Source organism: Stieleria sp. JC731, from assembly GCF_020966635.1.
Classification (GTDB): Bacteria; Planctomycetota; Planctomycetia; order Pirellulales; family Pirellulaceae; genus Stieleria.
Window position 1 is genome coordinate 1,384,117 of record NZ_JAJKFQ010000011.1, and the last position, 57,671, is coordinate 1,441,787.

The 57,671-nt window shown below is 54.4% G+C and carries 38 protein-coding genes (2 of these 38 only partly in view); 14 read left to right on the forward strand and 24 right to left on the reverse strand.

All coding sequences use genetic code 11. From position 1 onward, the window contains the following. Nucleotides 1–737, reverse strand: partial view of a glutamate synthase large subunit gene (gltB, locus tag LOC67_RS21870; RefSeq protein ID WP_230264942.1) — the beginning only. It extends 3,841 nt beyond the left edge of the window; 737 of the gene's 4,578 nt are visible here — the first part of the coding sequence; the start codon lies at nucleotides 735–737; the stop codon falls past the left edge of the window. A gap of 47 nt (nucleotides 738–784) precedes the next feature. Continuing rightward, nucleotides 785–1,756, reverse strand: a complete 972-nt coding sequence (locus tag LOC67_RS21875; RefSeq protein WP_230264943.1) for a LysR family transcriptional regulator — start codon at nucleotides 1,754–1,756, stop codon at nucleotides 785–787. A gap of 462 nt (nucleotides 1,757–2,218) precedes the next feature. Between LOC67_RS21875 and LOC67_RS21880 the strand changes: the two genes are divergently transcribed. Next, a complete protein-coding gene (locus LOC67_RS21880; RefSeq protein ID WP_230264944.1) occupies nucleotides 2,219–2,515 on the forward strand; it encodes a hypothetical protein in 297 nt (98 codons plus the stop codon). 195 nt (nucleotides 2,516–2,710) lie between these two features. Here LOC67_RS21880 and LOC67_RS21885 read toward each other — a convergent pair whose 3' ends face one another. From LOC67_RS21885 to LOC67_RS21895, 3 genes are all read right to left on the reverse strand, one after another. Further along, a complete protein-coding gene (locus tag LOC67_RS21885; RefSeq protein ID WP_230264945.1) occupies nucleotides 2,711–3,133 on the reverse strand; it encodes a hypothetical protein in 423 nt (140 codons plus the stop codon). A 268-nt stretch (nucleotides 3,134–3,401) separates the two neighbouring features. Next, entirely contained in the window at nucleotides 3,402–4,145 is a 744-nt protein-coding gene (locus LOC67_RS21890) for an SMC-Scp complex subunit ScpB (RefSeq protein ID WP_230264946.1), read from the reverse strand. 16 nt (nucleotides 4,146–4,161) lie between these two features. Next, entirely contained in the window at nucleotides 4,162–4,458 is a 297-nt protein-coding gene (locus LOC67_RS21895; protein WP_230264947.1) for a hypothetical protein, read from the reverse strand. 444 nt (nucleotides 4,459–4,902) lie between these two features. On the opposite strand from LOC67_RS21895, the gene LOC67_RS21900 reads away from it, so the two are divergent. The 3 genes from LOC67_RS21900 to LOC67_RS21910 all read left to right on the forward strand — a co-directional run bounded on the left by LOC67_RS21900 (nucleotide 4,903) and on the right by LOC67_RS21910 (nucleotide 11,436). Beyond that, nucleotides 4,903–6,219, forward strand: coding sequence for an MFS transporter (locus LOC67_RS21900; RefSeq protein ID WP_230264948.1), 1,317 nt, complete (start codon nucleotides 4,903–4,905; stop codon nucleotides 6,217–6,219). A 483-nt stretch (nucleotides 6,220–6,702) separates the two neighbouring features. Further along, a complete protein-coding gene (gene carB / locus LOC67_RS21905) occupies nucleotides 6,703–9,948 on the forward strand; it encodes a carbamoyl-phosphate synthase large subunit (protein ID WP_230264949.1) in 3,246 nt (1,081 codons plus the stop codon). Between the two features lie 9 nt (nucleotides 9,949–9,957). Beyond that, entirely contained in the window at nucleotides 9,958–11,436 is a 1,479-nt protein-coding gene (locus LOC67_RS21910) for a sigma-54-dependent transcriptional regulator (protein ID WP_230264950.1), read from the forward strand. 61 nt (nucleotides 11,437–11,497) lie between these two features. On the opposite strand, the gene LOC67_RS21915 is transcribed toward LOC67_RS21910, so the two are convergent. The 5 genes from LOC67_RS21915 to ychF form a co-directional block, all read right to left on the reverse strand. After that, complete coding sequence (locus tag LOC67_RS21915) at nucleotides 11,498–13,576, reverse strand: prolyl oligopeptidase family serine peptidase (RefSeq protein WP_230264951.1); 2,079 nt, start codon at nucleotides 13,574–13,576, stop codon at nucleotides 11,498–11,500. Nucleotides 13,577–14,313: 737 nt separating this feature from the next. Beyond that, nucleotides 14,314–14,940 carry a hypothetical protein gene (locus LOC67_RS21920; protein ID WP_230264952.1) on the reverse strand — a complete coding sequence of 209 codons (627 nt, stop codon included), beginning with the start codon at nucleotides 14,938–14,940 and terminating at the stop codon, nucleotides 14,314–14,316. Nucleotides 14,941–15,071: 131 nt separating this feature from the next. Next, nucleotides 15,072–15,437, reverse strand: a complete 366-nt coding sequence (locus tag LOC67_RS21925) for an amidohydrolase (protein WP_230264953.1) — start codon at nucleotides 15,435–15,437, stop codon at nucleotides 15,072–15,074. Nucleotides 15,438–15,473: 36 nt separating this feature from the next. Next, on the reverse strand, nucleotides 15,474–16,034 hold the full coding sequence (locus LOC67_RS21930) for a hypothetical protein (protein WP_230264954.1): 561 nt from the start codon (nucleotides 16,032–16,034) through the stop codon (nucleotides 15,474–15,476). Between the two features lie 47 nt (nucleotides 16,035–16,081). Beyond that, nucleotides 16,082–17,179: a redox-regulated ATPase YchF gene (ychF, locus tag LOC67_RS21935; RefSeq protein ID WP_230265092.1), complete on the reverse strand. Its 1,098-nt coding sequence runs from the start codon at nucleotides 17,177–17,179 to the stop codon at nucleotides 16,082–16,084. 366 nt (nucleotides 17,180–17,545) lie between these two features. On the opposite strand from ychF, the gene LOC67_RS21940 reads away from it, so the two are divergent. Next, a complete protein-coding gene (locus LOC67_RS21940; RefSeq protein WP_230264955.1) occupies nucleotides 17,546–18,322 on the forward strand; it encodes a hypothetical protein in 777 nt (258 codons plus the stop codon). A 121-nt stretch (nucleotides 18,323–18,443) separates the two neighbouring features. After that, nucleotides 18,444–19,490 carry a tetraacyldisaccharide 4'-kinase gene (gene lpxK / locus LOC67_RS21945; protein WP_230264956.1) on the forward strand — a complete coding sequence of 349 codons (1,047 nt, stop codon included), beginning with the start codon at nucleotides 18,444–18,446 and terminating at the stop codon, nucleotides 19,488–19,490. 20 nt (nucleotides 19,491–19,510) lie between these two features. Here the strand turns inward: lpxK and lptB are convergent, their stop codons facing one another. Both lptB and lepB read right to left on the reverse strand, forming a co-directional pair. Further along, entirely contained in the window at nucleotides 19,511–20,410 is a 900-nt protein-coding gene (lptB, locus tag LOC67_RS21950) for an LPS export ABC transporter ATP-binding protein (RefSeq protein ID WP_230264957.1), read from the reverse strand. A gap of 63 nt (nucleotides 20,411–20,473) precedes the next feature. Continuing rightward, complete coding sequence (gene lepB / locus LOC67_RS21955) at nucleotides 20,474–22,603, reverse strand: signal peptidase I (protein WP_230264958.1); 2,130 nt, start codon at nucleotides 22,601–22,603, stop codon at nucleotides 20,474–20,476. A gap of 365 nt (nucleotides 22,604–22,968) precedes the next feature. Between lepB and LOC67_RS21960 the strand changes: the two genes are divergently transcribed. After that, nucleotides 22,969–24,996 (forward strand): hypothetical protein, encoded by a 2,028-nt coding sequence (locus tag LOC67_RS21960; protein WP_230264959.1) that lies wholly within the window; start codon nucleotides 22,969–22,971, stop codon nucleotides 24,994–24,996. Nucleotides 24,997–25,044: 48 nt separating this feature from the next. Here LOC67_RS21960 and LOC67_RS21965 read toward each other — a convergent pair whose 3' ends face one another. From LOC67_RS21965 to LOC67_RS21975, 3 genes are all read right to left on the reverse strand, one after another. Continuing rightward, complete coding sequence (locus LOC67_RS21965; RefSeq protein ID WP_230264960.1) at nucleotides 25,045–26,496, reverse strand: MBL fold metallo-hydrolase; 1,452 nt, start codon at nucleotides 26,494–26,496, stop codon at nucleotides 25,045–25,047. Between the two features lie 28 nt (nucleotides 26,497–26,524). Then, nucleotides 26,525–27,355 (reverse strand): sulfite exporter TauE/SafE family protein, encoded by an 831-nt coding sequence (locus tag LOC67_RS21970; protein WP_410001167.1) that lies wholly within the window; start codon nucleotides 27,353–27,355, stop codon nucleotides 26,525–26,527. A 1,473-nt stretch (nucleotides 27,356–28,828) separates the two neighbouring features. Continuing rightward, on the reverse strand, nucleotides 28,829–32,098 hold the full coding sequence (locus LOC67_RS21975; RefSeq protein ID WP_230264962.1) for a dockerin type I domain-containing protein: 3,270 nt from the start codon (nucleotides 32,096–32,098) through the stop codon (nucleotides 28,829–28,831). Nucleotides 32,099–32,500: 402 nt separating this feature from the next. Here LOC67_RS21975 and LOC67_RS21980 point away from each other — a divergent pair, with 402 nt between their 5' ends. The 4 genes from LOC67_RS21980 to LOC67_RS21995 all read left to right on the forward strand — a co-directional run bounded on the left by LOC67_RS21980 (nucleotide 32,501) and on the right by LOC67_RS21995 (nucleotide 38,413). Next, complete coding sequence (locus LOC67_RS21980; protein WP_230264963.1) at nucleotides 32,501–34,462, forward strand: hypothetical protein; 1,962 nt, start codon at nucleotides 32,501–32,503, stop codon at nucleotides 34,460–34,462. Between the two features lie 218 nt (nucleotides 34,463–34,680). Further along, complete coding sequence (locus LOC67_RS21985; protein ID WP_230264964.1) at nucleotides 34,681–35,820, forward strand: hypothetical protein; 1,140 nt, start codon at nucleotides 34,681–34,683, stop codon at nucleotides 35,818–35,820. A gap of 325 nt (nucleotides 35,821–36,145) precedes the next feature. Continuing rightward, nucleotides 36,146–36,952: a tryptophan synthase subunit alpha gene (gene trpA / locus LOC67_RS21990; RefSeq protein WP_230264965.1), complete on the forward strand. Its 807-nt coding sequence runs from the start codon at nucleotides 36,146–36,148 to the stop codon at nucleotides 36,950–36,952. Between the two features lie 324 nt (nucleotides 36,953–37,276). Continuing rightward, nucleotides 37,277–38,413 (forward strand): BON domain-containing protein, encoded by a 1,137-nt coding sequence (locus LOC67_RS21995; RefSeq protein ID WP_230264966.1) that lies wholly within the window; start codon nucleotides 37,277–37,279, stop codon nucleotides 38,411–38,413. A 148-nt stretch (nucleotides 38,414–38,561) separates the two neighbouring features. On the opposite strand, the gene LOC67_RS22000 is transcribed toward LOC67_RS21995, so the two are convergent. The 3 genes from LOC67_RS22000 to aroA all read right to left on the reverse strand — a co-directional run bounded on the left by LOC67_RS22000 (nucleotide 38,562) and on the right by aroA (nucleotide 43,539). After that, entirely contained in the window at nucleotides 38,562–39,857 is a 1,296-nt protein-coding gene (locus LOC67_RS22000; protein WP_230264967.1) for a DUF1501 domain-containing protein, read from the reverse strand. 111 nt (nucleotides 39,858–39,968) lie between these two features. Then, a complete protein-coding gene (locus LOC67_RS22005; RefSeq protein WP_230264968.1) occupies nucleotides 39,969–41,924 on the reverse strand; it encodes a DUF1549 and DUF1553 domain-containing protein in 1,956 nt (651 codons plus the stop codon). Nucleotides 41,925–42,192: 268 nt separating this feature from the next. Continuing rightward, nucleotides 42,193–43,539 (reverse strand): 3-phosphoshikimate 1-carboxyvinyltransferase, encoded by a 1,347-nt coding sequence (gene aroA / locus LOC67_RS22010; RefSeq protein WP_230264969.1) that lies wholly within the window; start codon nucleotides 43,537–43,539, stop codon nucleotides 42,193–42,195. Nucleotides 43,540–43,818: 279 nt separating this feature from the next. Between aroA and LOC67_RS22015 the strand changes: the two genes are divergently transcribed. The 3 genes from LOC67_RS22015 to LOC67_RS22025 all read left to right on the forward strand — a co-directional run bounded on the left by LOC67_RS22015 (nucleotide 43,819) and on the right by LOC67_RS22025 (nucleotide 49,833). After that, on the forward strand, nucleotides 43,819–45,411 hold the full coding sequence (locus LOC67_RS22015; RefSeq protein ID WP_230264970.1) for an efflux transporter outer membrane subunit: 1,593 nt from the start codon (nucleotides 43,819–43,821) through the stop codon (nucleotides 45,409–45,411). Next, entirely contained in the window at nucleotides 45,404–46,660 is a 1,257-nt protein-coding gene (locus LOC67_RS22020; protein ID WP_230264971.1) for an efflux RND transporter periplasmic adaptor subunit, read from the forward strand. Before LOC67_RS22015 ends, LOC67_RS22020 begins: the two co-directional genes overlap by 8 nt. 101 nt (nucleotides 46,661–46,761) lie before the next feature. Further along, nucleotides 46,762–49,833, forward strand: a complete 3,072-nt coding sequence (locus LOC67_RS22025) for an efflux RND transporter permease subunit (RefSeq protein ID WP_315861083.1) — start codon at nucleotides 46,762–46,764, stop codon at nucleotides 49,831–49,833. Nucleotides 49,834–49,866: 33 nt separating this feature from the next. Here LOC67_RS22025 and LOC67_RS22030 read toward each other — a convergent pair whose 3' ends face one another. The 6 genes from LOC67_RS22030 to LOC67_RS22055 form a co-directional block, all read right to left on the reverse strand. After that, nucleotides 49,867–50,163 carry a hypothetical protein gene (locus tag LOC67_RS22030; protein WP_230264973.1) on the reverse strand — a complete coding sequence of 99 codons (297 nt, stop codon included), beginning with the start codon at nucleotides 50,161–50,163 and terminating at the stop codon, nucleotides 49,867–49,869. Between the two features lie 259 nt (nucleotides 50,164–50,422). After that, nucleotides 50,423–51,496: a hypothetical protein gene (locus tag LOC67_RS22035; protein WP_230264974.1), complete on the reverse strand. Its 1,074-nt coding sequence runs from the start codon at nucleotides 51,494–51,496 to the stop codon at nucleotides 50,423–50,425. A gap of 424 nt (nucleotides 51,497–51,920) precedes the next feature. Beyond that, nucleotides 51,921–52,841 carry a PEP-CTERM sorting domain-containing protein gene (locus tag LOC67_RS22040; RefSeq protein ID WP_230264975.1) on the reverse strand — a complete coding sequence of 307 codons (921 nt, stop codon included), beginning with the start codon at nucleotides 52,839–52,841 and terminating at the stop codon, nucleotides 51,921–51,923. 109 nt (nucleotides 52,842–52,950) lie between these two features. Beyond that, nucleotides 52,951–53,658, reverse strand: a complete 708-nt coding sequence (locus LOC67_RS22045; RefSeq protein ID WP_230264976.1) for a PEP-CTERM sorting domain-containing protein — start codon at nucleotides 53,656–53,658, stop codon at nucleotides 52,951–52,953. 306 nt (nucleotides 53,659–53,964) lie between these two features. Further along, nucleotides 53,965–55,404, reverse strand: a complete 1,440-nt coding sequence (locus tag LOC67_RS22050; protein WP_230264977.1) for a DUF1501 domain-containing protein — start codon at nucleotides 55,402–55,404, stop codon at nucleotides 53,965–53,967. Between the two features lie 8 nt (nucleotides 55,405–55,412). Beyond that, nucleotides 55,413–57,671: the 3' portion of a PSD1 and planctomycete cytochrome C domain-containing protein gene (locus LOC67_RS22055; protein ID WP_230264978.1), read on the reverse strand. 513 nt of this gene lie beyond the right edge of the window; the window shows 2,259 of its 2,772 coding nt (coding positions 514–2,772); its start codon lies off the right edge, out of view; the stop codon is at nucleotides 55,413–55,415.

The following is a 57,671-nucleotide window of genomic DNA, read 5'->3' on the forward strand; positions in this document are numbered from 1 at the left end:
TGGACCATCGCCAAGTGAGTTTGGAAATCCTCGTCGCGAAGGTCGGGGTAGTACGGCAGCAACTGTGCCGGGGTAAGCATCCCCTTGTAGATGATGACCTTCGTGCTCAGCGAACAGATGTAGAACATCAACGCTTGCTTGAGGTCGTCGCTGCCACGAAGGCGGTGACTAGCCTTTTTGCGAATGACGTAAAGCTCGCGTTCGAACGCGTCGCCTTCGAGTCCTTCGGAAGCACCGACAAACAGTTGCTCGATAACCGGCTCGGCGGCACGTGCGGTCGGGCCGACATCGGCGAAGTCCGTCGCTTGGGGAACCTTACGCCAGCCAAAGAGAACTTGTCCACGATCTTCGATCAGTTTTTCGATCGTCGCTTTGCAAAATTCGCGTTCCTTTTCGTCTTGTGGCAAGAAGACCAAGCCGGCAGCGAATTGACCTTCTTCGGGAAGATCGACGCCCAAGTCGTCTTTGGCAACACGCTTAAGAAACTTGTGCGGCAAGCCACACATCATTCCGCAACCGTCACCGGTGTTTGGTTCACAGCCACAAGCGCCACGGTGATTCATCGCACGGAGAATCTCGTCAGCGTCAAGAACGTTCTGATGGCTGGGCTCGCCCTTAATGTGCGCAATAAACCCGACGCCACATGCATCCTTTTCATGCTCGGGGTTATACAACCCTTGAGCTTCTGGAAGATGGAATCGTCGCAGTTGTGTTTGTTCAGCTTCTGTGGAGGACATGAAAGAGAACTTTGGGGAACGGAGGAATGATGAGAAGCTTTATATGGTTAGGCGACGATCGACGTTTGATTGTCGATCGACGAGTCGGAGGTTGTCTTTCGATGACTGCCGCTGCTGCGTTTCTCTCGATCCGGCTCAAGAGGACGTCCTAGCAACATCGAACCAAATTCATAACCGGCTCGACTGGGGCGATCGGATCTCCGAAAGATAATTCCCAGCGGACGAGTCATGCTTAACGCGCGGCAGGCTACAACACGTAGCGCGCCATTTGCCGCTTCGCGACGAATGACCGCTTCGGGTAGGAAGCCTGCACTTTCGTTGACTTGGATTGCACGGACGATCGAGTCGGCGTTGTCGAATTCGTTTTGAAAATCAACGCGGACGCCTGCCCTTCGCAAAACCGAATCGATCATTTGGCGAAGTTCCAGAGATGATTCGAATCCGACCATCTCGACACCATCGAGATCCTTCGGTTTTACTTCCGTGCATTTGGCTAGTGGGTGACCGGGAGCACAAACCAATCGAATGGGCTCCTTCTGCCATGCCACCGAGACGATTTCTTTGCTCGATCGCGGAAAGCTGACCAAGCCCAATTCGGCATGCCCGGCGATGACCTCTTTGATGACGCCTTCGTTGCTGCCGTAATGGGTTCGAACTTCGATGTCCGGATACAGCCGCGCGAATTCTTCTTTCGCATCAGGCATGTAACTGAGGCCAATCGAGTAAATCGCGGCAATGGGTAACTGACCTGTCAAACCACGGCCCGCCGATGAAACCTCTTCGGCCAAGCGATGGTAGCGTCCTAAAATATCGACCAATCCGGTGTGAAAAACATCACCAGCATTGGTCAGGGACAACGGACGCGTCGAGCGGTCAATCAATTGCACACCCATCTGCTGCTCCAAATGATGCACCGCCTGGCTGACAGCGCTTTGGCTGACACCATAGGTCTCCGCAGCTTTCGAAAAGCTACGTCGGCGTGCGATCTCGCAGAAGATTTCGAGCGTGCGAAGCTGCAAAGCGATTCACCATTAGTAAAGCTAATACTGCAAAAGCCGGATATTAAGCACCGGCGAATGCGGAATGTAGTAGGTCTGGACTTTTCGTCAAGCCACCAGGCTTCTGGCGGGGGTGCACCGGCAATAAAGGCGAGTAAATGCACGCAATCGCGGGGATAATGAGCTGCATCAGGCTCTGAGGAGGACTCCGTTTCGCTAGCTCGGTGCGAATGGGCTGCCCTGAGTCGTGCTAAACGTCTGATCAGACGCTCTAAGGAGTTGCATTCGGGGCATCATTCCGCCGTGGCTGGCGGCAATCTCAGGTCAAGATCGTCCGCCCCTTGCAGCGGCGCCCCTTGACGATTGAAGGGGCCGTGAGGCCTACACGGCGACAACAACAGACGTTCAATCTGTCGATGTCGCTTGGTCGATACCTAATCCAATGCCAGTTTCTGGCTAACCAATTCCGGGACGGAGTTCCGGATGAATCCATTCCTCCCCCTTTGTCTGGAGCCCTGTGCTATGTGGCGTTCGTTCTTCATTGCCTTGGGCATCATGGCCATCATCGTTGGGCTAGAGTCGCTCGTTATTGAAAGTGCCGACTTCTATTCCAATCGCGGGTCGAGCCCAAAGGAACTGTTGGATCCTTCTTCGATTCCCGGTCAATCGACGACCACATGGAAGCCAAAAGAGTGGTTTCCATGGTTGGTATTGAGTGTCGGATCCTTGATCGTGATTTACTCGTTCACGCTGCCCAAACGTTTCCAAGCTGCCGGATAAATCCAGCGAACGGATGAATCACTGGCGAGTACGAAAGCCAAGACGGACTCGTGATATACCTTTTGATCGCGTGAGAGCATGCCCACAAGGATCGCTCTCACGCGATTTTTTTTGGGTTGATGCAAAGAAGACGAGTTTGTTTGGTGCTGTCTCGCCAGCGTTCTGCCTTGATTGCTCTATCCTGGCCCGATTGCTCTATCGCTGCGTCATGCGAAAGATGCCGCGATCATTCTTGCTGTTGTAGACCGCACTGAATTGACCCGAGGAGATATGTGCGGTCATTCGATAATCACCCATCAGTGGCAACCGCGTGTTCGATCGGTAGCAGTTACAAGTGCCCGGGACACGTTCAAGTTTGGCGGGGTAAACGAAGGGAACGACAACGGCAAAGCGTCCCGCGAAAATCGCCCGATAGGTATCCGAGTCAACTTGGCGAATGCGTGCTCGCAGGGCACCGTGATGTCCCGACGATTGGCTTGTCCAGCTTCCGGTCCAGCGACCTGAGGGACCACCGGCAAACGACGGGGTTGCGAAAAGAAACGTCAGCGTGATTGCGGCGATTGCAATCGCGACCTGGCTAAAACGCCGGGTATCAGTGGATCGGATGTAGCGGTTCATTATTTGGATGTGAAATCGGTAGGTTACGTTCACGACAAGGCGGGCAGATACATCTTAGTTCACGCGTTTCGGTTCGCTGTGCAATGCGGCTTTTCGATCGTGGCAATTCGGGTCTTAACCGCTGTTGGACAAACCATGCCTGGCATCACAGGGACTGTGATGGGTACTATCGCCAAAGTACCCGGCACGCTCCGCCGTGCCGACCGAGATGAAATGCGATGCGGATTGGATGCCGCGCTGATATCGCTCGCCCGTGGCAAATCCCGAACTACAAACCTGTCGTGCCTTCATCGACCATTGGAAGATCTTCCAAGGTTTCTAGCCCAAACAGCGTTAGGAATCGTTCGGTCGGGTAGTAGTGCGGAATCTTCTTCCCGCCCTCTTCGGGGACCAGTCGTTTCATTTCCAGCAAACGACGTCGCACCAGTTGATTCAACAATGCACCGCAGTCTTTCCCCCGCTGGTCTTGAACGGTCTGTCCGGTCACGCCCGGTTGGTAAGCGACGAGCGCGAGGACTTCGATTGCCGCTTGGCTGAGCCGAGTTTCGCGGACCTTTCCCAAGAACGACTGCCGGACCGATTCGACCGCAGGGGCGATTCCCAGTCGGTACGCACCTTCGGACTCGACGATGCGCAGAGCCTGACCGTGCTCTTTGTAGGACGCGTTTAACGAATCGATCATTTCGATCACTTCGTCTTCGGTGACATCACGCATCAGAGAGGCCAGACGTTTGGCGGTGAACGCGTCATTGTCAGGGTGCCCGACAAACAAAGCGGCTTCAATGATTCCTTCGGGGTGGACAGCATCGTCATCGTCGGGCAGATCGGTGTTGCCGGAGTCGTCGTCTTCCTGGTCGTTTTCGTCCGGGGTGGGGTCTGGTGGAGCCGCGAAGGTTTCCGGGTCATGTTTGGCGGCCGCGCGAGCGTATGCGGCGCCCAAATCGTCTAGCGAAAAGCCATCGACAGAGGCATCAAAATCGTGATCGTCTTCGTCCCAATCGGAATCATCCATGCGCAAGTCTTACCGTTTACTTTTGGTGCTTGACCCATTCCACGAACCGACCGATTTGCTCATGAGCCAGCAACTCCTCGAGGGTGTTGTAATCACGTCCCAGTTCTTTCTCTTTCGGAACAAAGCGGTGGATGCAGCGATGACAATCATGGCAAAGCGAAACGGTTTGCTGCATCTGTTCGCGAGTGTAGCGTTTTTTGAACCATTTGTTGCGGTGGCATTTGCGCGGGATCAGATGGTGTTCTGTCGTCCCCCGCTTGGTCTGTCGCCCACACAGTTCGCAGGATTTCGGTAGCGGCGGTCCGGCGGTCACGAGCAGTACTGTTGGCGAATCGAATGCTGAATTGGCAAGCTGAACGGAAGCGACTCTGCGAGCCTACTTAAAAAGGCGAGGTTGCGGATTGCGAAGACCCTGCCGAAGCTTTTCCGCTACAAGGAAGATGATTTCGCCGTTGTGAACACAAGTGGCGTCAGGTGGTACACCTCTTTGAGCGCACCGCGTTATTATAGAGGCCCGCCCAGATTCCACGTCATGCCCGTGTCTTGAACGGATTGCTGAAACCGTTGCTTTGGACTTGCGTTGGTGTGACGTTGCTCGCCGCAGAAACATGGATGAACGTCTGCCCGAGCATCGGTTCTGATTGATCCAATGAAGTGAACGACCGTCTGTTTGCACAGTCTTTGGCTAGTCCATCTACCGTGTGTCCGGTTCGTTCATTCAATGCCTTGTTAGTCACACCAGATCTAGACGTTCAAGATGCCTACCACTGTTCGCTTAAAAGTGATGATGTTCCTCCAGTTTTTTGTCTGGGGGGTCTTTTTTGTTTCGTTGGGCACCTATCTGGGTGTGATTTTCGAGGGCGAGGAGAATCTCAATTCCATCGTCGGCGGCATTTACTCGACTCAGACATGGGCTGCGCTCGCGGCACCTTTGATTGTCGGATTCGTCGCTGACCGATTGTTTAACAAAGAGCACGTCAATGCAGTCTTGCATCTCGTCGGCGGAGCATTGTTATGGTACTGCAGCACGATCGAATCTGATCCGGATCGCTTTTACTGGGTGATGTTAGCGTTCTTTATCTGCTACATGCCAACACTGGCACTGGTCAACGCGATCACTTTCCAGAACGTCAACTCAGTCGAAAGCGACTTTCCAAAGATTCGTCTTTGGGGCACGATCGGCTGGATCGTCGCCGGATTGGTTGTTTCGGAATCGTTCTTCGGCCTGTTTCCGGTTCCGGTTCTTCCAGGAGTCGTCGACGCTGCGAAGACTTCAGTACCGCTTCAAATCGGTGCTGTCGTTAGCTTGATTTATGGCGTCTACAGTTTCAGCCTGCCAAGTTCGCCACCCCAGGGTCGCGAGCAAGCTGTCAGCATTACCAAGATCATGGGGCTTGACGCGGTTCAGTTGTTTGCGAACCCGAGCTACTTGGTTTTCGCGGTCTGCTCCTTCCTGATTTGCATCCCGCTGGCGTTCTACTACGCACGGACGAATGAGTTTGTCACCTACATGGCGTTTGGTGACCGCACGACCGCGATCATGGCACTCGGCCAGTTGAGCGAAATCTTTTTCATGGCGTTGGTACCGTTCTTCTTGCAACGGCTTGGCGTCAAATTGATGCTGCTGGTCGGTATGTTGGCTTGGGCACTGCGATATTCGTTGTTCGGGTTGATGCCATCGAGCGGAGCGATGTTGATTCTGGGGATTGCGCTGCACGGGATCTGCTATGACTTCTTCTTCGTGACTGGGCAGCTTTACACTGACCGTCTCGCACCGAAGAACATGCGAACCAGCGCTCAGGCGTTGATTGGGCTTCTGACCTATGGTGCCGGAATGTTGGTCGGTAACTTGGTTCTCGGCAAATGGGGTGACCACATCGCGCTCGACCCGACCTCAAAAGAAGGCTGGGAAGCCGGCGCGAAAGAGTTCTGGCTTTTGCCGGCAGGTTTTGCCGCCGTCATTGCGGTTCTTTTCTTCTTGACGTTTTGGGATCGGTCCCAAGCAGCCAAGGCGAGCGTCGCTGGCGATGAAATTCCCGAAGACGACGTCAATGCGGCTCCAGATCCCGCCTAGTGATTTATCTGATGTGATCCGGCTGCCGCGGTGAATCCGAGCGGCGGCTGTGATTGACCAGTCAACCACATCCCCGATTCGTCTGATGCGGGCATTGGCGGAATTTCGTTGTGCGAGTTGAACAGCGTGTAAATCGCATTGCTAGATAGGCGATGCGGGCAACCAACGCTGGGTTGGGTGCAAGCGGCGTCACTTGTGTTCGGCAACTTGCGTTCGGCAATCTGAACCCTGCGTAAATTACACAACGTATTTGCGTTTTTACGCTACCGTCCACGATGCCGCCGCAGGACGCAAGTCTTGCTCATCTGACGCTCGCAATCGACTGTCGATTCCACACACCGGCTGGCTCCGTTGTGGCACGATGAGGGGATTCTGCGACACGAACCCAAAAATATGGGCGCGTGTGTCCTACGCAAGTTAGTGGTTGATCTGATATCCTTCCCGAAATTTGGATTCGATCGTACTGAACACCGGAAAATCGACGTGCCACGACGCGACGACATTAAAAAAATTCTGTTAATTGGAAGCGGCCCCATCGTTATTGGGCAGGCTTGTGAATTCGACTACTCGGGAACCCAGGCTTGCAAGGCGCTGCGTGAAGAAGGTTACGAGGTGGTACTGGTCAACAGTAACCCCGCAACCATCATGACCGACCCTGCGACCGCAGACTCGACCTATGTGGAGCCGCTGACGTGGCAAATGGTCGAAAAGGTGATCGAGAAGGAAAAACCTGATGCCCTGCTTCCAACACTTGGTGGGCAGACAGGGCTAAACGTCGCGATGGACTTGGACGCCAACGGCGTTCTCGAAAAGCACGGCGTCGAAATGATCGCCGCCAACGCGAAGGTGATCGCCAAGGCCGAGGAACGCGACCAGTTTAAGGTTGCGATGGAAAAGATCGGCCTGGACGTCTGCAAAGGCTTCACCGTCCACACGATCGAAGAAGCACGCGCCGCACTCGAAGAAGTCGGCCTTCCTGCCATCGTTCGCCCCAGTTTTACGATGGGCGGCAGCGGCAGCGCGATCGCGTACAACAAAGACGAATTTGACTCACTGGTCAAAAACGGTCTCGATCAATCGCCGGTCACCGAAGTTTTGATCGAAGAGTCGATCATCGGCTGGAAAGAATACGAGATGGAAGTGATGCGTGATGCGGACGACAACGTCGTCATCATTTGCGCGATCGAAAACTTCGATCCGATGGGCGTCCACACCGGCGACTCGATCACGGTCGCACCGGCGCAAACGCTGACGGACAAGGAATACCAGCGGATGCGTGACGCTTCGTTGGCTGTCATTCGTGAGATCGGTGTTGAGACCGGCGGTAGCAATATTCAGTTCGCGGTCAATCCGGACACCGGACGTATGATCGTGATCGAGATGAATCCACGCGTCAGTCGCTCCAGTGCGCTCGCTAGTAAAGCGACCGGGTTCCCGATCGCAAAGATCGCCGCGAAGCTGGCTGTCGGTTACCGACTGTGGGAACTCCCCAACGATATCACACAAAAGACCAAGGCATGCTTCGAACCGACGATCGACTACGTCGTTACCAAGGTTCCTCGGTTTGCTTTTGAGAAATTCCCAGAAGCCGACGCGACGCTGATGACGCAAATGAAAAGCGTCGGCGAAACGATGGCGATCGGACGAACCTTCCGCGAATCGTTGCAAAAAGCGCTTCGCGGTTTGGAAGTCGGTGCGTTTGGCCTGGGTAGCGACGGCAAAGACCTTTGGGGCACCGAAGAGCAACCCGATCGTGATGCGATTGTTGCCAAGCTTGGAACCCCAAACGCCGAACGTATTTTCTACTTGCGGTACGCGCTCAAAAGCGGCATGACGATCGAAGAGATCCATGGCATCACGCATATGGATCCTTGGTTCTTGGATCACTTGGCACAGATCATTGAACTGGAAAACAAAGTCCGTGAAGTCGGTTCGCTTGATGGTCTTGACTACGACATCATGTGGCGAGCCAAACGCGACGGATTTTCCGATCGCCAGCTGGGCATGATGGTCGGAGCCACCGAACTGAAAGTCCGTGAAAAGCGATTGGAGCTCGGAATTCGTCCGGTCTTCAAAAGTGTGGATACCTGTGCGGCCGAATTCGAAGCGTACACGCCGTATTACTACAGTACCTACGAACAAGAAGACGAGCTGCCGAGCAAGGGCGACCAAAAACGTGTTGTCATCCTGGGCGGTGGTCCGAACCGAATCGGTCAAGGGATCGAGTTCGATTACTGTTGCTGTCACGCAAGTTTTGCTTTGCGTGAGATCGGCTACGAATCGATCATGGTCAACAGCAACCCAGAAACGGTCAGTACTGATTACGATACGTCCGACATCCTGTTCTTCGAGCCGTTGACGATCGAAGATGTGCTCAACATCTGTGACGCGACCAAGCCAGACGGCGTCATCGTGCAATTCGGCGGTCAAACACCGTTGAACCTGGCTCGCGGTCTGCAAGAAGCCGGTGTCCCGATCATCGGTACCAGCGTTGATACGATCGAAGCGGCCGAAGACCGTGAGCGTTTCTTAGCCCTGATCGATCAACTCGGTTTGCGTCAGCCACCAAGTGGCATCGCCCGAAACATGGACGAAGCCCGCCGCGAAGTCGAACGGATCGGATACCCGGCGTTGGTCCGACCAAGTTTCGTTCTTGGCGGTCGTGCGATGGAAATCTGCTACGACAAGTCACAGTTTGAACGTTACGTTGCCGAGGCGTTCATCGTTGCTGATGGCCAGCCGGTCTTGATCGACCACTTCCTTGAAGACGCGACCGAAGTTGACGTCGATGCCGTCAGCGACGGTAAAGACGTGGTCGTGATGGGAATCATGGAACACATCGAAGAGGCTGGTGTCCACAGCGGTGACTCCGCCTGTGCGATCCCGCCGTTCTCGATCCCCGAGCCGGTTATCAATGAACTGCGTCAAGCGGCCGACAAGCTTGCTCGCGCATTGAACGTGGTCGGTTTGATGAACATCCAATTCGCGATTAAAACCGAAGACGGCAAGCCTGTCGTCTACGTTCTGGAAGTCAACCCTCGTGCCAGCCGAACCGTGCCATTCGTTGCCAAAGCGACCGGCTGCCCCGTTGCCAGTGTTGCGACAAAGGTAATGACAGGAATGTCGCTTAAGGAAATCGGCGTCACCAGCGAACCGATTCCAAAGCACGTTTCGATCAAAGAAAGTGTCTTCCCGTTCCGCAAGTTTGCCGGCGTCGACATCGTTCTCGGACCGGAAATGAAAAGTACCGGCGAAGTCATGGGCATCAGCGATAAGTTCTCGTTGGCGTTTGCCAAGAGTCAAATCGCTGCCGGAGTCACCCTTCCGACCGAAGGCAAAATCTTTGTCAGTTTGAGCGGACGTCATAAAGACAACGCCGGAAAGCTTGGACGAGATTTGATCGGACTCGGTTTCGAAGTACTCGCCACCAGTGGCACCGCATCGAAGCTTGAAGAGGAAGGCGTTCCGGTAACCCGTGTCAAAAAGCTTGCCGAAGGACATCCGAACCTGATCGACTATCTGAAGAATGAAGATGTCGCGTTGATCATGAACACACCAAGCGGGAAAGGGGCTCGTACGGACGAAGGAAAAATCCGTGCCGCAGCCGTCCAGCATGGCGTTCCATGTATCACCACGATTGCCGCCGCCGATGCCGCGGTGCGTGCGATGCAAGCACTGCGCGAAGACGCGCTGAGCGTGCAATCGCTGCAACATCGCTATCAGGAGTAATCCTCGGGCATGTCCGATACCCAATCCAAGCCACGTACCGCATCGGGTCAGGAATATGACCCGTCGACATTTCGCTTGCTGGTCGTTGATAACGAGGCGGCACATGCGCACGCGATGACGGAAAGCCTGGAAAAGGTCGGCTATAAATGCACCGTCGCCACCAGCGGCCCCGAAGCGGCGAAGCTGGTCGAGCGAGATACCTTCGACGTCATCATTACCGACATGGTGATGAATGACGTCGACGGAATGAAGCTTCTAAAGTTGGCCGGTGAGCGATTGCCAGACGCAGAAGTCGTCATGGTGACCGGTCATGCGACCGTGCCGATTGCCGTCGAAGCGATGCAGCAAGGCGCGTTTAACTTCCTCGAGAAGCCGATCACGCCTAATCGACTTCGTGCGATTGTCGAAAAGGCGGTCGGAGCCGTTGCACTGCGACGTCACAACAATGAGTTGATGTCGCGCTTGGATGAACGATTCGGCTTCGAAGGCATCATCTACGTCAGCAAGAAGATGCAAGAGGTCATCGATCGTTTGCGCCGTATCGCGGCGACCGATGCGACCGTCTTGATCACCGGTGAAAACGGTACTGGAAAAGAAGTCGTCGCCCAAGCGATCCACCAGAACAGTTCGCGCCGAAACAAATCCATTGTCGCCATCAACACTGGCGCGATCGCCGAAAACCTTGTTGAAAGCGAGTTGTTTGGTCACGTTAAGGGATCATTCACCGGTGCCGATGCAGACCGCGTCGGCGCATTTGAATATGCCAACGGCGGAACTTTGTTTTTGGACGAAGTTGGCGACATGCCAATGGGCACGCAGATCAAACTGCTGCGTGTTTTGGAAGAAAGCAAAATCACCCGAGTGGGCGACAACAAGGCGATCAAAGTCAACGTTCGATTGGTCTCGGCTACCAACCGTCCGCTGGAAGACATGATCGACGCGGGAACCTTTCGTAGCGATTTGTATTTCCGCTTGAAAGTGATCACCGTCACATTGCCACCGCTTCGAGAACGGCGGGAAGACGTGATCCCGTTGATGGATCACTTTCGCAAAATGTTTCTTCGCCGCCACAGCAAGCAGGCCGCCCATTTCACGCCTGCGGTCACCAAACGCTTCTTTGCGTATGACTGGCCCGGTAACGTGCGGCAATTAAGAAACTTCGTCGAAACGATGGTGGTGCTCGATACCGACGAGAAGCTCGATCTGGATGACCTTCCACCGGAATTGATGGATGAATCCGAATTGTCGATGCCCGAAGAGGTAATCGAGGTCCCCGGGATCCCTGATGCTGCCGATTCCGGATTGATCGGCCAGCCACTGAGCGTGATCGAGAAGTGGGCGATCGAAAAAACGTTGCAGTTGACCAATGACAATCGCGAAGAGGCGGCAAAGATCCTAGGGATCGGAGCACGCACGCTTTACCGCCGACTGGATCAGTACAAGAAGGAAGGCGATCCCGACGAGCTTGAAGTCGACGGCGACGAATAGTCATCGCCGTGTCATTGGTTTCGACTTCGGCTGATCCACAATCAGTGAACGGGGATTGCCACTATTCGGCTTCCCAATGCTCGTTGAAAAATCCCGCGTCGACAAACCGTCCAGGGGCTCTCGTCGTGGCACCATCTGTGATATCAACGATCGCCCAATCGGGCAGCTTCGGCGTCTGACGAGCGTTATTCAGATAGTCGTATTCTCGGAAAGTAAATCCGCTGTTTGCCACGATGTAGCGATCTGGATTAAGCGGGTTCGGTGACACAAAGATTCCGGCGTGGTTGGTTCGTGGGAACGACTGGCTGCCGAGTTGAATCTGGTCGGCAGTCCAACGAACCGGAAGTGCATCGGCCAGTCGAGCCAATAGAGTGTTGGATTCCGAATCGCCAAATGCGATCAAGTTCTTCGACGCGATCATCTCTTTGGTCACGTCGATGTCTTTCACCACACGGATGTCACCGCGAAAGTGTTTTCGCCAGTGATTCATTGCGTGTTTCGCTTCCTGTTCCGCCCATTGATGGAAAGCCTTGTCAGACGAGGTCCGCGTCGGCAATACAAAGATAAATGCATCCATGAACGCATCGTCGATCGGGCCCTGGATCCCCGGTTTCTTTCGAATTGCCCGATCGGGTTGACCGATTGACCATTTGCCATTTTGGTTGACCAATTTGACGTTCCAAGATCGATCCGATTTGATTGCGGGGCCTTCAATCGTTTGCCCGTCAATCGCGATGGCAGGTCGACATGGATAATCGCCTTGCCACTGCGCGGGGCCAAAGTCCAGTGTCAATGCCGTGACGTTCTCGGATTGAATCTCGACTTGAGCTTCGTTAACCAATTTTGCTTCCACGTGAGCCTTCGCCCAGTGCTGAACAAGACCGGTTAGCTTCAGCCAGTGCATCCGGTTGTAACGCAGCGTGTACGTGGTGAAGTCAATTTCATCGGGAGTCTCGCGAGAAACCAAGTTGGCAAGTTGATCCATTCGCTTTTCAATTTCCACTTTCGAATCTTCATGGATCTTGTGCGCGGTGTCGGGACCGATGATGTGGACCAAGTCGATGTGATGTTCACGCAGTGCTGATTGCATCACATCAGCCGCTTGCTTTTGTTTGTCGATTTCACCGCTGTAGGCGACGGTCGGACAATGAATCAGATTTCGGGCCCAAGGCGGACAATCGTAAAGTTGCCAAAGGGTGCGTTGGAATTCAGGAGTACCGGCGAGATCTTCTTGCTGGAATGACTTCAAAAATTCCGGCGTTTCACTAAAACCAGCACCCGGGTTTGCTGCGAAGAATTGATCGGGGTAATGCGTCGCGAATTGCCAACATGCGGCGCCGCCCATCGAAAATCCACGTGCCGCAATTCGCTGGCTATCAACGGGAAGTCGTGTTTTCAAATACTCCAACGATTCGAAAACGTCGACTTCGCCAGCGAATTTGAACGCGTTGCTGTATCGGCCAAAAGGATGAAGCACAAACGTGTCATCGGGCGTGTATTGCCCCGCATTGTTTTGTCCGGTCCACAGAAAGTTGACTTCGCTTAGCTTTTCGCCGCGACCGTGAAACCACAGGTCCAACCGCCGTGGGCGACGATCGTTTGCGGTGAAACCAGAGGGGACGACCAACGCATAGGGTTGATAAGAATCATCTATCTTTGATGTATAGCCGCCAATGATCAATTGTTGGTTTTCACCAGATCCGAATCCGACAACATGCGACCAATCGGCTTTGGACTTGGCACGTTCGATCCTCGCCGCGGCTTCGTCAAGTAACTTATCGGCGTTGTCGAGTTCACTTTCCTTGTAGAACTGATTGAGCACAATGGCCAGTTCTACAGCACGTGGGAAAACAAGGATTTCCGACTGAAGACTGGCCAAGTTTTTTTCATGAGCTATGGCTGCGGACTTTTGCCAAGACTTGCTTGTCTTCGTCGCTTGCGCCGCCTCAACCAGAACGGCCGACATCGATTTGCGAATCGACTCACATCGTTGGCGAAGCAATTCGATTTTCGCCCCGTCCGCTTGGATTCCGACCGGAGGTATCGGGCGAACGGATGTGGCGATGTTATCGGCGGGCCCATCGGCCAAGCCACACGAAGCGAATAGAAGTGATCCGAAGAGGAGAGACCGGCGCAGCATGGATGGCACCTTGAGGAGGAAGGGGGTTGAGGCGGGGAGAACTGAAGGAGTCCTAGTATGTACCGGCCAATAATATAACTGGTTACAGCACGGAGGAGCGGACTGCGCAATCCACTCGTCACAGTTGCTGTGACGCATTGAGTTACTGTCGGCACGGCGGAGCGTGCCGGGTACTTTGTTGATAGTACCCATCACAGTCCCTGTGGTGTGAGGCAGGGTTTGTCGACCAGTGGTTGAACCGCGATTTGGCACGGCGGAGCGTGCCGGGTACTTTGTTGATAGTCCCCATCACAGTCCCTGTGATGGGAGGCAGGGTTTGTTGCGCGGCGGTTGAGTACCGATTCGGCACGGCGGAGCGTGCTAGGTACTTTGTGATAGTACCCATCACAGTCCCTGTGATGTCAGGCATGGTCGGTCGCGCAGCGGTTAAACACCGATTCGGCACGGCGGAGCGTGCCGGGTACTTTGTTGATGGTACCCATCACAGTCCCTGTGATGTTAGGCAGGGGTAGTCGCGCGGCGGTTGAACCTCGATTCGGCAAGGCGGAGCGTGCAAGGTACTTTGTGATAGTACCCATCACAGTCCCTGTGATGTCAGGCACGGTTTGTCGCGCAGCGGTTGAACCTCGATTCGGCACGGCGGAGCGTGCCGGGTACTTTGTTGATAGTACCCATCACAGTCCGTGTGATGCGTTGGGTTACTGACGGCACGCCGGAGTGTGCAGTGGACTTTGGGGCTAGTCAGCTAACTGTGCTTCGGCCCAAAGGCTGGGATCTTCCATGACCGGATACTCAGGTCCCAGGCTTAATGTTTGCCAGCCAAGTTCGCGGTCGAGAACCGCGAAATAGAAACCCAGTCTTGACTGATCTTTCGGATCGTACCCCGTCATTGCTGGCGATGGGATCAAACCGCTAAGCTCGTACCCGTCATGACGAGCGAGTGTCTTGATTCGCAGTGTGTCCGGAGGAACCTGTTTGGGATTCGCCCTGGCCCGATTGATTTCGATCAGCGATGCGAGCGCTCGTTCGCGTCGTGGGCCGCCACCGGCTGGCATGAATAAGAATCGGTGACAGAAACCGGTCGCTCGGTGAATATTGGGACTGCAGCGCGTATCGACCCATAGGTGAAAACCGTCGGACTCATCGAGTCTCGTTTCGCGGCACCAAGGCAATTGCTTTTTTCCGAAAACTCGGATTTGAAACCCCAGCCCAGAATCGGACCATGCGATCCGAACGTCCGCATAGTTGCGGCGGTCTGCCAATGCACCAAACGATGGGACGCGGCAACGCTCGGGCAGTTGAAGCCCCTTGTCGGTCCACTCCAGTTCATCCCGCCGAATTGTCAATTCGAAGCGAAATAGCATCGTCGGATCGATGAATTGGTTCGGCTTCGTTTTAGGCGGTTGCATGTTCAGCAGTTTTGGACAGGAAACAAGTCTGGCAAGAATCGAACAGGCGTAGTGTGCACCACACCGTTGTTCGATGTCATCGACCGTCAGCTCGAAGCCTCTTTTTGGGCCAAGATAGTGATCGCGTCGAGAGCGAGCCGTAGTGACTTTGCGGCCATGACAAAATTGGTATGTCCGCTGACTTCGGGTTGAATCTCTTCGTAGAGTTCTGTGGCTTTGCGAAGCTTCGAAAGCTTTTTGCGAGCCATCTTCATGTACTTGGCGTCATCGTCGACTTCATCGATCGGGCCAACGGCCAAAATGAAATCATAGATGTCACGGACGATGTCTCTTAAGTCTTCATCGTCTTCGGATTCATCAGCGTGCTTTAGAAACGTGCGCACCATCCATAGGTGCGCAACTTGTTGATCAATCTGGATGACGCGATCATGCGAGTCGCTTGATGAGGTCATCGAATATTAAACCGGCGTTGGTGTCGACAAAAAGAATCAGGTTTCGGTCGGCGAGTCTGCCGCGGAGCCTGCTGCAGGGGAATTGTCAACGGAGGTCGTCGCCGCCGGTTTCGCGGGGGCGTGACCGTGCGGGGTGTAGTACGCGGTCAGGCAGATGCCGATAGCGACCAAACCCATTCCGACAAACATCAACGGGTTGCCTTCGTGGAACTTGAGGTACGATGCGATCGCGTTGACGGTGACAGCACCACCGAAAACGATTGGCATCACATAGCTGGGCTTACCGCCCGCTTTTGTTAGGGCGAACGTCAACGCCAGTGCGCCGAGTGCACCCAGGCTGCCCGCCAGAAATCCCCACTTCATCGCGGGATTGTAAGCGCCGCCATAATTAAAGTTGTCGCCCGAGACCGTCTTCATCATCAAAGAACCGCCACCGATGGCGATGACCAAGTAAGCCACGCCGATGAAAACGTAGGGTTTAAAAGGACCCCATTTGACAGCCGAATCAGGTGTCGCACGTGCGTTGGTAAGCGTCGGGCCGTAAAGTCCCCAGCAAAGGGCGACGCCAAGGGCGCACAGTACTGCGAATAGTTTCATAGTTGTGAACTGTAGTCTTGTGGTGGAGGGGCGAACCGGAGGGAGTTTTAGATCTTGTGAAGGAAGTGGCAGATATCGCCGTCTTGCATGACGTATTCTTTTCCTTCCACACGTAGTTTACCGGCTTGGCGAATTTCTTTTTCGGTGCCAAACGTTTCGAGGTCTTCCAAGGTGTAAACCTCGCATCGAATGAAGCCTTTTTCGAAGTCGCTGTGGATCACACCTGCGGCTTGGGGTGCGGTGGCGCCAGCGGGAATGGTCCACGCACGAACTTCTTTTTCGCCCGCGGTAAAGTAGCTCTGCAAACCGAGCGTTTTGTAAGCCGCTTGGGCGATCGTGCTTAACGCGGGGGCTTCCAGTCCGACGTCTTCGAGCATTTCCGCGCGGTCTTCGTCGTCCAGTTCCGCCAATTCGGCTTCTAACTTGGCGCTGACACAAACGACATCTGCGCCGGTCTTTTGCGCGTGTTCACGAACTTTATCGACGAGCGGATCTTTGCCTTCCAAGTCATTTTCGTCGACGTTGGCGACATACAGAATTGGCTTTGCGGTCATCAACCCGAAGCTGTGAATCGACTTCGCTTCCGCTTCGGTCAGTTTCAGAGTTCGCAGTGGTTGTTCTGATTCCAGATGGGCATTGCACTTTTCGATTGCCGCGACACGCAGTTTGGCTTCTTTATCGCCGCTTCGCGCGGTTCGCTGGGCTTTCGCCATCGCGTTTTCAAGCGTTTGCAAATCGGCCAAAACCAATTCGGTTTCGATCGTGTCGATGTCGGCTACCGGATCGACATTGCCAGCAACGTGAACCACGTCAGGGTCTTCAAAGCAGCGAACGACTTGCACAATCGCGTCGACTTGGCGGATGTGGCTTAGGAATTTGTTGCCCAAGCCTTCGCCTTCACTTGCACCTTTGACAATCCCCGCGATGTCGACCAGCTTCAGAGCAGCCGGAATGGTTTTCTGCGGTGTGATGTACTTTGTGATTCGCTCCAAGCGTTCGTCCGGGACGTTGACGATCCCCTCGTTCGGCTCAATCGTGCAGAACGGATAGTTTTCACTTTGGGCGGCTTGTGAGCTCGTTAAAGCGTTGAAAAGCGTGCTTTTTCCAACGTTTGGCAGACCGACGATCCCGGCTTCCATCGATATTGTCTTTGGCAGTTGCAGTGACTGGAATAAAAGGCAAAGCGTATCATCGTCCGACCAGTTTTCGAAGGGCACATTGCGCAGGTTGGGGCCGGGGTTGGGACGGAATACGGTTCCCCCGAAACCGGTCGATAAAGTGCCACGCCGCCGGAGAAGTTTCACTGGTCGTTACAAGACGACTGAGATAGCGGTGTTGCACAGCCGAGACGGGATAAATCATGAAGAATCGCCAGATTTCTTGACGAGGAAGTGCAATCGCACGAGGCGGAATTCGCAGTCACGGAGGACCATCGAAACTCGCAATCTGAAAAGGTCTTTCCAGTGCGACGCTTCACCCTCGGAGCCATTATTCTTCTTGCAGGCGGCTTGATGTCCCTGCCATTTCGTCGACCAAGTGTGCCAGATCCTGGCCCGAACCCGGCGAATCGCTATGGCGCCCCCGAAAACTTTGACGACCGCACCATCGAGATGTTGGTTCAGGAAGTCACTGCGGAGGTCGACGTTCCGACTCTCTATGAGCCTCAGCGGGAGATGATGAAGCCAGATCCTGTCACAACCGTGAATTCGATGCCTTTACGGTATGAAGACACGGCGATTCCCTTGCAGCCGGATCCGCTGTACGCCGAGCGTTTCAACGCCGCTGTCAGTCAGAATGCACAACAGCCGGTTGCTGCGCGTTCGCCCTTGCCGCGAAACTCACTCCCACAGCCGCCATCAGGGATCACGACCCAGCCCCAAACGACGATGGCAAGCAATCCCACAATTTCTAGCGAGGATGCGGGACGGATCGCAGAGTTCGAACGGCGATTCGCAGGAACTGAGTTTGTTGACGAAACCGTTTCAGAGCTGCTGATGAACCCCCATCCCGCGCGAGCTTTGGTGCCGACTGCTCCGGTTCGTTCCGATAGCGCGCCACTGGTTGCTGATGAACAAGGTTTCCGCTCACAGACAACTCCGTTTGCGGTGCCACACCCGCAAAACTATTCGACTCTGCCGGCGTCTGCGGCTCGTCTTACCGACAACGTCACCCCTGATCGCGGCGGAAGGCCTGCAGACCAGTCTATTTTACAGACATTGCCTGCAGGCGATTTGTCTGTCGAGCCCGATGCGGCTCGTCAGCGGCATTGGATTCGACAGCCGGATTGATAAGATTGAGGCGTCGGACGGACTGTCCGATCGACTATCACTTGAGGCGAATCGTTGCCCTTGAAGCCGGCGCGTTTTGCCCGTTCGCTCACCGGACCGAAGATTGGATTATCGAGCCCTGATGAGTGGCCAGCGACGAGGGCTGGTCGCGATGCTTTTGCGTTGTGGTCTTCGCGTTGCCGCGCTGCCGTATTCGTGGGCGGTTCGAATCCGCAATCGAAAGTTCGACAATCAGCCCAGTCACACTCAGTCGGTTTCGGTGCCTGTCATCAGTGTTGGTAATTTGACCACCGGCGGTACAGGAAAGACGCCCATCGTGGCGTACTTGGCAAAGTGGTTTCGGGCACACGGAATTCGTGTTGCGATTGTCAGCCGCGGGTATGGACGCGGCGACGCATCGGAAAACGATGAGGCCAAGGAACTGCATCAGCGTCTTCCTGACGTTCCCCATATTCAAGACCCTGACCGCGTGGCAGCCGCGCAGATCACGATCGATGAACTAGAAACACAGCTGATCCTGATGGATGATGGGTTTCAGCACCGGCGGCTTGGTCGAGATCTGGATATCGTTTTGATCGATATGACCTGTCCGTTTGGCTATGGGTATGTCTTACCACGCGGATTGCTGCGAGAGCCCATAGCGTCGCTGTCGCGAGCCGACTTGGTGATCCTCACGCGTTGTGATCAAGTCAGTGAAAAGGAAATTGATGACGTCCTACAGACGATCAGAAAGGTCAAGCAAACCTTGCCTGTCGTTCGTTGTTCACATCAGGCAAGTGGATTACTGACGTACCCAAATACCACATGCCCGCTCGATCAGTTAAGCGGTAAACGAATCCTAATGGTTTCCGGAATTGGCAATCCCGACGCTTTTCAGCGAAGCCTTACCGATCAAGGAGCAACGGTCGTCGGTCGCCGTGACTTGGCCGATCATGTTGAATTCGATCGGGAAGTGATCAGGGAACTCGAGACATGGGTTCGCAGTTTTCAGGGAGCTGACATGCTGGTCTGCACCCATAAAGACTTAGTCAAAATTCAAGCTGACCGACTGGCGGGATTACCGCTCATGGCGTTGACGATCGAGGCGAAAGTGGACGCGTCTGATGAGTTCGAGCACCTGTTGCAGCAAGTCAAAGTGAAAGCCGAAGCAATCGAGTCCGAGTTTTAGAAGGCAGAAGGCGCGAATGGCTATACGTCAGAGACGGGGCCTTGTGGTCTGACTCTTGTCTGGCTGTTGCGATCGAAGTGTGGCCTTGGAACCACGCCGGTGCCTTGCCCTTCGTCACTGTGGACCGCCAACGCTGCCATTCGTTGTTCGTTTTTGCGATCGGAAAACTTGGTTGCCCCATCAAGATCGCCCAAGTATTCTTCGCGGACTTGCGGATGCTGTTTAACTTCTTCAGGTGTTCCGTCAATCAACACTCGACCGGCGGAGATCACATAGCAACGATCGACCGTTCCCAGGATTTCTCGGGCCGCATGGTCGGTGATCAGGACGCTGATTCCTGATTCACGGAGTTGCATGATGACACCCTGGACCGACTGGACGGTGACCGGGTCAATTCCGGCGAACGGTTCGTCCAGCATGACAATGTTCGGTTCGGAAACGAGGCACCGGGCGATTTCCAAGCGTCGGCGTTCGCCGCCGCTTAGACCCGCGGCACGACTTTTACGAATGTGGGTGATGTTAAATTCTTCCAGCAATTCGTCGGTGCGGATTCGCCGCTGTTTGCGATCCATCCCCAGTAATTCCAACAGCGCCGAGATGTTTTGCTCGACGGTCAGTTTTTTGAAGACGCTTGGATCTTGAGGCAGATAGCCCATATGCCCGTCGCGTGCGCGGCGAAACATTGGCCAGTCGGTGACGTCGCGACCTTCTAGGTAGACGCGTCCACGATCGGGTTGCACCATCCCGCAGATCATGCGGAAACTTGTCGATTTTCCAGCACCGTTCGGACCGAGCAGCCCAACAATCTCGGCTCGGCCGACTCGCAAATTCACGCCGTCGACAACGCGGCGACGACCATACGTTTTTTGCAGGTCGATCGCTTCCAGAACCGGAGTCACTTCCTGGTCAGACGGTTTCATGATTTGCGAATTCCATTTGCAAAGGATGTTTGCCGAGATGGCTTTGTGATAGCTGGGGGTGGGCTATCGAATCAAGCGAAATCGGTCGAAGTTCGGCGTAAACGGCAGCGGCGATCGCCAGGGGTGTGGCCAGAATACCAGAACGGCTTTACCAACCAACAAGTCACGTGGGACGTACGAAGCGTCCGCGTAGACTTCGGCGCTTTCGCGTACATGAGACGGCAGGTCTGTCGATGCCCGTTTGGTTCCCGCCCAACAGCGAGCGTCAAGACTTTCAGGGCTGTTGTCTCCCATCGGAAAGAACTGGTCTTCGCCGAGTTCGAATGAGACTTCGCGACGCGTTTTCCAAATCGGATACTCTGTCCACAGGTCCGGATTTTCAAGAATCTTCTGGATCTCGACATCCGAAATGCTGTTGTTCGCCAGCCCGTAAAGTTCGCTGGGAGAGTAGTCCATCAATTGGTAATTGCTGGTGTTCGTCGCGATGTAATACTTGTCGCGACTGATTTGAACTCGGTTGACGGTTGCCTGCCCACCACGGACAGCGACGGCAAACGGCGATGCGTCAAGCGGACGCCCTGGACCTTCATAGTACGGACGGTTGTTGGCGATGTCTTCGTGAATCAGGGAAACATCGTAGGTCGTTGGGCCCTCGAAGCTGACGCGTTCACCGTCTATCCACAATCGCAATTCGTCGTCGCAATTTGAAAAGCGAATCGCGACATTTTGGCCGGCTCGTAGCGATGTGTTCGCGACAACGGTCTCAGCTGGGCTGTCGTCGTTTAAGTCACCGAAAACCGCCTGGGCAGCTCCGCCAAACAATGCGGAAACGGTTGCTTTACCTGTCGAGAGGTCGATCGAACACCGGTATTGGACACCTGCTTCGGTGATTTCAAAAACAGCGGTCTTTGATTCAGGCGAGGTCTCCAACTGAGTTTCAACGATCAGGTCGCCGACCCAATGAAGACCTTCGTTCGCGATTCCATTTTCACCGAAGTCGACATAGTCAAATTGAGACAGCGGACCTCCCGGTTCGTAGCCTTCTTTGGGAGTCGGCGAATTGATCGAACCGACAAAGATCCCGGTAACGTTTTTTGCCAGCGAGCCCAAGTTTGAAAACAGCGACGGGCGTGCGGGACGTTCCGGAATCACTTTGCCACTGGAGATGCGTTCGTTGTAAACCTTGCTGGTCGGAACGCTGATGTAGCAATCGTAGGCATAGTAGTCCGAAATCAGTCGACTTTGGTATGGATCGACGTCTGCGAGTGATTCGCCATCACGGGCTTGGTTCCATTGCACGCCGCTGGGGTAGTGATGGAAATATCGCAGCCAGCGGTCTTCGGTCTCAGATGCGTTGTCAATTTTCGCAACGAGTCCGGCTTCGCTGCGAGAAACCTTCCAGGAATCCTCCGGTGGTGCCTGCGAGCCTTCGTCCCAAGCTTGGAATCGACTGGGGTAGTCCGCTTTGATCAGTAGCTGCGATTGTTGGCTGGAGTCGTAGACGTGATGCCGCATCGCCATCAATTTTTGATCCGGCTTACGCAGGATCTCTTTTTTGCCTGATCGGTCGGTGACATAAACATCGCCATGGCGGATCGAAAGGGTCTCGCCCGGTAGGCCGACGAGCCGCTTGATGTAGTTTTGCTTCGGGTTGCCCGGGAACTTGAAAACAATCACATCCCAACGTTTCGGATCGCTAACGGCGTATGCGTATTTACTGACAAGAATTCGATCGCCGTTGAATGTCTTGTCGTTCGATTCGTTGATAAGGTCAAGATTGTTGACCGCTCGGCAATTCGGGCAAATTCCCGCGACGACCGTTTCGTTTTGAATCAAACCGCGACGTTCTTTGCTCGCACCGACCTGAAAGCGGTGCTCGCATTCGGAACACCAAATGTCCTTATGGGCTCCCATCAACGCGGGGGCCATCGAACCGGTCGGAATCACAAATGCTTCGGCGATGAACGCTCGAAACAGCAAAGCCAGGATAAATGCGACAACGAATGCTTCGACCGTCTCTCGGCCGCCTTCGGTGCGAATCGCCTCGGCACGTTTCTCTTCGCGAGTTTGACGAGTGGTGCGAGCACCTTTTCCCTGATCGGAGTCCTTTGGCGAGCCGTCGTTGTCCACGGTCGATTCTGGACCCGAATCGGATGTCGTTTGGTCCGGGGATTTATTCGATTTTCGAGGCATTCAATCGTCGGCGATCGGAAAGAGGTTTGGGCGGCGCTGGCAATCTGGGAGGAAATTGTGTCGGCGACGCATTTTGCGTGCCATCCTAGCGGTTTCGCTGTTCGAAGGGAACTTCGATTCAAACGCCAAATTCTTGGTCGCGAATTTGTTTTTGGCCTTCAATGCGACTTTAAATGGGGGACGGAGGCCCCAGAAACAGGGACGTTTTTGCGAGCGTGGTTCGGAAACAGGGAATGCCGCCGGTGGCAGATTTCTCGGCAACCTGGAAGACAACACAGGTGTAAGAAACCTGCACATCGATCGTCAGAACCTATAGAATGACACGGAGATTCACCGACGATACCGCTTAGGATTGAAGCCCTACCATGCGACTTCTCAATTTGCGAACGCAGCCAGCAATCAAGGCAGATGCTTTTAAGGCCGTTGCAATCGCTCTGGCAGTAATTTTGTCCTGTCAATCCGCATCAGTGGTCGCCGTTCAGCAATCCGATTCAGAACAGTCGAACCAATCGAGCACGGACCATTCCGCTCAGGTCAGTAAAGCATCCAAAGGTTCGGCGAACACACAGCTGATCGCGGAATTGATCAACAAGCTTGGTAGCGACAGTTACGCGACCAGAATTCGTGCAAGAGACCAGCTGAAGGCTTTCGGTTTGGAGGCTTTCGACGCGTTGTACGAGGCTCAAAAACACGACGATAGCGAAATCCAATCTGCCGCTCGGTACTTGCAGACAAGTTTGCAAGTCAACTGGTCCAACGAAACGGACCCGAAGCAGGTTCGCGAAATCCTTTACGAATACGGTGCGCAAAATGCGACCGATCGTCTCGCCCGAATCGAACTGTTGGGGCGGTTGCCTGATTTCATGGGCGTCGAAGCTCTGGCCAGGCTGTCGCGATTTGATCGTGAAGTTGAATTGTCCCGCCGCGCAGCGATGTTGGTGTTGAAGCAACCGATTCCCGACGAACGCAATAAGCGATTGATGCTTGCCGAAAAGATTCAGTCGGTGATTGACGACAACTCGCGAGACTCCGTCAATTGGTTGCGTACCTACGCGGCTGATCTTGTTGATGGTAGGTATGAACCGACTCGTTGGCAGGACGTTGTGATCACTCAGCGGCAGAAAGTTGATATCGGCGTCGACCCTGACATCACTGCCGAATCCGTTTTGAAGCTCATCAAAGTCATTGCGACGCGAGCAATCGAAGAAGACGAACGTCAATCGGCACTCGATCTTGTTCTCGCCAATTTGGATTTGATTTCTCCAGCTACAAAGGATCTCGCCGATCAATCCGATTGGGCGATCACTCATGAGCTATATCCATTTGTCACGGAGTTGTACCAACGACATCGCCATGCCTTTGCGATGAATGCCGAGTTGTTGTACTCCGCCGCGCAAGCCTTCCGTGACAACGGCCAAGTCGAAGAAGGTAATCAGTTGGCCATGGATGCATTTAAGGTTTCACCGCTTCCCGACGTCACGGTTGAAGAACTGGACGATGCGGACGTAGCGCCCAGCGAGGAAGAAAAAGCCAAGCTCGGTCTGACCGATCATCAGCTCGAAGATGTCGCATCCAGTCACCTTGCCGTTGCGTTGCAATTAAAGATGCGAGGTCAATTCGATTGGGCCGAACGTGAATACCGAGCCATCGTGGGGAATTGCGGAATCGAAACTTATGTCGGTATTCGATCGCGTATCAACCTCAGCTCACTCTTTGCCGAGCAGCTAAATCATGCGGACGCAGTGAAAACACTGGCTCCATTGGTTGACCGAATCGAGCGAGACCAAGAATTTGTCAAAAAGCTATTGGCCTATGACATGCTAAGCCAATTCATCCAAAGCGAGTACCACTTTCGTACTGCGATGGCACTTTTGGCGAAGGAACCGGTTTCTCAAGAGGATCTGGAACAGGCAAAAGTAAAGCTCCAGACGGCATACAATCAAGACAGTGGCAACATCGATATTCTCATTCAGATGTTTCGTATCGACGATCCCAATGATCAAGATTGGCAGACACAGGTTGCACGTCAATTGAAGCAACACATTCAAGCGTCGAGTGAAGCGATTCGGCGCTATGAGGCTTCAAAACGTGCGATGTCAGACGATCGTTACCGGATGCTGCTCGGCGAAAAATACAACGAGTATGCGTGGTTGGTTGCCAATACGAAGGGTGACTACCAACAGGCGCTTCGATACAGTCAACAGTCGCTAAAGCTATCTTCGGACGATAACCCTACCCAGCGGGCTGCTCGTTTAGATACCTGCGCTCGTTGCTACTTTGCCATCGGAGATATCGAAAACGCTATCGTGACCCAAAAGGAAGCTTTGCAATACGATCGCAATTCGCTTCCGATGATACGACAGTTGGCCGAGTTCGAAGCCGCATTGAACTAATGCGGCATAAATTCATCTCGTCCGGTTTAAAGTTTAAACAGTGCAACGTTAGACACTACAACTTTGACCGCATGCCGCTTCGTCTGCCTCACTGACAGGCAGTCCTGCTTTCTGCCATGCTGTGAATCCACCGGTTAGGTTCACAACCTCGTAACCTTCGGCTTGCAATAGACTCGCCGCGATGGCTGATCTGGCGCCGCTTCGGCACTGGGTTGCCACTCGTTTGTCTTTGTCCAAGCCGTCAAAGTTGCCAGGGATTTTACCCAGGAACCGATGTTGTGCTTCTGGAATATGCCCGTCTCGCCATTCGGCTTTGCTGCGGACATCGATTAGTTGCACCTGTCCAGATTGGATGCTTTCAGAAAGCTCTTCAGGTGTCTCGCTAGCGTATGACTCAGTCGTCTTGTTCTCCTGAACCAATTCGTTTCGCTTGAACACACCCGCGATTTCGTCGATTCCAATTTTCTGCAGCACACGAATCGCCTCCTGCATATCGGCGGGCGATGATTCGTTGTCTTCGCCGATCAGGTAGACCGGCTTGTCATAGTCCAAAATCCAGCCGGCCCAAGTGGCCAGCATGTTGTTTGGAAGGTTTATCGTTCCGGGCACATGGTGTTTGCCAAATTCGGATTGGGCGATCAAGTCAATCACGGTCCCAGTTTCAATTGCCTTTTCGAGCTGATCGATATCGCAATCGCAGGTTGTGTACGATTGCCCGATGATGGCGGGGCCTTCTTTGTTGACTCGCTTCATCACCGCGAAGTATTTCGGGGCCTCCGGTTGATCATCCAAGATGTATTCGACGAACTCGTTTTCATCGGTGAACTGCAACGCTGGATTGAAAAGCTTTTCGTATCCGACTGTAGATGACGGGATCGCACCTAAGCCTTTTCCGCACGCGCTGCCGGCACCGTGGGCAGGCCAGACTTGCAAGTGGTCCGGCAGTTCCTTGAATCGCTCTGCCGATTTAAATAGGTCCCGAGCGCCAGGCTCGGCGGTGTCGGCCAATCCAGCGGCTTCCTCAAGAAGGTCTGGTCTACCGATCGATCCGACAAACACAAAGTCGCCGGTAAAAATTCCCATCGGCGAATCGGCACCACCGCCTTCATCGGTCAAGACGAAGGAGATGCTTTCGGGTGTATGCCCTGGCGTGTGCATGACTTCAAATTTAACCAGCCCGATTTTAAATGAGTCACCATCATGTAGTGCTTCATGAGGGTACTCATCGAGAAACTGGTACTTCCATTCGTCAGGTCCTTCGTCTGACATGTACAGTTTCGCGCCGAGCCGATCTGCCAATTCACGTGCCCCAGAAACGTAGTCGGCGTGGATATGCGTTTCGGCAACAGCAACAATCTCTACACCTTCTGACTTCGCAGCCGAAACGTACTGCTCGACATCACGTCCTGGATCGACGATCACCGCTTCTTTGGAACGCTGGCAGCCCACCATGTAAGACGCGTGTGCAAGCTTTTTGTCATAGAAGTATTTCAACAACATGTTTCTGCTCCTTCTTTTATTTGGAAGTTTAAGCGTTCAATAAAACTGATTTGGAGATCACAAAGATCGCGACGAGTACGACGCCGATCGCAAATACCTTTTGCAGTGCCGGACCCTGCAGTCGCTTCGAGACGATTCCACCTAGCCACATCCCTGCGAACCCGCCGACCAAAAACTGAACGACGATGGCTAGTTGCAATCCGCCACCAGATGCCACATAAGTCGATACACCGCTGATACTGACCAAAACGATTACCAACAGGGATGTGGCAACGGCTTGGTGAATTTTCATTCCGCTGAACAGCACCAGTGCCGGAACGATGATGAAGCCGCCTCCAACTCCGAACATGCCTGATAGGATTCCGGTGATAAGCCCGAGTAGGGCGAGCAGCATCGCGCATCGAGATGTCAGCCGCAGCTTTCCGTCACTATCCCGTTGGCAAGTGGCCTTTTCGCAGTCTTCAATTTCGGTTTGCTGTGCGGAATCCGCACCGACAGCGTTTTGTCGACTCTTCTGCCACATGCGGTAGGCGACGACAAACATCAGCACGCCAAAAAGAAACAAAAGCAATTGATCGGCAATCAAGGACGACAGGTAGTTTCCAATTGGCGCGCCAAACATGCCGGATACCGCAAACAGCACACCTGTTCGCAATTCAACTTCGCCGCGTATCAATTTCGGCGTCACTCCAAACAACGCGGTGCCTCCGACCGAGGCGAGCGAGATTCCGACCGCCTCTCGAGGTGCAACTGCCAAGCCGTAGACCAAAAGCGGAACTGCAAAAACACCCCCGCCCCCGCCGGTAAGTCCCAGCGCGAAACCAACAATGCTTCCGAAGATGATCGCGATTCCGATCATTGGATTCATCCAGTGGCTGAAAAGTGTCACGCATCCGCAGACCTAAAACCGCTCGGGTTGAGAGGTCGAGATGCGACGAGGTGTTGTGTTGGCGAGCATATCCAGTGGCTCGCTTTCTATAGGTCAATATATCGCCAGGTCGCGAGGTGTCAAGTTAATGGTTCTGACTGGATTGGCAGATTTGCTGCTTCGATGGCCCATTTCATCAACTTTGCTGTATCGCGAGCCGTTTGGCGGCAGAAGACTCTGCAAACACGGTGCCAGTTTCCGTGGCGGTTTCCGGAAACGTTTGGCATCGCATGGGCGTCTGTGTCGATGTCATAGCCGCAGTTGCGTGAACCCAAACGCATCACCGCCGAAATCAACCGTCGCTAGCGCGATTCGGCTCAGTTCACTTCTCCACCCTGAGCCGCAAAGGCGCTAGCCGCGGTTACGTGAACCCAAACACATCACACCCGAAATCAACCGTCGCTAGCGCGATTCGGCTCAGTGGACATCTCCAATCTGAGCCGGAAAGATGCTAGCCGCGGTTGAAATCAACGCCGGGAACCGCAGGCTGGCGCCAAGCGGCTGATGTTAGTTTTTTTCGATGGTACTAATTCAACGCTGCCACGATCGCGTGCGGCTGGGATCGGAAATCATCCAACCGTCGCTAGTGCGATTCGGCTCAGTGCACGTCTCCACCCTGAGCCGGAAAGATGCTAGCCGCGGTTGAAATCAACGCCGGGAACCGCAGGCTGGCGCCAAGCGGCTGATGTTAGTTTTTTTCGATGGTACTAATTCAACGCTGCTACGATCGCGTGCGGTTGAGATTGGAAATTATTCAACCGTCGCTAACGCGATTCGGCTCAGTGCACATCTCCAACCTGAGCCGCAAAGGCGATAGCCGCGGTTGAAATTAACGCCGGGAACCGCAGGCTGGCGCCAAGCGGCTGATATTAGTATTTTTCGATGGTACTAATTCAACGCTGCTACGATCGCGTGCGGTAGGGATTGGAAATCAGCCAACCGTCGCTAGCGCGAATACGGCTCAGTGCACATCTCCAATCTGATCCGCAAAGACGCTAGCTGCGGTTGAAATTAATGCCGGGAACCGCAGGCCGGCGCCAAGCGGCTGATGTTAGTTTTTTTCGATGGTACTAATTCAACGCTGCTACGATCGCGTGCGGTTGAGATTGGAAATTATTTAACCGTCGCTAGCGCGATTCGGCTCAGTTCACTTCTCCAATCTGAGCCGCAAAGGCGCTAGCCGCGGTTGCATGAACCCAAACGCATCACACCTAAAATCAACCGTCGCTAGTGCGATTCGGCTCAGTGGACGTCTCTAACCTGATCCGCAAAGACGCTAGCCGCGGTTGAAATCAACACCGGAAACCGCAGGCTGGCGCCAAGCGGCTGATTCCGGCTTGCGGTATCCGAACACGAGGTTATTCGGAGCAAACCCGTATGGGGCGGATGGCGACTTCGGATGCGTTACCGAAGAGAGCGTTCCAGCAGCAGGATTAATTCATCGATTGCGATCGCTAGCTCGGCGTCTTCTTCGTCGCGGATTGCACGCAGCCAGTCAGTTGCCTCGCGGGCTTCGTCACTGGAAAGAAAAGGATCGATGGTCGAATCGGAGGTCCAGAATGCTTTAGGGCCCGTTTTGCGGGGGCCGGAGATGCCTGCCTCGTCAGTGCCAGATAGACTTAGGTCTTTCGCCCCACCTAGATGATTGGCTGGTCCGGTGCCGGTTGTTTCGTCGTCTTGGCTGGAAGGCAGGGGCTTTGGCGTTTGATCGTTGCCAGCGGTCGGATTTCTAGTCGCCTCGCCACCAACAGTTCCTCCGTTTTCGAGGGTGTTCAAGATGTTGATGATTAGCAATGCGTCTAGTGCGGTAACTTGGCCGTCGCCATTGACATCGTATCCAAAGCCTGGGTCACCAGGTCCGACAGGTCCGGGGCCGTAGATATTCAGATAATTGATGATGCGCAGCGCATCGCTGGGGCTAATCGTGCCATTCCCATCGACGTCGTAGGGATTCTCGTCGTTATGAAACGGAGAGCTATCTTCGAGGACTTCGATTAAGAACGTTTTATCGATTGAGCTGGACTCGCCTTCGGGAACGTAGGCTGTGATCGTTAGTTCGATTTGTTGGGCCGCAGAATAGCGAACGTAAACATCGTCGATCAGTTTTAGTGTCGCCCCGTCAATCTCGAAACGTGAATCGTTCACGGCCAACGTATAGCCTTCCGGTTGGCTAACCGAATCGAGCGTAACGTTTCCGACGGTGGCGCCCGAATGCAGCTCCATCACGGTTTCGTTGCTAAGCGAGATTGAACCACCGTATTCGGGTTGGTCCTTCACCTGCAACTCGAATTCTTTCGAAATCGAACTACCGGCGTCGTCTCTTGCCGAGACGGTCATGACGAGGACGGGTTCGGTTTCATGGTCGAGCGATTCGTCGTGCTTAAGCCAAAGCTCGTTGTCGTTACGGATTTCGAAGCGATCATCGTCGACTGAGTAAATGGTCGGCTGGTTGCGGTCTTCGTCGTAGGAGCTCAATCGGGCGATGTAGGCTCCAGCCACATTTTCATCGACTTCGCTGCCACCAATCACTAACTGTGTGACCGGGTCATTTTCATCCCCGACTCGCACGACAATGTCTTGGCTGAAGTAGATCCCGGTTTGACGATCGACACCGGCAACTGCCATATAGATGACCGGTTCGAATTCATAGTTCAGGGGCCCATCGACCAAGACCAGATTGCCATTTCGGATATCGAAACGGGGATCAAAGACGGCAAGTTGGTAATCGTCGCCGTATCCATCAGCGTAATCGACATCGGCAACCCGAAGGCTGCCAACGACGTATGGGCCTTCGGTATGCTCGGGGATTTCACCGCCGGAAAAGATGATCCCCGAGGGTGGGTCCGGCTGACCGGCGACATTTAGCGAAAAAGCGATTGGCGAAGAGACGGATTGGCCGTCATGAAATCGCAACGAGAACGAATCGGCGCCGAAATAGTCAGCGTTCGGTTGATAGGTAAGAACGCCTTCTTCGGACAGGTCGACCGAGCCATGAGTCGGGGCTTGGACGATCAACGGGATGAGACGATCACCATCATCGTCGTTGACAACCTGAGCAATCTGAGACGGGTTGATGGTCAATGCCGTGTCTTCGAGGGCATTGGCTGAATAGGTCGGTTCCGTTACCGGTGGCGTATTGGGTTGATCAAGATGGACGCCGAAGTCTGCTTGATAAACTTCGTTCGCCTGTGTGACCTCAACCCGGTGGGCTTCCGATTGTCGGAACGAGATCTTGGAAACACCTGTCGAGGATAATGCGAAGTAGGACGCAAAATCAGAGCCTGCAATGACCGCTTGTGGCGGCGTTGCACCGAGATCAACTGAGCCTAGCTCTTGCGCGTTCTGGATTCCGCGTAGCGTCAGCGTGTTGCCGCTATCGCTTTGGTTGATCGTCGCCAACGCGTCGAAGTCGGCAACGAATTGGGCGCGACCATGAATATCGTCGAAGCGTTGCAGTTCGGCAAAGTTCGCATCGACATCAACAACACTGACGTGACCACCGGCGTTTCGGATTGCTAAGAGGCCAGCTTCATCGTCAAAGCTTAGCAGTTCGGTTGCGCCGACGATGACTGTTTGAGAACCTTCGACCCAATCGGCCGAACGGTTGTCCCAAAGCGAAGTTTGCAGCGCTGGAAGTGATTGTCCGTCATTGCCGCTAGTTGCGACCGGCCAAGCGACCACACTTCGACTGCTGGGCAATTCGGGTGCATTGGCAGAGACGTTAATTGCGGACCCGGACGCGAGCACTTGTGCTTGCGCGGGGATGATCTGTGGAGTTTGATCGATCGCGACCGAGATCAAATTGCCCGATTGATCATCAAGGCGAATGGAGGGCGCGTGCAGCGAGTGAAGCAGTGTTTGATCGTCCTGGTATTCGACGACCAGTCCGTAGCCATCGTTGCCAACGGTCGCGTCGACACTGGTGCCGGAGAACAGCAGTTCGGGTTCATTGCCTAGTGGCCGAACGAGCCACAGTCCGCTCTGGTCAACCGATCCACTGCCAGCATCCCCGAGAACCAAAGTTGCTTTCTGGCCTGAGTCCGCGACGAGCGGGGCGACAATGGCGGAAGCGGAAAACGGAAGCGACTGTATTTGTGCGGATGTCCCGGATGTGCTTAACAGGACTAGCGATGTCGAGGTCGCGATGTGCAGGGTATCGTCAGCACGAGCGGCGTCGACAGCTTCGGAAAGATCCAGTTGCGGGGCCAGTTGTCGGCTGGTCGCTTCGACGGGGAACGTTTGCCTTTGTGACTTGGAGCCATCAAAAAGTCGTACCGGGTGGATTCCCGTTTCGACGTCATCGAAACGGTAAACGCCGTCTTGGTCTGCCAACTCGTAGCGTTCGCCAGAATCCAACTGAGCATTATCGTTGGCGTCGATGTACGCCAATCGAGACTCCAGACGCTGCTCGCCCTGTTCGGCTCGCATTGAGCCATCGGTGTCATGAAAGACCGAGCCGGTGATGACCGCCAAGACACGTCGCTGGCCGAGCGTCTCGAATACAAGCCGACGCCGGTTTTCGGACCGTTTCCCGCTAAGGGCGGACTTGATCGTACCGCGCAGCGACAACGTGCGGCGAGCGGTCTCGCTGTCACGTCGAATCGATCGCCGCCTACTTCCCATGATGATGCGGTATTCCTTTTGAAGTTGCTTCCAAGATGTCAGGCCGCCCACCCGTCGTTCGCCCGAGGCCTTGGACCTCAACACGTTTGTTGGACTGCAGATACGGAGAAAAGTTCCCCTCGGGGGAGGGCTGTAGACTAGTTTTTGAAACTTTTACTGGATTCCGATCGGATTGTCCTTTCTTCGTTCGCTAGATACGACGTCTATGATACGCTGTAGCGAACGAATTCGGACCCAAGAATTCAAACGAATGACACGATTCTTTACCAGAATTAAACGCGTCAAAGAAGGGTGCGATGCCGCATGCCAAGTTTCGCCGGTGCAAGCACGGTCGTGCTGAATCGATGGCATCGTCAGTTTGATTGAAACGTTAAAATTGATCTGACCAACACCGGGCCGAATCAGCCATCGCAACCGATTTGTGATCGACTCTCGCCAAACGAGTTCTGCCAAATGTTTGCAAACCAGACTACCGCTCATCCGATCGTATCACGCCAGCCGAGACGCCGGGATTGGCTGCGAGCCCGTTTGTATGGCTCCATCGGGGCAGCAGGCTTGGCGCTGATTTTCGCAGCGACGCCAAATGACGTTTCTGCCCAAGGTGCGGGTGCAGGTGTCAGCGAAACGATGCGTCAGGCCTATCAAGGTGGCACCGCCGGTCCGCCTCCTGGTTACGGTAGTGGCAGCGACAGTAGCAGCGGTTCATCCTCACCAGCAGTGAGCCCCTCTGGCGGTCCCTCCAGCGGCAGTGGCTATCCCGGCGGCAGTAGCAGCAGTGGTTACCCAGGAAGCAGTAGCAGCAGTGGTTACCCTGGCGGCAGCAGTAGCGGCAGTGGCTATCCGGGTGGCAGCAGTAGCGGGTACCCAGGAAGCAGTGGCAGCGGGTATCCGGGCGGGAGCAGCAGTGGGTATCCAGGTAGCAGTGGTAGCGGGTATCCAGGCAGCGGCTATCCCGGAGGCGGCGGGCGTTCCGGTGGACGCGGTAATCAAGGCTTCGCGCAGGCGTTGATGCAGCAGCTGATTTCAAAAACGGTCGCAAGTACCGATGTTGCCTCTTTGACGTCTCCCGATGCCGCACCGCCAATCCCTTCCGGTCCGGTTTTGATGAATGAGTCCACGGTCGCGTACACCAAAGGCGCATCGGCGCTGGCCCGCGACTTGTATTTCGGACACATCGTTGCCGAGTTCGAAAACGCTCAGCCGCAAATGTCGGCTGTCAAATACAGTGCCGTACTCAAACGACCCGTCTGGCAAATCCGCTGGGGCATTTCGATGTCCGTTCGCGGCGACGCCACCGACCCACAGCCTTTGTCGGACACTCCAAGTCGTGCAAACGGTGCTCCTGGAGGCCCGGGATCACAAGACCCATCCATGATGGCGGCGGGCTACGGAGCACCCGGAGGAACGGGCGATCAATCTGGGGGCTACAGCCAAGATGACATGCGGGAGCAAATGGAGGCCCAAAACGCCGCGCAGCAAGACATGGCGAATATGTATAACAGCGGCTACTCCAGTGGCTCAGGAGGCCCCGGCGGACCTGGTGCTCCCGGCGGACCTGGTGGCCAAAATGCTTTGGACATCGCACCAAAAGCACAATCGGCTGGCGAGCGTCTCGCATCGATGGAACGGCAGATGCTCGACGAGCAAGCGGCAAGTGAGCTGGAAGACAACTTAGGTGCCGTTGTCGATTACATCGGTGAGCAATTCGATCAGCGGTATGCCGAAGGTGCTTTCGGTCGCGCGTTTACCGACGTTAGTGACGGGGCAGGTCAAGCCGAAGCGGTTTCAAATTCCTTCGTCGATCTACTGGAATCGGCCGAGTCTGATTTGCCTTTGTGGCGACCCGGGATCGTTTACGTCGGCAAAGGGAACTCAGCACAAAGCATCGCTTCGGCCAAAGACGCAGGGCTGGATTTGTTGATCCATGTCGACGTGTTACTGAAGCCACTGCGTGGTGAATTTACACAGAACATATCGCGGCTAAGGCTTTATCATGTCGCCAGCGGAAAGTCTTTCGGTTCGTCGCCGGCGATCGATACGTTGGAATTCAACCAAAAGTCACGCACCAAAGGCTTGGGTTCACGCGAATACATCGAAGAACAGTTGTCTGCCTTCATGGGGATTATTGATCGGCAGACCAAGACGATCGATCTGCCGCGTTTGACACCTGCGGTTGCGGAAAAGCGAATTGGTGCTCTGTTGGCGAGCGGCGGCGGACGCAACCTGCACACGCTGGCCGAAGTCCGTCTGTTTCAGCAACAAGGGCTGCTAAACGAAGATCAAGTCCTGCAAGTTTTCGATATCGTGGGCGGCGAAGAAGGGATGCAAATCCTGTTTGGAACCGAGGACGAAAAACTGACGGTCGTTCGCAACTGGATCGCCGATAAATATCGGTCTTCGTCATCGGACAACTGATTCCCTTTGTGTAGTGCCTTCTATTGAATCGTCCGACGATTAAATTGAGCTGCGGCAACGAAGCCGCAGGTTCTGAGTCCGATCTATCACCATCCTCATTAACGCACCGGGTATCTTCGAAGTACCAGGCGCCTGATCGTGAGGCCCGGGCCGTTTGGAAGCAGCGCCGTGATCGGTGGATTCAAGCCAACGATGTCGCCTATCGGCATCCAGACCGCTTGGCACCTCGATTGCCTTGCGATCAAGGCTTCTTTCGGTTGCCCGAACAGTTGCTGCTGTCCTATGAACAGCACCGCGAGGAAAGCGAATTGGGGCATGTGTTTCGAATTGCCAATTCGCTGCACGATCAGCTTGATGCGATCGTTGTTTTGGGGCCAGCCTCAGCGGTTCAGTCGGTGACGGCAGTGACGCAAGCATGTTGTGATCCGTTTCACAACGAAATGTCTCGTGCCGATCGAGGCAGTAAACCACGTCTCTATTTCGCCGATTTAGAATCGGACAACGACTACGCGCAATCGTTGGTCTGGCGACTTGAGCGACAGGGCTACGGCGACGTCCTCGCTGAGCGTCGATACGGAATCATCGCAATCGACGATGTACATAGCCGCGATCGTCTATTGCCGCTACTTCGCTTGTTCTCCAACCGCCTGTCGCACTGGAACGATCAATGCGCTGATTTGCCGGCACCGATGACTGTTGTTTCTCCCCGTCCAGACGACTGGGGCGAAGGTCAATTTCCATTCCTGTCCCGTCGGCAGACGCTGCAGTCCAACGACGTCTTGGAAGGTTATTTTGGCACCTTGTCACCAGCAACGCTATTGCCAGCGGCGTTCTTGGGTTTGGACGTCATACAGCTGCTGGTCGGTGCGGCCGCAATCAACGACAACTTTGTTGATAAAGAATGGCACGAAAATCTGGTACTAAGGCTGAGCACATATCTGGATCGACCACGACACCAATTGGTTGGTTGGTCTTCCAGTTTTGATCCCATGATGCGGTGGTGGAATCAGCTGCTTAGAACTGCGTCTGGGATCGATGTTTCGTGGAATCGCTCTGTCGAATCTGAGGAGTTAAATCGACGTGCGAGCTTGAGTTTGCCAGAGCTTCATCTCGCGATCGCGTCACCACGTACCGATCCTATCGCGGTTTTGTGCCGAGATGACGTTTCCACAACAATGGAAGGGTTGCGGCAACACCGTTGGGACAGTTCATTCACAGCGCCAACGATGACCGCGTCTAACGCAGTGGTGGAGCGACTGAATTTGATCCTACCGTGCATCGAAACCAACCCGCTTGGGCAACTGTTGCAATTGGCGATGACCACAGCGGCTCTGATTCAAGCGGAGCGCATCGGTTAAATCTACATAGGCATTGAGCAAGCACTTCTGTGATGTAGGGGCCCTGCGAGAGGGGGCACTGCGATGTCTGTCTCGATGTACGTCGCAGCCTTGGCCTTCGGAATCCTTGGTCGTTTTGTTTCGGTCAGACGGCAACTCGAATCCACTTGGTTTGGAAGGTCGCCGTGCAGCGAATGTTCTCCGGTCGGTTTCGCTGTGAACAGTTTCCTCAGGATGTGGGCTAAACGCGAGCTTCCGATTCGACTACGCTCTGACCAATCAACTTCGCACCACCAGCCACGGCGCACGAAGCTGTGCCTAACCAATTGAATTAGCCGGATAATCCATGTCTTCGATCGATGACCTGTTCAAACGCCTGAAGTCCGAAAATCGCAAGGCGTTGATGCCGTTTTTGACCGCTGGCGACCCAGATTTGGAAACCTCTGCAGCTGTTTTGCGAAAGCTTCATGCGGCCGGTGCGGATCTTTGCGAGGTTGGAATTCCCTACAGTGATCCGATCGCCGATGGGCCTGTGATCCAGGCTTCTTATCAACGAGCCTTGGAGAGCGGTTTTCGCCTCGAGCATGCGATGAAACTTGGCGCGGATAACGCAGCCGCCGTGGGCCTACCGATGGTCACGATGGTCAGCTATTCGATCATCTATCGCGTTGGTTTGGCGAAGTACGTCGATCAAGCGATGAAAGCCGGATACGCTGGAGCGATCGTCCCAGACTTGCTGGTCGAAGAAGCTGCCGATCTGGCCGCTGTTTGTCGTGAGAAGGATTTTAGCTTGATTCAGTTGGTCACACCGACCACGCCACGCGAACGCCAAATTCAGATCGCCAACTCATCGACCGGTTTTCTGTATTACGTCAGTGTGACCGGCATCACAGGCGAGCGTAACGCACTGCCAGAAGATCTGACGGAAAACGTTGGCTGGTTGCGTGAGCAAACGGACTTGCCAATTTGCATCGGATTTGGGATTAGTGGTCCCGAGACAGCTGCAAAGCTCGCTCCGGTTGCGGACGGTCTGATTGTCGGATCGGCGGTGGTGCGCCGAATTTCAGAAAGCTCAGATCCCGGTTCGGCTTCGGATTCTGTGGCTGAATTTGTGAAACAGCTTCGTACGTCAATCGATCAAGCCTCCGTTTGAGCGACGTTCAAAGTTTCGTCCACATCACTGTCTGCTGGCCGAGTCATGCTTCGCTCGTTTTAAATTAGCGAGCTATCAGCTTAAAAAGAAGAAGCGTGGTTAACTGGGTAATCTTTGCGGCGTCGCCCGGTTGATTCGACGGCAAAATCCGAAAAAACGTACCATGCCGAAGCGCCGATCGCCGAAATCTACAGCAACACCGGTCCGAAACGGATTTTCCGGTAGACGGAGCACCACCCGCGATTGAGAAGTCCCGCATTGTCGTGGGGCTGCTCGGAAAACGTCGCCGGCCGGAGCGATTTGGAACTGTAGGAGGCATTTCCCATGCGACGAAAGTATCTCGGATTGGCGATCGCTGCGATCACCGCTTTTGGGCCGGCGTCGGCTTTTGGTGGAGACCGCGAGATTGCCCAAGAAATTATGACCCGATTGAAGAGCACCCGTGATGCGGGCGCTCTGAAAGACTTCACCCTCGACATGAAAGTCGATCAAGGCGTTGTCTTGTTCCGCGGCAGTGTCAGCGAAACGAGCCAAAAGGATTTGGTTCTCGCTGCTGCAAAAGGCATCGAAGGCATCACCAAAGTTGTTGATGAAGTCAGTGTCAAAGACGCCGTGGCAACCCCAGCGGTTGAAGCAGCACCTGAGAAGGCTGCCGCAGCAACCCTGGCCAAGTCTCGCGAATCTCTTCGCAAGATGTTGACCGCCGGAATCGATTCCGCACCAGTGGTTGAGCAACCTGCCGCGATCAAGCCAGCTCTTGAAATCGCACCCGGCGAAGTTCGCACCACCGCAGCGGTTGAATACGCGACTCCAGCGGTAAGCGATCAACAAGTTGTTGACAGCGTCGTTCAAGCACTTAGTAACGCACAGCAAACCGGCAGCCTTCGCGGCTTCGGCGTTGACGTTCAGTGCAACAACGGCATCGTCAGCTTGAACGGTCGTGCTTCGACGAAGGCTGCCCTTGATCAGATCGTACAGATCGCTCAATCGGCTCCCGGAGTTCAAGGCATCGATCAACAGATCACCGTGATCAACAGCCAGCCAAGCCCAGCGATCGCACCTGTGCGTGCGACCGGTGTTCCAGCTCAGTTGGCAAGCAACCGTATGGCTCCTGCGAGCGTTGACCAAGTTCCAACCATGGCTGCACCACAGCACATGGGAGCTCAAGTCATGCCAGCTTCGGCACCAATCATGGGAACTCCCGTGAGCGGCCAGCCAGTTCCTATGAACTACGCTGCAGGTGCACCACGCTACGACGCACCAAACCTGCCTAACTACGCATGGCCAGGATACGCATCGTACCCGAACTACGCTGCACTGACTTATCCTCAGCAGTACAGCCCAACCGCATGGCCTTACATCGGCCCATTCTACCCTTACCCACAAGTCCCTCTGGGATGGCGTAAGGTATCCCTGGAATGGGATGACGGATGGTGGTTCCTAGACTTCACCGATCGTTGATCAACGTTCGGTGGACCGGACCCAGCCGGCCACAGTTCTGAATTACGAAGCCGCGAAGAGCCAATGTTCTTCGCGGCTTTTTTTGATTTCAGGCAGTCAGTTTTGGCGTCTGTATTGAAACAGTCGAGCACCGATTTGTGCCGCAACGTTAGCTCAGCAAGTCTTCGATCGCTTCGCCATCGCCACCGATCTTAAATGGGCGACCGTTTGGCGAAAACAGTTCTTTGTCCAGGGGCAAGCCCGCCGCTGCTGCGATCGTCTTGTTGAAATCTGCAACCGACATCTGGCTGTCATCAACCGAGAAGCCGCGTTTATCACTGGCACCATAGACCTGCCCGCCTTTGATGCCCGCACCGGCCAGCAGCGAACAGAAAGCACCGGGGTGATGGTCGCGTCCGGCGTTGGCGTTGATCGAAGGCTTCCGACCGAATTCGGTCGTCAGGACCACCAACGTTTCGTCAAGTAAGCCGGTGCGATGAAGGTCCTTTAAAAGGATCCCCAAGGCGTTATCCAGTTGGCTGGCGCGTTCATCAAGTCGGTTGTAGAGGTCTTGATGCATATCCCAACCGCCATAAGTGACTTCGACGAAACGGGCACCCGATTGCACCAGTCGTCTGGCCAACAGACAGCCCTGCCCCAACGTATTATCACCATAGGCTTCACGAACATTTTCAGGTTCGTCTTTCAAGTCAAACACCTTCAAGTGGTCGCTTCCCATCAGGTTGCGAGCTTCGGTGTAGAGTTGGTTGTAGGCTTCGATCTTTTGGTTGCTGCGGTGTGACGTTTGGAAGTTTGTGTCGAACTTTTCCGCCAGCAGTAGACGCCGCTGAAACAACGACTCGGGAAGATAGTCTGGCAACTTGATGTTCTTGATGCCCGATGACGGATTGGCAATCGGGACCGGTGACAAAGCGGGTTCAAGAAATCCAGATCCGGGATGGCGATTGCCGCCACCGACAAGGAAATTGCCCGGCAATTCACGATTAAGCCGACCCTGTTGTGACAACATCCACGCGCCCATCCCGGGATGCTGGATGCTGTTTAGCTTTTTGTACGAGGTCCGCATCAAGTACTGTGCTTTGTCATGAGCCCCCGTTTCGGTGGATAGTGATCGCACGACTGCAAGCGCACCGGCGAGGTAAGCCAGCTTTGGGAATCGGTCGCCGAACACGATGCCAGGCACTCGAGTTTGGATCGGTTTGGTTTCACCAGCCTCTGGGACATCCGTTTTCGGATCAAAGGTGTCGAGGTGCGTCATCGCACCTTCCATAAACAGATAGATGATGTGTTTGGCTTTACCCGCCGGTGTCGTTGCCGCCTGTACTTCGCCGAGCGATAGTATTGATCCGGAACCGACGGCACCGGCAAAGCTGACGCCCAGACACTGTGATGCGACCGAACGCATGAAGTCTCTTCGGTTTTCGTTCTTGATGTCGCTTGCCATGGCCAAGATTGGTTGATCGGGTGAATTGAGCGTTGACAAATTTTGTTAACTTGGGTGTTTCGGCTCGGCTGTTGGGACACGACCAACAGGCAAGCCATCGATCCGGTTGTGTTACCGGATGAACAAAAATTCGCGAGTGTTGAGCAAGGCCCAAACGATGTTGCCGTAGCCGACAGCATCATTGGCCGTTTTGGAAAGCTCGCGTGCCGCAGTGATGCGATCACGAGATGTTGGTCGGCGTGACAGGACACTCATAAAAATAGCGTCTACCCGATCGCGAGCTTGCTCAATCGCGAAGACATCATCAACGATTGCGGAGCCTGGTTCGAGCATCACGTGGGTGATTGGACCATTGAACATCGCCAGGATCTGCGGCACAGTGGCTTCGGTATCCGAGCCGTCGATGGTTTCGCGATCGCCTTGACCGAATTGTCGCAGGAAGTGTTCGGCGCTTTGCGGCGAGGGTAATTCGCTGGCGCGACAAAGGATGTTCCCTTTGTACGAATGCGCATTGAGCCCCCGTTTGTAAGTCGGCAAGAAGTACGACTTTTGAAACGCGTCGGCTTTCGTTTTTGCTTCATCAAAGGTTAGTGAAGCAAAGTCAACATCGACCGCATCTTTTATTTCGTCGACGGTAGGCCGTTGAAACGGCATCGGGTTGCGGACTGCCAGTGTCAGCATCGAGTCCCAGACCTGTTCGGCGCTCATCCGGCGAATCGCAGGACCGGGAAAGTGGTATAGCTCGCCACTGGTCAAGCTGTAATCGGTCGCGGTGCGCTGGTAGGTTCGCGAGTAGAGAATAATTCTGGTGAGGTCTTTCAGGTCAAACCCAGAACGCACCAGTTGCTTGCCCAGAAAATCCATCGCGGCTTGATTCGAACGCGGTGTGTCTTCGATAAAGTCGTCGACGGGTTCAACGAATCCAATCCCCATGAACCGCTTCCAGAACCGGTTGACGATCGTGTGGCGGAATTGCTCGTTATCAGGGCTCGTTAACCACGCGGCAAACTGATGTCGCCGTGATGCTTGTTTCGCCTTCGATGGCACTTCGCCCCATAGGACCGCTGGCTTGACGACTGACTTTGGCTTTGCGTCGCTGTATGCATAGTCGTGTGGAAGACGCAGTTCCGATTTAACTTCGGAGACACTGTAGGTGTTCGCACGCAACATCCTCTGAAACGACCCTGGGACGCGGCCTTTGTCAAAGTGTTTGCGTCCTTGGTTAATCAACGCGTTTGCAGGATTCGTTTTTTCAAACCCCGGGTCGCCCTTTTTGATTCGGGTCCGCGTCCCGGCGGTGAAGGCCGCAAGTTCGTAAAACTGATGCTGGGTCCAGTTATCGAAGGGATGATCATGGCACTGAGCACATCCGATCTGAGTGCCCAGGAAGACTCGCACCGTGTTGTCGATGTACGGTAGCGGCATCCCGTCATCGCGAAGTTGATATCCGACTGCGGGATTGTCCCAGACCTTGCCTTCCGCGGTCAGCATTTCATAAACCCATTTGTCGTAGGGTTTGTTGTTGCGGATCACATCCTTGATGTAAGCCAAGTAGGGTTCGGCAACGATATTCGGTTGCGGACGCTCGACCAGCCGCAATGTATCGGCCCAGAAGTTATATGAATGACTGACCCAGTCAGGGCTACTAAGAAGTTCATCGATCAGTTCGACACGTTTGTCGGGATCGGTGGAATCCAAAAAACGTGTCGTTTCGTCGAGCGTTGGGATTCGGCCGGCAACGTCCAAATAAACCCGCCTCAGAAAGACTTCGTCGCTGGCGACCTGATTGGGAACTTGATCATGCTCGGCAAGATCTTTCTCGATTAGATGGTCCAGTTCTGAAGCGGCGTATTCGAGTTCCGTTCTCCGCTGGGGATCAACAGAATGAACATCCATCAGGTGTGATGGTGTCTTACGGACGCTTTCCGGCAAACGAATCTTTGGCGGTGCTGGTTTCTTGGGCTTTTTCTTTTGAGCCTGAGCAGACGTTGGGATGATGGTCAGGCAGATCGCCAACGCAAACAACGCATTCAGGCAATCGCTCCAGGGGCGAATTCCGTGACCCATGGTGACTTTCGATGATGAGGAGGGAGGATTAGCAGCCGCTAAAGGTAAACGAGGCGGTGATGCCCGGTGTACTCATTTTAGCTCGCCTAACACCCACATGTTCATCGTGGTGACGACTTTGCAGTGGCTGACAGAGCAAGACCGTAGCGAAGTCACGCCATGTTCGAGTCACGGCAACGTCTTGCGGTGCTGCGCTCACAATCCAGAGATGCCAACGCGTATTCTCGTCTCGGCTTTTAGCTGCCCCAGCTTTCAGTTAGCCCAGCTTTCAGTTAGCCCAGCGATGTGGCCGGCCGATCAAGTCTTCCAAATCCTTGAAAAACTCGGGGTAGGTTTTAACGGTGCAGGATGGATCCAGGATTTGGACGCCTTCAGCAGCTAGGCCTGCCAACGAAAGGCTCATTGCCATGCGGTGGTCATGGTAGGTTTCCAAAGTCGCCGGTCGAATACCTCCCGCTGGTGGTGTCACGGTCAAGCCGTCTTCATGTTCATCGACCGTTGCACCGAGCTTTCGAAGCTCGCAAGCCAAGTCACCGATGCGATCGGTCTCTTTGAAGCGGTTGTGTGCCACACCACGAACGCGCGTCGGACCGTCAGCGAACAATGCGACCACGGACAGTGTTTGAACGGTATCGCTGATTGCGTTCATGTCGACATCGATTCCACGGTGGGCCCTGCCGCTGATCGTCATTGAATGATTATCGAATGTAAACGTGCAACCCATCTGCTCCAGGACTTTGCAGAAACCAACATCACCTTGCATGGCGTCGGGCGTTAGCCCTTCAACCGTGACTTCTCCTCCGGTAATGGCGGCGGCGGCCCAAAAGTAACTTGCCGCCGATGCGTCCGGCTCGATCGCATAGTCGACACCACGATAGCCATTCTCAGAGACGACGACATTAACGCAGGACGTTTCTTCATCATCGTGAATTGCTACGTTCGCTCCGAACGATCGCATGACTTCGGCAGTCATGTCGACATAGGGGCGCGATACCAGTTCACCCGTTACGTCGATGGTAATTTTGGGTAGCCGGTCTCCAATCGCGATCGGAGCCGCCATCATCAAGCCACTGAGGTATTGGCTGCTCACGTTCCCGGCGACCTTGATGGTTGGCCCCGCCCAGCCGTCGGAGTTAATTCGCACTGGTGGGCAGCCGCCCGCCGATTCACATTGAATCTCACCTTGTTGAACATCGCGTAGGGCATCGACAAGGTCTGCGATCGGTCGCTCATGCATGCGAGGCACGCCAGACAATCGATAGTGTCCACCCGCTGCAGATAGCGCCGCTGTCAAGAAACGGACGCTAGTTCCGCTGTTAGCGATAAACAGTTCCACCAGCTCGCTGGGTTTGGATCGCGAACGGCCATCGACGCGGATTGTGTCGCCAGCGACTTCGACGTGCACGTTGCATTTTTGCAAACTGTCGATCATCACTGCGGTGTCTTCGCTGCGAAGGCATCCCGACAGCGTCGACTGACCGTCAGCCATTGCCGCACAGATCAGTGCTCGGTTCGTCAAGCTCTTGCTTCCCGGTGGCCGAACACTTCCGCGAACAGGGCCGCCAGGAGTGACGACGACGCTTGCTGGAGGATCGACGGAGGCAGAAGAAGACATGGGAGACTGGCGAATTAGGGGGACTGGGAGGAAACGGTTGGTGTGTTTCCAGCGGCTGAAGCTTTCAATGTGCCAGTATCACCGGCAGCTACGGGTTGGATCAATCCCGCTTGAAACCGTCTGCCATTGTGCTTGCGATGGAAAGATTGGGAACTGAAAGCAACGCAGTTTTACTCATTCCGCTGTTTTGAAGGCTTTCTGGGCAGGCATCGTCATTGTGTCAGCGTTCGACGACGATTGGGCTTGATGCAGCAAAGACGTAGATTTTAGACCACTGCTATGAAAAGCCTCGCATCGCTTCGCGAGGGGATCTTGGTCCCCTGGCTAGTCCTGGTACCAGTTATTGGTCTGCTTATCGGTGGCGGCTGCGCTGTGAAGAAACAAACCGCGCCAGTCAAATTCACCCCCGAGGCCCCACCCGCGTTCACCGGCGGTGGCCAAGTCGTACCGCCGGATCAGTGGTGGGTGACGTTTGAAGATGAAGGCTTGAACCGTCAAATTGACCAGTTGTTCGATGGCAGTTTCACCCTGGCTACAGCGATTCAGCGTCTCAACGCGGCGCGAGCGGTTGCCCGGCGTGAAGCTTCGGATCTGTTCCCGGACCTCAACGGCGTCGGTTCGATCGGCAGCACCTTTGGCCCTGGAAGCGACAGCACCAGCTACACCTGGGGATTGGACGCGTCCTATCAAGTTGACTTGTGGGGGCGAATCGAATCGCGGGTCCAAGCGGAGCAGTTCCGTGCCGCAGCAACGCATGCGGATTACCACGCGGTTGCGTTAGCGTTGACGGCAGAAGTCGCCACGACGTGGTTTTCGCTGATCGAGGCCAACGCACAATTGGCGTTGCTCGACGACCAAATCGAAACAAATCAGATGGGCTTGCTGTTGCAAGAGGCCAGCTTCGGACAGGGGTTGATCCGCAGTCCAGACGTTTTGCGGCAACGACAGCTGGTCGAATCAACCCTGGAACAGTCCGTCGTTGTCAAAGCCCGGATCGAGGTTCTGGAACATCAATTGGCCGTTTTGCTGGGCGAGATGCCGCAGACCGCAGCCTATCGAACAGGCCGCCAGCTGCCCGGTTTGCCTCCCATGCCCGATACTGGCTTGCCGTCGGAGCTGCTTTGCCGGCGTCCCGACGTCCGCCGAGACTATTTGGCGTTTATGGCGGCGAACAAAGATCTCGCTTCGGCGATCACGGACCTGTATCCCCGCTTGAACCTGACAGGTTCGCTGCTGAATTCGGCGGAGAAGCCCGAAACGCTGTTCAGAGACTGGTTCCTGTCGATCGGCGGCCAGTTGGTCGCACCACTTTTGGACGGCGGTCAGCGGCGCGCCGAGATTGACCGAACGAACGCCCTGGTGCGCCAGCGATTCAACGAATACGGCGACACCATGCTGAACGCGTTTCGTGAAGTCGAGGACAGCCTCGCACGAGAAAAATACCAGCTTGAGCGGCTTACACACCTCCGTGCCCAAACCGAATTGGCTGGACAGGCCGCCGAGCAGCTTCGCGAGCAGTACTACATTAGCGACGCCGACTACCTTGACGTGCTCAGTGCGATTACCGCCGAACAAAGGTTGCAGCGCGAAACTTTGACAGCTCAATTAGAATTACTGCTGATCCGCGTGTCGCTGTACCTTGCACTTGCGGGTGGCTTTGAACCCCGACCTCAAATCATTATTGAAATAGAAGACGTCACCGACTCAAGCGAATCGCAAATCGGACCTCAGGAAATCTCGCAGATCAACGGTTTGCAGGATGGGATGAATGGCCAGCCGATGTTGGAGATTTCCGCACCTGGAAATGCCAACGATTTCGAAGAGTTACTTAAATCGGTGAACCGTCTTCCCGAGACCGATTTAGATGACTGATGAATCGAATCCACGTATCGTCTGGCGATTGTTACGTTTCTTAGGCAATGTTCTTGCCTGTGCCGCAATTCTTGGTGCTTCGATTGCCGCGATCATCGTGATCAATCGTACCGAGCCCACGGCGGAAAAAATCACCGCGACTCGAAAGTCGTCCGCTTTGGTCGAGACCGTCACGGTAACTCGGGGAACGTACTCGCCGAAGCTAGTGGTCCTTGGGAAAGTTCAGCCGGCGCAGGATATCACGCTAAGTCCTCGGATTCGTGGCCAAGTGATCGAGCTGTCTGCGAATTTCGTTCCCGGTGGAATGGTTAGCAAAGGCGACTTGCTGTTGCAGATCGATCCTGCCGACTTTGAAAATGCACTTTCAATCAGCCAAAGTGAACTTGATCAGGCGCAGGCATCGCTTGAGATCGAAGAAGGGCGGCAGAGCTTAGCCAAGAAAGAACTGGCTCTGCTAGAAAATACGATCAAGGAAACGAACCGATCGTTGGTGCTTCGTGAACCACAAATTGCTTCGATCCGTGCCGAAGTCAGTGCGGCCGAAGCGGCGATCGAACGAGCGAAATTGGATCTCGATCGAACAAAGATCCTCGCGCCTTTCGACGCGCAGATCCTAACCCGTTCGGTTAATGTGGGCTCCCAGGTGGCGACCGGTGATGAGCTTGCTCAGCTGGTCGGTGTCGACGAATATTGGATCATCGCTGCGGTGCCTGTCCGCAGCTTGCAATGGATCCAGTTCCCAAAAGAAGGCACGGACGGATCCAAAACAGAGGGCTCGTTGGTTCGTCTGCGGAACCCAGATTCTTGGCCGGAAGGTGCCGAGCGAATGGGGGTGGTTTCTCGGATGATCGGATCACTGGACCAGCAAACTCGATTAGCACGAGTCTTAGTAACGATCGCTGACCCGTTGGGCCAACAAGCTGATGCACCGCCGCTGATTTTGGAGACCTTGATCGAAACTGAAATCGAAGGCAAACCGATCCCAGATGTGTTTCGATTGGAACGAAAGCTGGTTCGTGAATCCGACAAGATTTGGGTGATGAAGGATGAGAAGCTTGAGATCCGTCAGGCCGAAGTCGTCTTTCGCGATGCAGAGTATGCCTACGTTTCAGCTGGGCTAGACGAAGGCGATGAAGTTGTCAAAACGACGCTGGCGACTGTCGCCGAAGGTGTCGGTCTAAAGAAGATTAACGGCGATGACTCGGATCAGCAATCTGACAACGATTCTGATGTCGAGGTAGGGTCTTGATCATGGTGACTTCTCACACCGAAACCAGCGAAGACACTTCGCTTCAGAACGAACCGGCAGCCGATCAAACGACGCCCCGGTTCCGCGGGCCGATCGCCTGGATGGCTCATAATTCGATCGCCGCAAACCTGTTGATGTTTATTTTGCTGGGTGGCGGAATCTGGTCGGCATTTGCGATTCAGAAAGAAGTCTTTCCGCAGTTTCAGCTCGACGTTGTCGAAGTCAGTGTCGGATATCCGGGGGCTTCTCCTGAAGAAGTCGAACAGGGCATTTTGCGCCCCATCGAGGGCGCCATCCGCGGCGTGGAAGGCATTCGTGAGATCACCAGCGAGGCCCGCGAAGGTCGCGCGCGTGTGATGATCGAATTGGTTGCCGGTCAAGAACGCATGAAAGTGTTCCAAGACATCGACCAAGCTGTCAATCGGATCCGCACGTTCCCTGATCAAATCGAACAGCCCGAGGTCAGGTTGCAGTCGGAGCAGCGCGAAGCGATGCAAATTGCCTTGTATGGTCCGATCGATGTTTGGGCACTGCGCAAGCTGGCGGAACAGCTTCGCGATCAACTGCAGGCTCACGAGCAAATCACGCAGGTCGAACTGCGCCGCGTACCGGCCTATGTGACACACATCGAAATTCCACGCCAGCGTTTGCGTGAATACGGTTTGACGCTTTCCGATGTCGCGAATGTGATCCGCAGCAGCAGTCAGGATGTACCCGCCGGATCGGTGCAAACCAACGCGGGAGAGATCTTGTTGCGTGTGAAGGCTCGTAAACAATGGGCCGAAGAATTCGCTGCGATGGAAGTCGTCAGCGGCCGCGACGGACCAGCCGTGACACTCGGTGAAATCGCCAGCATACGCGACGGATTTGAAGAGGTCGGTTTCCACTCGCAGTTCAGCCAAACACCATCCGTTGAGCTGGATATCTTCCGCACCGGTTCGCAATCACCGAGTGATGTGGCCAATGCGGTTGCCGAGACCATGGAAGGTTTCGAATCGGTGCTGCCCCCGGGCGTCAAGTGGCGGGTGGATCGGAACAACGCAGAGGAGTTTCGCAGGCGGCTTAACTTGGTGATCGAAAACGCGATCATGGCTGTCGTGATCGTTCTTTTGATTCTGGCGCTGTTCTTGGAATTTCGCTTGGCCTTTTGGGTGATGATGGGAATGGCGGTTTCGTTCATCGGCGGCTTGCTGTTGCTGCCGGTCGCTGATGTCAGCGTCAATATGATTTCGCTATTCGGCTTTCTTGTCGTGCTGGGAATCGTCGTCGATGACGCGGTTGTCGTCGGTGAGAACGTTTATGAGAAGCGGTTGGAGACTGGGGATGACGAGCGTGCTGCGATTGAGGGTACGCGTGAAGTCGCCGGTCCGGTTGTCTTCAGTATCCTGACGAACATCGTGGCCTTCGTGCCGTTGATGTTCATCCCGGGTGAAACCGGAAAGTTCTGGGGGCCTCTTCCCGTCGTGGTGATCTTGGTCCTTTCGCTTTCGCTGATCGAGTCACTCTTTATTCTGCCGGCACACTTGGCGCACGCTCGCAAGGCAGGTCGCAAAGGAGGACTCGGCGGCTTCTTGCATGGTGGCCAGCAAGCGTTCAGTCGTGGATTCAACAGGCTGATCGAAGTCGCGTTTCAGCCGGTGCTACTGTTGTGTTTGCGATACCGATACGTCACCGCCAGTATCGCCCTTGGGCTTTTCTTGATTGTCACCGGGTACGCCACGAGCGCGCACATGGGGATGATTCTGATGCCGGAAGTCTCCGCCGATGAGATCGAAGCAGGGGTGCGGATGCCTGTCGGAACCACGCAAGCTCAAGCTGCCGAGATCGCCGATGCGGTCACCAAAGCCAGTTTGAAAATGTTCGAAGAGCACGACCTTTACAAGGTCGCCGAGGGCATCAAAACGAACGTCCGTGGCCAGAGCTTTATCGATGTCGAGATCGTGATGAAGCCGCCGGATCAGCGTGACATGACCGCGAAAGAAGTCATTGATCTCTGGCGTGATTCGATCGGAGATTTGCCGGGGGTGAATCAGGTGACGTTCGAGGCCGAAAGCGGCCCGGGCGGCTATCGACGCGCGATCAGTATTGATCTGAGCCACAGCGATATCAGCGTTCTTGAAAAAGCTTCGCAGACGCTGGTCGAGCGGTGCGAAAGCTTTGCGAATGTGCGTGATGTCAGTGACAGTTACAACAAAGGCAAAGTCCAGTACGACTTTCGATTGCGTCCCGAAGGTCGCGCGCTCGGTTTGACCGATGAAGAACTGGGCGATCAGCTTCGCGGGGCTTTCTTTGGTTCACTCGCGCTGCGTTTGCTGCGTGGGACAAACGAAAACGAAGTGCGGGTGAAACTGCCCGAAGACGAACGGGAGGACATCTACAGCCTGGAGGATCTGATTATCCGGACACCTTCCGGAGTCGAGGTTCCGTTGCTGGATGTCGCTGATGTTGAGCAGACACTCGCTTTCCGCTCGATCGAAAGACGCGACGGCAGGCGAGTGATCAACGTTTCGATGGATGTCGAGCCAAAACGTGCGGTCACTCAGGTTATCCAAGCGCTTCGCAACGATGTGCTGCCCGAACTTCGTGAAAGCTACCCCGGGATCACGTGGAGCTTCGAAGGTAGCGATGCCGAAATGCGGCAGGCCACTTCATCACTTTGGGGATCGTTCGGATTGGCCCTAGCGGTGATTTATTCACTGCTGGCGATCGCCTTCCGTGGCTACATTCAACCACTGGTTGTTTTGGTGGCGATTCCCTTTGGCGTCGTTGGTGCAGTCTTAGGACACATTGTGCTGGGCTACGATATTTCGCTTGTCAGCCTGATGGGTGTGATCGCGCTTTCGGGGGTCGTGATCAATGATTCACTGATCATGATCGACTATGCAAATCGTCGTAGGAAAACTTGCTCGGCTTATGAAGCGATCTCGCAAGCGGGCGTTCGTCGCTTCAGACCGATTCTGTTGACAACGCTGACCACATTTGGCGGATTGGTCCCGCTGATCTTCGAAGATTCGTTGCAGGCACAGTACATCATCCCGATGGCGATCTCGCTAGGATTCGGCATCCTGTTTTCGACAGCCATCATTCTTGTGTTGGTGCCTTGCCTATACCTGATTCTCGAAGACATTCACGTGCTATTCACTGGTCGTCCGACGGTTCCGAGTGAATCATGACGCCTTGGCGGATGAATGATCGTCCGCGGTGTTTCAGTAGGCAGCGAACTCTTCATGCTCAGTTCGCACGGTGATGTCGCCACGTCCTGGGATGATAAAGACTCCCAAGATCATTGCAGCCAGCGTCACCGTGTGGATCAACCACGCGTCGTGCAAACCGGCTACCGTTCGAAGGGTAATCAAGCTTGTCACGATCAGCGTTGTGATGAAGCGGCGTTCTGCACGCACGAGTTCTTCGCCAACAGACAGCTTCGTTGATAGGAGCGCCCACAGCCCAACCACTGGCAGGGTCAGTGCGATAAACACGTTTGTGATTTCAATTGGGCTCATATCGACGATCCATCATCCGAAGAGAGAAGAGACATCCTTTTCCAAAGCATCCCAGGAGACCGCATAACACGGAAAGTGCGACTTGAGCCTTTCTTGTCGGAATCTGGGATTTAGTCAGGTTTTTGAAGCGATGCGACTCCGCATCGCTGTTGACGCTCTCGATAAGTTGCACTTCCCGTGCCAGCAAACGCTTCGCTTGCCGGCGATGGGACAAAATGAGACTCAAATCCTTCAAAAACCGCGTTCTAAAGCGATTTTATTAGACGCGAAGCATAATTCCGATCGCTTCGAGGTAACGTTGGACCGTATCCGGATCGACGTCGCGCCATCCAGATGACTTATGTCGCAAGATGGAAAGTTTCATCGATTCGACGGCATCGGAAAGGTCGCCAGGTAGCTCCGGTAGCCCCATGAAAGGCTGGACGGGGTCGGTCGGGCGTTCGTCCGAATCTGCGTCGGCTGATTCGGCGGTTTCGCCACCTGCAGTAGCGGTTGCCTGACCCGCCATGGTTTGCAGCTCTTCCTCTTCGCCAAAGTCAGGTCCTTCGGGAACTGGTCCCGTGGCGACGGGAGACCCATCGTTGTCGTACTCTCGGGAGTTACGATCACCTTGGGCTGGCTCGTTGAACGTCACATCTTCGTCCGTGTCGACTTCAACGATTTGGCTTGCCGTTGGGCGGTTGCTTTCGACGGCCCCTTCCGCTTTCCAGCGGCTTTCTCGCATCGCGGAGATGCTCCATTTTTCCTTGGAGGCTCCTTCGAGCCACATTGGAGCGTCTTCCCAGTCGAGCGCGGCTAAGAAGTGACTCCAGTAAAGTCCTTCATAGCTATCGTAGGTGTCATTGAAACGTTCGTAGACACGTCGAAGGCGTCCGACGTGTGGGGACGTGACTCCACCGACCCTTCGTGACCACGCTTCATCGCTGTATTGGGTCGCGTCAACGCCGGAGGCTATCAGTTTTGCTCTCCACTCGCTGATGATGCGGCCTTTTTCCCAGTTGGTCGTGCTGATCAGTTTGTTCCACAGACCGACATAGGGTTCAGCCAGCTCGCTGGCGCGTTCAAGGTCTTCTTGGCTGATTGCTTCGGGGGATTGGTCAGCGTCTTCCCAAGCGGCTCTGGCCGCATCCAAATCCTCGTCTTGGATCGCTTCGGCGACGGGCTGTTCGGGAGTCTCTGACATGGACGATTCGGATTGTTCTGTATTGGTTTCCAGCGAGCCATCGGCTGCTTCCGGCAGCGGTTCGGTTGCTTGTGCAACCTCATCGGTCACTGGTGAAACTGAGTCTTGATCAACCGGGATGGCGTTTCCGTTGAATTCTTCCTGATCCATCGTGGCGGCGAGTTCCTTGGAGAAAAAAAGAAGAAACGATGAACTTCGATATAGGTCACGTACGCTATCCGATCCAACGTGAAACAGGAAACGCTGTTGGCTTTGTTCCGCTGCGACACCGCGATTTCCAAGTCGCAGACACCAACTGGGCAAAGTTTGACATGTGGAAACTCTGTCGACCTTTGCCAGCCCCAGGCTACAATTGCAAAACTCCCCTCATCCGAGCGTGTCAAGCTGCCCCCACACCGCTCGTGCTCAGCGAAGCGGTACTCGTACTTCGACAACGGCCAAAAATCACGCCGACGAAAAACCAACGCGACCCTGGGACTTCGAGTACGAGGAAACGAGTACCGGCTGAGGCCTGAGTAAGAGTACGATTTTGGGCAGCCAAGCGGTGCTCGCCTTCAGTCCACGGCACTGGTACTCAGACCGCAGTCGTTTTTCGCTTTCGTTTCAACAGGCAGCAAGATGAGAGCAACATCAACGGAGCCACAATTGACGGTTCCGGAATCGCGGTGATCTGCACGGAATCAGCCAAGGAAGTGAGCGTTGACCATTCCGAACTCGAGACGTTTGCCCAACTGCTGACGCTGTCGTAGGAAATGTCTCCCACATTTTCGTTGTAGATCGATCGATAGATCACAAGACTAGCTAGGCGAGATCCTTGTCTGGAAGCGTGATAATTATCCGAGGCGTAAAGAAATCCATCAAAGCCACCTTGTTCAAAGGCGTCGCCGACAGGGGCAACTTCTGCCACCGACTGACCGATGGCTTGGTTGATTGCCTCGCTCGCTAAGGCATAGTTGTCACGAATCTCAGCTTGCATTGCTGCAGGGTTGGCGAACGATGGGTTGGTGCCAGAGTAAAAGCTGTGGGGTGCCTCACGTGCCCATGTTTCGAACAAAATGATTCCCGCATCGGATGCTGTTGGAAAACTACGGAGCAGATTGCTCATCGCAACCGCGTCAGGAATGAAATCCGTTGCGGGTGACTGCAAATGAGTCGCCTCGGTGCTGTATCCCTGCAGAATCGCAAAGTCGAACTGACCCGCACCGATCGCTGACGACAACACATTGTTTTGTGGTGCCGAATTGACTTGGCCGATGTGGTAATCGAGATCTTGCCCGCCAGCCAAATCGGCGACGATCGTTGGACGAGCCTTACCATCTGCCTCCGCAATTCGACCCACCGCATTTGGCACGTTGTCGCCGATGGTGAAGCTGTTTCCGAAAAACAGCAAGTTCAACGGGTCTTCCGCAAAACTTTGGTTCGTCGCCGCAGCGAATGTGAACAAAAGCGAGAAAACGCAGACGTTCAGACGAACGAGTTGAGTAAAGGGAGGCATCGGCAGAGGCGAGCTAGCGGAAGGTGGGGAGACAACTTACGGCCAAAAGACGCCCAACGCGGCTGTGTGTTTTCAACCGCGTTGGGATATCGTTGGTACTTGAAGAGGCTTAGCGTTGACGAGAGCGTCGACGCACAAGACCACCAATGGCGATCGTTCCCAAAGCAAACAATGAAGATGGTTCAGGAATGGCTGTGACTGACGTGATCGTCATCCCGCCCAGATAGAAGAATCCATTGCCATTGTCGTTGTTGGCACCTGGACCAATTACCAATTGAATCTGACCCAGTGCATCTGGAGTGATTCCACCGACGAAGGCTGTCTCGGAAATGTTGTTAGAAACTGCCAACGAGGCTGATCCGGTGTTGCCACCCGTCAATGAGTAGGTGGTTTCGCGATTGTCAGAGACACCAGTACGCGATGCGTAAAAGGTAAAATCGTAAGTGGAGTTTTGATCGAGGTTTTGGAAGGTCCAGAGAACTTCTGGAAAGATGCCTCCCCCAAACGTCGAAGTATTCCCGTACCAGCTATTCCCTGTCACCTGTGCTGGAAATTCCGGAGGGATACCAGCGGCGGTCGAGCCGTTGCTGTTGATACCGTTAAACCGATCGGTGTCATCGGTGATCAGATCGATGCCTGTCGCGTTACCTTCCGAATCGATCATTCCGATGATGTCAGCATCAGGAGCGCCCATCACGTTCCAATTTGCTGGAGCTGTTGATTGCCCACCTTGGATTTGAACAATTGCAGCTGTTGCTGGAACCGAAAGCCCCAGAGATAAGGCGAATAATAGACAAGTGCTGAAGAGGCGTTTCATGCAGAAACCTCGCGAAGTCGAAGATTTAACAGTTAGATAATTCACGCGGAATTTTACAGAGGGGTTGAATGGTAGCCCTGTGCGAACGGTTCTGCAAGTTTCGCATTCGCCGGATACGGTGGTTTCTGCAGCCATTGCCAAGATCGCCGGCTAATCAAACGAAGGCACTTGCCGATTCCGCCACAGCTAGCCGAACAGGTGTGCATTCTTGGCGAAAATGCGCAGAAAAGATGTATTCGACGCCTTCGATTTAGAAGTGGCTTGGTTGGTAAACACCGAGCCGTTTTTACTTGATCGCGCTATCGCTCACGCAAAGATGGCTTTCGCGACTTTGCCGGCGACGTCGGTGAGTCGAAAGTCGCGACCGGCGTGCCGGTAGGTAAGACGTTCGTGATCGATGCCCATCAGATGCAGTAGCGTGGCATGCAAGTCGTGAATGTGCATCTTGTCTTGCTGGGCGTAGTATCCATAGTCGTCGGTCGCGCCATACGCGAAGCCACCTTTGACACCACCGCCCGCCATCCACATCGTAAAGCCGTGAGGATTATGGTCACGTCCGTTGTTGCCTTGTGCCGTGGGCGTTCGACCGAATTCGCCTCCCCATAGCACCAGCGTATCCTCCAACAACCCTCGTTGTTTTAAATCGGTCAACAAGCCAGCGATCGGCTTATCGACTTCGGCAGCGTTCTTGGCATGGCCCTGATAAAGGTTACCGTGTTGGTCCCATTGAACTTCGCTATCACTGTGCGTGACCTGAATAAAGCGAACGCCCTGTTCCGCAAAGCGTCGCGCCAGCACGCATTGATGACCAAAGTCGGCGGTCACGGGGTCATCCAGCCCATAAAGAGCTTGAGTTGCTGCTGTTTCGCTAGATAAATCTTGGATCGAAGGCATCTCCGTTTGCATCCGAAAGGCCAACTCGAATGACTTCAATCTGCCTGACAGTTCTTTGTTCGATCCGGTGATCGCGATGTGTTCCTGATTCATTGCCGAGATGAAGTCCAGCTGTCGACGCTGCTGCTCGATCGACAACTCCGGATGTCGCATGTGTTCAATTCGCGATCGTGACGCAAGTTGGCTCGCGTTCCCGATGGGAGTCCCCTGGCAGTGCGCCGGAAGGAACGCCGCGCCCCAGTTATTTACACCGCCATGTGCAAGGGTGGGGCAGATGGTGATAAACGCCGGAAGGTTTGAATTTTCGCTTCCTAGTCCGTAGACCAGCCAGCTGCCCATACTCGGTCTTACGAATTGATCCGTCCCAGTGTGCAGCTTTAACGAAGCACCACCATGTGCCGGGTTGGTTCCGTGGACCGATCGCAGCACGCAAAGCTGGTCCGCATGCTTGGCGACGTTTGGAAAAAGCTCGCTAACAGGCAGTCCGCTTTCGCCATGGCGATGAAATTTCCAAGGGCTTCTTAGAAGGTTGCCTTGTTTGGCAAACGTGACGCGAGGCAAGTCGAAAGGCAGCGGTTTGCCGTGGTCACGATCTAGCAAGGGCTTTGGGTCAAACGTATCGACATGCGATGGCCCGCCTTTCATAAAAAGAAAGATGACTCGTTTCGCACGTGGCAAATGGTGTGGCCGGTCGAGTGAGGAAGACGCTCGACCCGCATTCACATCATCGGCGTTAGCGGGTCCTGAAGTCGCCAGCATGGACGAAAACGCCAGATGCCCAAAACCGACCGCACATCGTTGAAGCAATAAGCGACGATCGAATGAAGCGTTGGGCTGTGAAGGTCTCTGCATAACGTGCCTCATCGAATGTACATAAACTCGTTTGCCGCAAGCATGCTTTGGCAGAACATTGCCCAGGCTTGCCTTTCAGAGTCACTCGCTTCTTTGATAAACCGCATGGCGCGGGCAGACTCAGTTTCCGAGGGAGGACGACCGAAGGCAACTTGATACGCCGAAGCGATACGTTGCTGATTCGAAAGTTCGCTCGCCAGTAGTTGCTCAGCCCAATCTTCGCTAGCTTGAACGACCAAAGGGCTATTCATCATCAACAGAGCTTGAGGTGCAACGATCGATTGTTGGCGATGTCCTGTCGGTGTCGTGGGATCCGGATAGTCAAACTGCGTAAAGAAGCTGTAGACATTGTTGCGGATGACCGGTAGGTACAGGGCACGTCGGTGACTGTCGTATTTTGTGTGGTCGATCGAGGTGTGATCAAAGACGAACTGACGATTTCGAAGCGGTACCGTCTTTCCGTCAAGCTGCCGATCGAGTCCGCCGGTGACAAAGTAAATTGAATCGTGAATCGATTCCGCGGACAGTCGTTGGACGTTGGCGTGAGAATGCAAACGGTTTTCTGGGTCAGTCGAAATGTCCGCTTCTGCGGCTGGCTCCGATCGCATCTGATAAGTGCTCGAAAGCATGATCAGCCGATGCAACTTTTTGACGGACCATCCCGAACGCATGAATTCGATCGCCAGCCAGTCCAGTAGTTCCGGATGGCTGGGGCGATCACCAAGCAAGCCAAAGTTTTCGGTGGTCATGACCAAGGGTTGTCCGAAGTGCCAGCCCCAAACGCGGTTGACGAAGACGCGTGCGGTCAAAGGGTTTCGAGTGTCGGCCAGCCATTGTGCCAACTGCAATCGACCGCTTTGGGTTGTTGGAAAAATTGGACGCGTTCGGCTGACTCGCAGCCCATCGGGCAGTTCACGTTTGACTTCGTCGCCAAGGTTCAAATGGCTGCCGCGAATGTGAATCGGAACAGATTCCATGGTTGCCTGTTCGCTGACACCCATCAACGCCGGTTCGTCAGGAGCTTTACTTTCGAGGACTCTTGCGATTTCCATCAAGCGGTTGTATTCGGCAAGCGTTTCGCTATCGAATGCAAATTGAGGTTGGGCCGGAACAGCGATTAGGCCTGTTGTATCGGCAAGTGCTTCTTGAGCAGCCTTGAAGAGGCTTTCGGGAATGGTGTCTGAACCACCTCTGTTTTCCGATTTGGATTTTGATGCGAAAGCTGCTCGGTAATACTCACGAAGTTGTTCGAGGTCTGTGCTGCTTTGATCTGATCGCTGATTGAATTGATGCCAGCGTTCGAACAACGGATCCGCGCGGTGAAACTGCAAATGGCGTCGACAGTGGTGAAGAATGTGAGGGTGCAGTCCCAACGTCGATGTAATCGATTGAATTTTCGTCAACGAGTCTGATGGTTGGATTTGTAACGCGGCGACTAAGTAATCGGCAACGTTTTCACGAGCCTTGTCGCGAAGTGCAGCGATATGCTTGTTTTTGAAACTCGTTGCGGCTTGTTTGGCTTTTGCGATATCGGCGTCGATGGTCACGAGTTTCTGTAGTTCCGCCGGGCTAGCGATCGAGTGTTCGTACCAATGCTTAATCGCACCGGTGTTTGTGTTGCCGAATGTTTTCGTGCTTTTGAAGATTGCCGCGAGCGCGTAATAGTCCTTTTGTGTTAGCGGATCGAATTTATGATCGTGACAACGGGCACATCCGAGCGTCATTCCTAAGAAAGCTTTGCCAAGCGTGTCGATCTGTTCGTCAATGGTGTCCATCACCAGTTTTTCACGATCAGGCTCGGCCAGCACTTTTGCGCCGAGTGCCAGAAAGCCAGTCCCGGCGATCGTGTCCTGGTCAGCGCCGCGAACCAAGTCTCCGGCGATTTGTTCGATGACAAATTGATCGTATGGTTTATCGGCGTTGAAGGATTCGATTACATAGTCTCGATACCGCCAAGCGTTTCCTAAAGCCAGGTTTTCATCCAAGCCGTTTGAATCGGCGTAGCGAGCAACGTCCAGCCAGTGCCTTCCCCAGCGAACGCCATAGCTTGGGGACGCCAGCAAACGATCGATAAGCTTTTCAATGGCGTTGTCATCGGGATCTTCGACAAATGCCTGAACCTGTTGCTCCGTCGGCGGAAGTCCGATCAAGTCAAAGTAGATTCTTCTGATCAAGACTCGCTTGTCAGCCTTCAGCGACGGCTTGATTCCATTCGCTTCAAGCTTCGCAAGGATGAAGCGATCGATGGGGGATTGAAGCCACTGGGC

What these genes read in the sequence shown, in the direction of transcription:
- LOC67_RS21900 (WP_230264948.1), top strand. Translation starts at nt 4,903, where the DNA reads ATGCCTACCACTGTTCGCTTAAAAGTGATGATGTTCCTCCAGTTTTTT.
- trpA (WP_230264965.1), top strand. Translation starts at nt 36,146, where the DNA reads ATGTCTTCGATCGATGACCTGTTCAAACGCCTGAAGTCCGAAAATCGC.
- LOC67_RS21960 (WP_230264959.1), top strand. Translation starts at nt 22,969, where the DNA reads ATGCGACTTCTCAATTTGCGAACGCAGCCAGCAATCAAGGCAGATGCT.
- lepB (WP_230264958.1), bottom strand. Translation starts at nt 22,603, where the DNA reads ATGCCTCGAAAATCGAATAAATCCCCGGACCAAACGACATCCGATTCG.
- LOC67_RS21915 (WP_230264951.1), bottom strand. Translation starts at nt 13,576, where the DNA reads ATGCTGCGCCGGTCTCTCCTCTTCGGATCACTTCTATTCGCTTCGTGT.
- LOC67_RS21940 (WP_230264955.1), top strand. Translation starts at nt 17,546, where the DNA reads ATGTCCCTGCCATTTCGTCGACCAAGTGTGCCAGATCCTGGCCCGAAC.
- LOC67_RS21965 (WP_230264960.1), bottom strand. Translation starts at nt 26,496, where the DNA reads ATGTTGTTGAAATACTTCTATGACAAAAAGCTTGCACACGCGTCTTAC.
- LOC67_RS22025 (WP_315861083.1), top strand. Translation starts at nt 46,762, where the DNA reads ATGGCTCATAATTCGATCGCCGCAAACCTGTTGATGTTTATTTTGCTG.
- LOC67_RS21980 (WP_230264963.1), top strand. Translation starts at nt 32,501, where the DNA reads ATGTTTGCAAACCAGACTACCGCTCATCCGATCGTATCACGCCAGCCG.
- LOC67_RS21995 (WP_230264966.1), top strand. Translation starts at nt 37,277, where the DNA reads ATGCGACGAAAGTATCTCGGATTGGCGATCGCTGCGATCACCGCTTTT.
- aroA (WP_230264969.1), bottom strand. Translation starts at nt 43,539, where the DNA reads ATGTCTTCTTCTGCCTCCGTCGATCCTCCAGCAAGCGTCGTCGTCACT.
- LOC67_RS21925 (WP_230264953.1), bottom strand. Translation starts at nt 15,437, where the DNA reads ATGACCTCATCAAGCGACTCGCATGATCGCGTCATCCAGATTGATCAA.
- LOC67_RS21930 (WP_230264954.1), bottom strand. Translation starts at nt 16,034, where the DNA reads ATGAAACTATTCGCAGTACTGTGCGCCCTTGGCGTCGCCCTTTGCTGG.
- LOC67_RS22020 (WP_230264971.1), top strand. Translation starts at nt 45,404, where the DNA reads ATGACTGATGAATCGAATCCACGTATCGTCTGGCGATTGTTACGTTTC.
- LOC67_RS21910 (WP_230264950.1), top strand. Translation starts at nt 9,958, where the DNA reads ATGTCCGATACCCAATCCAAGCCACGTACCGCATCGGGTCAGGAATAT.
- LOC67_RS22035 (WP_230264974.1), bottom strand. Translation starts at nt 51,496, where the DNA reads ATGGATCAGGAAGAATTCAACGGAAACGCCATCCCGGTTGATCAAGAC.
- LOC67_RS21970 (WP_410001167.1), bottom strand. Translation starts at nt 27,355, where the DNA reads ATGATCGGAATCGCGATCATCTTCGGAAGCATTGTTGGTTTCGCGCTG.
- LOC67_RS22040 (WP_230264975.1), bottom strand. Translation starts at nt 52,841, where the DNA reads ATGCCTCCCTTTACTCAACTCGTTCGTCTGAACGTCTGCGTTTTCTCG.
- LOC67_RS22030 (WP_230264973.1), bottom strand. Translation starts at nt 50,163, where the DNA reads ATGAGCCCAATTGAAATCACAAACGTGTTTATCGCACTGACCCTGCCA.
- LOC67_RS21890 (WP_230264946.1), bottom strand. Translation starts at nt 4,145, where the DNA reads ATGGATGATTCCGATTGGGACGAAGACGATCACGATTTTGATGCCTCT.
- LOC67_RS21885 (WP_230264945.1), bottom strand. Translation starts at nt 3,133, where the DNA reads ATGAACCGCTACATCCGATCCACTGATACCCGGCGTTTTAGCCAGGTC.
- LOC67_RS22045 (WP_230264976.1), bottom strand. Translation starts at nt 53,658, where the DNA reads ATGAAACGCCTCTTCAGCACTTGTCTATTATTCGCCTTATCTCTGGGG.
- lptB (WP_230264957.1), bottom strand. Translation starts at nt 20,410, where the DNA reads ATGAAACCGTCTGACCAGGAAGTGACTCCGGTTCTGGAAGCGATCGAC.
- LOC67_RS22050 (WP_230264977.1), bottom strand. Translation starts at nt 55,404, where the DNA reads ATGCAGAGACCTTCACAGCCCAACGCTTCATTCGATCGTCGCTTATTG.
- LOC67_RS22000 (WP_230264967.1), bottom strand. Translation starts at nt 39,857, where the DNA reads ATGGCAAGCGACATCAAGAACGAAAACCGAAGAGACTTCATGCGTTCG.
- LOC67_RS22015 (WP_230264970.1), top strand. Translation starts at nt 43,819, where the DNA reads ATGAAAAGCCTCGCATCGCTTCGCGAGGGGATCTTGGTCCCCTGGCTA.
- LOC67_RS21880 (WP_230264944.1), top strand. Translation starts at nt 2,219, where the DNA reads ATGAATCCATTCCTCCCCCTTTGTCTGGAGCCCTGTGCTATGTGGCGT.
- LOC67_RS22005 (WP_230264968.1), bottom strand. Translation starts at nt 41,924, where the DNA reads ATGGGTCACGGAATTCGCCCCTGGAGCGATTGCCTGAATGCGTTGTTT.
- lpxK (WP_230264956.1), top strand. Translation starts at nt 18,444, where the DNA reads ATGAGTGGCCAGCGACGAGGGCTGGTCGCGATGCTTTTGCGTTGTGGT.
- LOC67_RS21920 (WP_230264952.1), bottom strand. Translation starts at nt 14,940, where the DNA reads ATGCTATTTCGCTTCGAATTGACAATTCGGCGGGATGAACTGGAGTGG.